The sequence below is a fragment of the Arenibacter lacus genome (assembly GCF_008711145.1).
GTDB lineage: Bacteria > Bacteroidota > Bacteroidia > Flavobacteriales > Flavobacteriaceae > Arenibacter > Arenibacter amylolyticus.
This window is the reverse complement of record NZ_VVIN01000013.1, coordinates 1-57,671: the sequence shown is the minus strand read 5'-3', so window position 1 is coordinate 57,671 and position 57,671 is coordinate 1. Positions and strand designations below refer to the sequence as shown.

Genomic DNA, 57,671 nt, shown 5'->3' with positions numbered 1-57,671 from the left:
AAAATAGGCAAAAACACCTATTTGGTGATTTCAAATAATGCCGAGGCCTATACCTTGGAAATGAAGTAATCTATAAATTTCACAACCCCAATAAAAAAACATGCTAGGCCTCAACACTCTTGATTCCTAGCATGCTTTTTTGGTTATCCGATTAGATGAGGCAGGCCCTCTGTCCTAGGCTACTCCCTGTATATTAGTAAACAGCGGTAAAAGTTTCCCCTGGAAAACTTAAGCTTTATTTGGCGAAATAAATATAGATTCCGATAACTATAACGCAAATAAGGATACCTACAGGGTATAAATAGCGATAGGGTTCTATGGATACCTGCTGGGTATATTCTAGTTTAAATGGCTCTTTTCTTGGGTAGAATTTACCAATGAGGAGCATAATTACGGCATTGGTTACAAATAAAATGGCCATGATATGCAAATAATGCGGATAGGCCTCTGCCTCTATTAATCTTAAGGCACTTGCATCTGTAATACCCGATTCTTTTGCTGCGGATATAGCTTTTTCCACAAAGTGATCTTTAAGAAAGAACTGGCTAATGATATATAAAATTGACCCTGAAAATATTCCGATTTTGGCCGCGATAGAAGGCACTCTTTTGGTTAAATACCCCACCACGATCACTGTTAAAATAGGAATACTGTATATACCGTTAATTTCCTGTAGGTAGTTAAACAGACTTCCTGCATTGGCAATCATAGGCGCAATAAACATAGCTGCCAAAGCCAAACACACGCCAAAGACCTTTCCGTATTTAACTACGGTCTTTTCCTCGGCATCGGGTCTAATATGTTGTTTGTAGATATCGATCCCAAATAAGGTAACCGAACTATTAAGCACACTGTTAAAAGAACTTAGGATGGCCCCAAAAAGAACGGCAGCAAAGAACCCTACCAGTGGTTTTGGAAGTACTGCCCTTACCAATTCGGGATAAGCAAGGTCACTGGTCTCCAAACCTCCTTCAAAATAGTGATAGGCTATCATTCCCGGCAATACTAGGATTAACGGCCCCAAAATCTTAAGAAACGAGGCCAACAACAAGCCTTTTTGTCCTTCTGCTAAATTTTTCGCTGCCAAGGCGCGTTGTATAATCTGCTGGTTGGTACCCCAGTAAAATAACTGCACCAACATCATCCCGGTGAAAATAGTGGAGAAAGGCACTTCCTGTCCAGGTTCTCCGGTAGAATCGAATCTATCCGCATTGGTAGTCATTAAATTATCCAGACCCGCTAATACATTTCCGTCCCCAATAGCCATCAACCCAAAAACAGGAATCAACAACCCACCAACAATCAGACCGATGGCATTGATACTATCCGAAACCGCAACGGCCTTTAATCCTCCAAATACGGCATAGATAGAGCCAATAATCCCAATGCCCCAAATACACATCACCAAGGCGGTTTTATCTGACACCCCCAACAATTCGGGCACGTTAAACATACCGCTAATAGCAACCGAGCCAGAGTAAAGGATCACTGGAAGTAGCACCACTACGTACCCGGTAAGAAATAAGCCAGATGTTATGGTCTTTGTAGTTACGTCGAAGCGTTTCGCTAAAAACTGTGGAATAGTAGTAAGCCCGCCCTTTAAATATCTTGGCAATAAAAAAATAGCGGTCACCACCATGGCAATCGCTGCTAAGGTTTCCCAAGCCATTACAGACAGCCCATCCTTGTAGGCACTCCCGTTTAGCCCCACTATTTGTTCTGTGGAAAGGTTGGTTAACAACAAAGAACCCGCAATCACGCCAGCTGTTAAACTTCTACCTCCTAAGAAATATCCGTCCGATGAAGTCTCATCGGTTTTTCGGGTTGCCAAATATGCTATTATGGCCACTAGAAGCGTAAAGCCAACAAAAGATATGATTCCGATCATCGTTAGTAAGTGTTTTGTGAATTGAATGGATAAATATATTGGATTATTTAGAAATAGCCTGTGACTTCTTGGTATTTATCCCATCTGTCACTTAAAATAAGCCGTTTTTATGAAAATCCTTTATACATATCTTCCCCCTCATCAAAGCTCTCCCTGATGGTTATCAATACTATTAGGTCCTGGAGCTCTAATTATGAATCTGACCAACCTAAATATATTCTAAGATCCACATCTATCGTGGTTTATAAAATTAATGTATTTTTGAAAGTCAAAATAACAACCCAACTATAAATGCCCCCTATTGAGGCACGGGCAAAATTAACCATCTATGACAAAGCGTTTTTTATTACTTATTATAGCTTGTTGGCTTCTATCCTGTAAGGATAATAACGAACCAATACTAGTTAGTGCCGAAGACTTGCACCAATCTATCCAAACGGTGACGGATATAATGGTTCATGACATATTCTCTCCTCCGGTAGCTAGCAGGATATTTGCCTACCCCAATATTGCCGCCTATGAGATTATGGCCCTAGACCATGTGGAATATAATTCTTTGGCAGGCCAGGTAACAGACCTTACCGCCATTCCCCAGCCAGAAGCAGATACCCCTATAAACTATGAAGTGTCCTCCTTAGTTGCCCATATGGAGCTGAGTAGAAGATTAATTTTTTCGGAAAAAGACCTTCTTGCCTATAGGGATAGCCTATACCAACAATGGGAAACAAAAAACCCTAGACTATTTAAGGCATCCAAAACCTACGGGCTTCAAGTTGCAGAGCATATTGCAGCGTGGATGAATAAGGATAATTACAACCAGACGCGCACCATGCAAAAGTACACGGTAGATACGGACGATCCCTCTAGGTGGCAACCCACCCCACCGGCCTATATGGACGGGATTGAGCCTCATTGGGGAAAGATAAGACCCTTTACACTAGACTCTGCCAACCAATTTACGCCCGTCGCAGCCCCGGAATTCTCTATGGAGAAGGACTCCGACTTTTACAAGGAAGTAATGGAAGTCTATGAAATAAGTAATGAAATCACCCAGAAAGGAGACGATTCCGAAGAAATAGCCATTGCCCAATTCTGGGACTGTAATCCCTATGTATCGGTAACCAGAGGCCATCTTATGTTTGCTACCAAAAAAATATCCCCTGGAGCGCACTGGATCGGTATCACTAAGATTGCCTGTAAAATGACAGAGGCAGATTTTGCCCAAACCATTTACGCCTATACCAAAACATCGATGGCCATCGCCGATGCCTTCATCAGTTGTTGGGATGAGAAGTACCGCAGTAACCTTATCCGTCCCGAGACCCTGATAAACCAATACATAGATGAAAACTGGATTCCGGTACTCCAGACCCCTCCTTTTCCGGAATATACCAGTGGTCACTCGGTAGTTTCAGGTGCTGCAGCAACCGCCCTGACCGCAATTTTTGGTGACAACTTCGCATTTGATGATGACACGGAGGTACCCTTTGGTCTCCCCATTAGAAGCTTTAAATCTTTTATCCATGCAGCGGAGGAAGCAGCTGCAAGCAGACTGTATGGAGGCATCCACTATAGAAGCGCTGTAGAGCTTGGATATGATCAGGGGACAGACTTGGGTGAATATGTGGTAAACAAGCTGTCTATGAAGAACAGCAGTGCTCTGACCGATAATTAATCCAAAACCAACCATTGGCCGGTGTTATAAATAATAATTAACAGCTTATAGCTACCAAGGTAGGGAAAGAGCCACTTCCCCTTGATGGGGGAAGCTGGCCGATATGGAATAAAAACTTCGGTTGCATTAGTTACTTCTGTACACCTTCACCGGCATAAACCACCACCCTTAAGAATGTCTTAGAATCCAAACCCGATTCCAAAAGAGAGTCGGGCGCCTTCCTCCGAGGTAAATAGGGCAAGTCTGGCCGAGAGCACATCGGCCCCATTCAGAAATATTCCGCCACCGTAGGAGTGGTGCCACTTATTAGAGTTTTCACCGGATAGCCATACACGACCATAGTCATAACCACCGTACATTCCCAAAGCTATGGGCATTAGTCCCGTTCTCATTTTCCTTAGTTGCAGTCTAAGGTCCGTATTCTGAAAATAGGCCGTTTTCCCAATAAATCGTTGGTTTCTATACCCCCTAGGGCCATCGTTGGCACCAATACTGGCACCTTGATAAAACTCAAAGCCATTCCCTATATTAAAATGTGCCTTCCATTGGGTAGCCAAAACCACCCTGCCATTAGGCACCAATTTATGTATCAGGGACAGGCTGGGAATAACATACCCGAAACTCCTATCCGTTTCCTGTAAATTGGATTTCGCCCCTATTTCCAAGGAGGAGGCCATCCCTAGTGTTGGGAAGGCTGTGTTGTCCGAATTGCTATAGTGGTATTTGGCACTGACCCCCATAAACTCATTGCTGTTTTCCTCGTTGTTCTCCACATAAAATTCATTTACAAATCGGCCGTTGGTCTCCTCTACAGTTATTTGCTCATAGGAAAGTCCGACTTTAAAACTTGCTCCCAATTTCCCTCGCCAGATTAGGGAGGGAGAGAAAAGTAGGTTCTGCAACCGCACCCTGTTGTAATCCATGCCCAACTCGTCGTCAAAATTTGACGTAGTATTCCCCAGTCCAAAAAAGTTGGTGCTAAAATTGGGGCTCGTAAGCCTGGCATCCACCCCGAAATTCCATTTTTCAAAAATCTGGGCAAATTCCCCTGAATAACTGACGTCTAGTCCACTGGTTGCAAAATAAACAGCGGCAGTGATTGTGTGCTGTGCGGTAAAAGGGTTTTGCCTAAATCCGTAATGAGTAAAGGTATTGCTCAATCCTATTTTTATGCCGTCATCGGGATTATAGCCTACGGTGGGCACTAGTAGGTTTTGGGTATTAACCAGCTTTAAAGGATCGTAGGTATTTAGCTCATAATCATCCGTCAATCTTATCTTTACCGCATTGTCTACCTCAAACTTGTCGGTTTTACTTTTATAGTCATAGACGGATACCTTTCGGATATCGCCAATTTTATAGGTATCCTCTCCGTTGCCCCCAACCAATCTTATTTGTATGGCATTGTCCTTATGGCCATCCACCTCAAAAATATCGGTATCTCCCAAGCCATAGATCCAAATTTCCTTGGTAATTCGCTTGTCAAAAACCTTGTCATAAAAAAGCTTCTTCTTTTCACCCTTAATATTTCTATAGGCTTTAATGTGCGTATTTCCATCTGCCAACACCTCTATCTGAAACCAATCGTCCTTATCCGTTCCGGCGATTACAACATATTTATTGAGCGCTCTATAATAATCGTCCGCAACTTTTGGCAATTGTTCCAATCTAGACAACAACACTTTTTTAATCCGTTGCAGGGTGTTGTCCCGTACTTCTTCAGGGAAGTGCATCAGGGAGCGGTCTATGACCTCCTCCGTAATATTTTGCCTTAAATAAGCAACCTGTTTCTCCCATTGTTCTCGCACAGAACTATTAAGTACTGTCATATCCAATGAAAAGGGGCTGGAATTAAATCCCTTTACACTTCTTATATTCTCATTAAAGCCTTCCATTAATTTTAATGGAGGCACTATCCTAGTGGCGATATTCATCAGAATACCATCGCCCATGATGGAATACACCTGATCCCTGTCTCTGGGAATCGGTTTAAAGAGTACTTCCCCAGATTCTTCGTCCCTAAATTCTCCCCAACGCCATTGATCTTGGTGACGGTCCCAATCTCCAATGACCATATCAAATAACCTTGCGCGAATATACATATCCGTATCTACCTTATACTTTTCATCCGATCGCAATTTATTCAGAAAGTCGTAGGTGCTTTCTATGTGGTCTGGTTTTCCAAAACTTTCCAAATCTTTGTGGCCCTTGGATACGTGCTCTTCCAAAAGGTAGAGTTCGTCCCCGAATTCTGAATTAAAATCCTTTAGGGCTGGCTGTTTGGGAATATAGAATAAGTGGGGATTGGTATGATAAATACCAGCAGCATCGGCAAGGGTCCCAATAGTCAAAGGCGCATAGGGATGGGCTCCGGTATAAAAATCTAGCAAGAGGCCCTCCGTATAGGTATCCTTAAACTCCCCAATGATATATTGATCTTTAAAGGCCATGGCCTGGAGGTACCTTTCTGCTTCTTTACGCACTGCCCGCATTACATATTGTTTCCCATGGGCATCTTCCAATCTAAGGGACTTGGACTGATGTCCTCCTCCTTTACGCACGGGCCGTAATCCACCAAACAAGGTATCTAGCGCTACCGTAGGCACAGAAACTTTTGTTCCGTAATATTTGCGATATCGATCACCCCAAATGGCGGTAAACAAGCCACTTTTCTTTATTTCCTCTTCTGTATATACGGAGGCTTCCACTTTCTCTGGAAACTGATCTGGATAGATGTTCTGGTTCATCGTGGTATCCCTGTGATACACGTTAGCGGCAAAAAGAAACTCTTCTTTAGCGTTGTCATCCACCCCAAAAAATCTAACGCTAGAAGAACCGTCCGTGTAGATTTCCAAGCGCGCATACCCTCTTCTACCAGAAGAGAACTCACTCCCGTTCAACAAATTAGTCGCCCCCGACTTTGCTCCGGAACCACTTACGATCTGTGGCGTATTCTTTTCTATGATATATTGCAGGGAATGTTCGTGACCAGAGGCAACAATCACCTTTTCTGCATATTGGGAAAGTGTGGTAACCCTTCTTATTAATTCTCTATACCTTTTATTCTGCATATCCTCGGAGGAGACCCCAGCAGTTTTCCTAAACAGATTAATTAAGGTACCCAACACGGGTAAGGGACCCGCCTTTTTCTTAGGATAAAACTGATGGTACAAGGTAAATTGACCTCCGTGCGGACCATAACTAAAAACGGGATGATGCATGGCTAAAATAATAGTTTTCCCCGCATTCTTTTTTATCAAGCTTTCCAGCTCCTCAAAAAAATGTTCCCTACTCTTAATTTCACAGTCTTCATTTATGGACGGACGTTTATCCCAGTTGGTTAAATACCAATAGGTATCCATGGCAACCACCATAACGTCGTCATTGATTTCGACTTTTTCAATGGGGCATCCGTCTTCAGGAATAAAGGAATCCTTTCTATCAAGGCTTTTTTCTATATACTTCTCCTGCCTTTTTAGTCCTACTAGGCCTTCGGTATACCAATCGTGGTTACCAGGAATAAAGATAACCCGTCCCTTGTAATTCCGCACCGCATTCAACTGCGCATCCAGATGGCTTTTTGCCCGTCTATAAGCGACTGTGGAATCTTTGGGATCTGGCAATCCTGCCGGATAAATATTGTCTCCCAAAAAAATGGCCGTGCTATTTTTGGGAGCATTGTCCATTTGTTTTTTAAATGCCTTAAGGACGGGATTCATTCCGTTGATAGGCGACAGCCCCGCATCGCCTATCAAATAAAAGGTATGGGAAATTTCTTTGGAATTGGGTACATCCTTGGTCGCCTCCATTGATCTGTACTTTGATTCATAGGTAGCACAGCTCCAAAAAAGCAATAGAATAGTGATTAGTGCAAAAACTTTGTTCAAACGGATAAAAACAGATAACATAATTTTGTAATTTGGGTGCTATATAGTCAAGATATGCCAGACCTAATTAAAGATACAGAAGATTTTGTTACAAATTTATTGACAACCCGCTTAAGTGAGGACTATCTGTACCATAATCTTCGCCATACCCAAAGAGTTGTTAAAAATACTAAAGAATTGCTAGAAGCTTTTGACTTGGATGAAAAAGAAAATGAAGCGATTACTTTGGCCGCGTGGTTGCACGACACTGGTTATACCCAAGGCCATGAGGATCACGAGGAAAAAAGTTCTGCCATTGCCACTAAATTTTTAGAGGAAAAAAAATATCCTGCATCGGGTATAAAGAAGGTAGTTTCTTTAATAAAAGCTACCAAACGCAATCATGAACCAAGCACCTTATCGGAAGAAATTATCCGCGACGCAGATTCTTCCCATTTGGGCAGTGGCAGTTATACCCAGACCTCCGAATTGCTACGCGAAGAACTTTCCAATCTGGGAATCGCCCACTTTTCCCCCGAGGATTGGGCCGAGGAAAACATCAAGTTGTTCACCACAGAACACCGCTATTATACCGGCTATGCGAAGAAAAATTGGCAGAAGGGCAAGGACGATAACCTTAAGTCCCTGATTAAGAAAAGGACTAAGCAAAAAAATAGGACCAAAAAAGAAAAGCTGAAGGTTAATTTAAAAAATAAAAGTCCGGAACGCGGTATACAGACCATGTATCGGGTAACCATGCGCAACCATTTAAAATTAAGTGATATTGCAGATACCAAAGCCAATATTCTACTCTCTGTAAACGCAATTATCATTTCCCTTTTGCTGACCAACCTAATGCCCAAACTGGACAATCCCAGCAATGACTACCTCATTTATCCGTCGGCAATTTTTGTGCTGTTCAGCATCATTTCCATGGTAATGTCCATTATGGCTACAAGACCCAATGTAACCAGTGGGGAGTTTACCAAAGAGGATGTGGAGCAAAAAAGGGTTAATCTGCTATTTTTTGGAAACTTCCATAAAATGAAACTCCCAGATTACGAATGGGCCATGAAAGAACTGATAAAAGACCAGGAGTATGTATACAACTCCCTTACCAAGGATCTATACTTTTTGGGGGTAGTTTTGGATCGAAAATACAAACTACTTAGGTGGACCTATACCATCTTTATGATTGGTATGATTCTTTCTGTGATTGCTTTTTTCGTGGCATTGAAATTTTTTGGACCCGAAAAAATTATCGAGCTTCCTACCTAGGTCTTTAATTCCTGTAGGAGCTCTTGGTAGGTATAGGTCTTATTGCTTTTCTTTTCCGGTTGGTATAGAATACCGACACGAATTGCCTTAAGACCTGGAACTCCTTGCATTCCTTCTAGCTCCACAATTTCCACTTCACTGTTAAAGTACCCCTTAGAGGTAAGGAAGTCTATATAGCGCAGGTACTCTATCTCTTCCTGTTTTTGCGAATATACAACGACCAATTTACCAGCTTGCGTCAATCGTTCCTCCGTACCCTTCACATTAGATTTATCAATTCTTTTCTTAACAATCTCATAGCGTGCATTATAGGTGCCATCCACATCAAAACGCTTTTCATCCATCCTAAACCGAATGGACATGGAACTGCTATGGACCAAAATAAGGGAGGCAACATCCAATTTTACGGCCAACTCCGGTTTTAACCTATAATGGGCATTTTCCAGTTCACACATCATTTGCAACTGCCATAGCCTTAGGTTATTCAAATAAAGTTGATTATAATTCCCTTCGGCGGAAATGGCTTCCCCTATATAGATATTATGCTCAATGCCATCGGTTTTATAGCGTTCAAAATAATGAGGATACATCAATTGAGCCTCTTTCTGCCCCTTATCTAACACAGCCGCCAGTTTCTCATTTATAAGGGTTACACTCTCATCATAATTGCGACGATGATCGTAATAGGATCCTATCCCCATATCGATCTGGGATTGATAACGCAGAATCTTTTCTTTTAACAAGCCCTCTTTTTTGGATAAAAATTCAAAAACCGGGTGAATTTCATGGGTGATAAAATCTAAGATGTCCTGTTCACTATTTGTGTGCAACGATTCTTTAATATCATCCAAGTGGTTGATTACCCTAAACAGCAATTCTTCAATGATAGGGAGTTTCTTTTCTTCTAAGGCCGAGGAAAGAACGCTTTTCACTTCCGATAGCTGAATCATTAAATCTCGCTGGATGGCATCGTTCCTTAGCTGGGAAGAGTTTTTGATGTCTATCTGCCCATATAAAGGGTGTACATCCTTAAAAACGATCTCCTTAAAAACAGGATTATTGCCCAGGAATTTCTCCCTTACAAATCGTTGTGCCTCCTCCCGAAACTTCCAGGAGACGGATGGATGCACCGAGGTACATTCGTTCTGGATTACTGCAGAGATCAAATTCTCCTCCTCTTCTATGGCACGCAGTGCAGCAGACACGATATAAGGCATAATATCCTCCAATTTCTGTCCATTTACACTGTTTAGGTCGTTTACCTTATCGGACACCAGTTCTAACACCCCCAAGAGTCGCCCTTTTTTTGCTATGGGTGCCAATAGGGCACTTTTAATATTTTGATCGTGTAAAGCTTTATACGGGGCAATTCCTCCACTGCGCTTATAGGCCCGCTCCACATTTGAAATCACAAACAGCTTACTCTCCCGAAGTAATTTTTTATAGGATTGCATACACAAGGAGGTACCACAGTTCTCGTGGTCTTTTTTCTGTAAAATAAAGCTTTTGATTCCATCAAAATAGGCATTCTCAAATTGCGCTAATTTTGGGTTGTACTTTACATACCCCAACTGCAAGCCAGGAAGACTAAAGAGAGATTTAAAGATAGGCTCTACCTCCTCCAAAAAATTATTCTTATAATCCTTGACTATTAAGTTTGATTTAATTTCCGATATGGCATATTCTGCAGTCACATCAAACATATTGGAAATTACAAAGCCCTTGCTTATAAAACTGTGGGGAGGAATCTTTTTCTTCCATTGTTCTAGATCCTCTATACTGACCAGCAATTGATCCACATCCTCTTGGGTAATTTTTATGGGGGTGCCATTGGGAATAATCTCTATAAATTCTGCATTATATAAGATGCGATAATGCCGCATTACCCCATTGGCATCTGGAATGTTATAAAAAAAGGGCCGTTTAAAATCGATATGGAATCCATAGTAAAAATTAAGGATAACCACACAGGACATGATGTAGCTTATCCCATCCTCCAAATTCTCCAAGTTAGGGTGGTACTCAGGGCCTGCAGCTTCTAGAATTCTTTTAAAGCGATTGCTGGCATTAAAAATCACCTCACTATAGGGAAGGGATGCCGCTTTTATCTCGTTATCGCCAAGAAGTGGAGAAAAGGTATCCTGCAATAACAAGCCTATTAACTCGCTATGTTTTTCTAGAAGGGAAATATCTGTAAATCCCTCCCTTAACTCCGGATAGGGAGCCTGTAAGTCTAGAATATACCTCGCCCTTTCAGCTAAATAGTGATCTTCACTTTTTGCCATTTCTTCATAACGCTGTAACAGCTTATTAAAGCTGATCAGATGCTGTAAAGGCAAACTTTTTTCCATGAATCCTTTATTAATATACTATTAGTCCTTTATGGCCACAAAAAATTACAAATTAAGGTCCCTTTCTCAAAACCCAGGTATTCATTTTATCCACCTAAAGAGCCCAACGCTACAAATGTACAACACTATTTTCCTGAGGACCAAATCTCACCTAAATACCTAGGAAATTAAATAGCCTTTATAATTCGTCAATTATCATCGGTACTCCCATCTACCTCCTCCTTCACATCCTTATAGGCCCCCTTAACTTCCTCGCCGGCTCTTTCTATACCCTCTGCTGCTTCATCTACCGCACGTTCCACGTCTCCCTTAACTTCTTTCTCTGTTGTTTTAGTCTCCCTACAGCTCCAGATGGCACAAAGAATAAATAGGGTTACCAGTAAAGAATAAATGCTCTTTCCCATAATGTATAATTTATTATTACGACATCAATTTAATGCCCATATAGTTAAAGATAACAAGGCCTTACAGGAACTACGACCCCTAAACAGTTAAAATTTTAATGCTATAACACTTTTCTTTATCACAGATGCTACGAATGCGCATGACTAATAAAAAAACAACCTATTTTACATGGTCTTTCTAAGGGAACGGTGGCCCATTAGAAATTTAGCAGGGTTTGTTATGAGTCGGCCAATTACGGCTCCTAATCTAATGTCCTCCTAAAAACTTAAGCCTTAGCCCCGTATAGATTTAACACTACAAACTATATCGATGAAAGCCTTACCTACCTTATTATGCATCCCGGACATAAGTGGTTTTACACAATTTATGAGTAAAACCGATTTTGAATTAAGCTCAAAAGTGATTCCCTCTCTTCTCAATAAGATTGTTTATTCTAACGAAATTGGATTAAAAATTTCCGAAATAGAGGGAGATGCCGTTTTATTTTATAAAACTGGGGACCTTCCTTCCTTAAAAGACCTACTTAACCAATGTAAGTTTTTTTATACGGAATTCTACAAGCAACTATACGCTTTAAAAAAACGACACCAGGGAACGGAGGCTGCAAAGATTATTCCCGAGGTGCTCGGATTAAAAATAATATTACATTACGGTGAAGAGGTTGGATTGGTAGCTGTTGGAAAACGGATAAAATTGATTGGTGAAGATGTGATTACCGCCCATCGCCTACTTAAAAACAACATCCCGGAGGAAGAATACATATTAATTTCCAATGATTTACTATCCCAATTTAGCGAGGAAGAAGTAAACATTCAATTGGATTGGGCTCATTTTGAAAAAGGGCTAATTAAGGAAGAGCATCTTGGAGAAATAGAATTTCGCTATATAGATCTTACAAGGATCCAAAAGTCCAGCTTTATACACCCCCAATAATAGCGTTAACATTCGCACCGAATGGATTAAGTGTTTTGGGCCTTGCTATGTACTTTTCGGGTACTAAAAATGTAAAATCATGGCTATAAAACAAGGAGAAGAAAACACCAAATTCATTAAAAAGGAAAAGGATCCAACCATGCAATACGTCTTTCAGAAAAACAAAAAGACCATACTGGCCACTGGTATTGTTACGGCAATCTTACTATTACTTCTAATAGGAATCATTGTTTCCGGATTTATTTTAGAGAGTTAAATACCATATTATGTCAGCACCCCCTCACTAATCATTTTAGGAAGTGTACCAATTCACCTAAGCAACTTAAAGATTGGCAACCCATAAATCCATCACCAATGTCTATGAAATGGCTTATTAAAACCTGTATTCTTACCATATGCATAAGTATAATTAACGCCTGCGCTACTTATGCTCCCCAGTTTAGTGAAACGCCATCCCTAGATAAGGTAAGCAACTCAGGGAAGAAGGTAGCCCATAGCATATATATTGCAGGCGGTTATGGCAATAAAAACCAGGGTATTACCTACCCTAGCTATTCTCTTTTGGCAAAGGAACTTAACAAAGCCTCGGAAGAAAGCACCCTCATTTTTACCGGAGATCAGATTTCACCAAAAGAGGGGGCCTGGGAGTTAGATAAAGATCTGTTGGATGCGCACTTAAAATTGATCCAAAATTTTAAGGGAAACACCATTTTCCTTCCGGGAAACAACGAGTGGAAGAGCTTTAAAAGCGGGAAGGTAGAAAGGGTGGAAGACTATATAAAGGATTTAGACAATGAAAGGATTCATTTTTACCCTGAGAATGCATGCCCAATAGAACAAGTGGTTATCAATGATCAATTAGATTTAATATTGGTAGACTCCAAGTGGTTTATTTCTAACTGGTCTAGGGTGGAGGACATCAATAAAAAATGCACCGACATTACTACTAGAAGGCGATTTTTGGAAGAATTGGAGGGTTATATTAATGATGGCCAGGACAAAAATATAGTTATTGCCATGCATCATCCCATTTTTAGCAATGGGAAATATGCCGGACGGGAAAGTTTAAAAAATCACCTTACCCCCCTCCCTCTTATAGGAACCCTCATGCACGGTATTTGGGAGCTTGGGGCCTTCTCTCCAGACCTTTTAAATAGCAGGCGGTATAATTATCTAAGGATTTTAGTAAGTGCCTTGGCCAAGGCATCGGATAGGATTACCATTGTCTCTGGCCATGAGGAAAGTCTTCAATACCTTACAGGCGGGGACATTCACCAGGTTATTGGAGGTTCCTTAACCAATAACACCCCCACTAATTTAGGGAAGGACTATATCACTACTATAGGGGGCTCCCTAAAATATGAGGGGAAATTTACCGCGGGCACCACAGGCTTCGCGAAGCTAGATTATTTTATGGATGGGTCTTCCAAGGCCACATTTATAAGCGAGGACGCTACCACCGGGATGGCGGTTCTCCCTCCCCTTAAAAAAACACCCCCTGTTGAGAACATTGCTAGAAACAAGAATACTATAGAACAAGTCGCCATTTTGGACGACGAAGAAAAATTGAACAAATCTAAATTCTACAAATTTCTATGGGGTGAACGCTACAGGGATTATTTTGGAAAATCCGTCACCGCACCGGTTGCATATTTAGATACCCTCTATGGAGGATTGGAGGTGGTAAAAAAAGGGGGAGGACATCAGTCTTACTCTATAAGACTGGCAGATAAGGATGGCAAGGAATATTCTATGCGATCTTTAAGAAAGAACGCCCTTAAATTTCTGCGATTCAAAATAAAAGGAATTGCTTTCAACGAAGAGGAGTACAAGGACACATGGACAGAGGAAGTGATATCCGATTTTTTCACTACCGCCCACCCGTATATGCAATTGGTTATTAATCCCATGGCAAGGGCAGTTGACGTAAACCACTCAAGTCCGTCCCTCTTCTACATCCCAAAGCAAGAACGCCTAGGCGCGCTCAACGACGAATTTGGGGATGAACTCTACTTTATTGAAGAACGCCCATCGGATGAACAGGTTAATTTTAAGGGATACAGAAGGGCGATAGATGAGGCAGGGAAAGTTAAGGAGATGGAGAGCACCACCGATATGTTGGAGAAAATTAACAGTGATGAGTCGTACACCACAGACCAAAAAGATTTTATTAGGGCACGTATTTTTGATATGCTTGTTGGGGATTGGGATCGACATCAAGATCAATGGCGCTGGGCAGAATATGAGAAAGACGATGGGAATACCGAATTTCTTCCTATTCCTAGAGATAGGGACAATGCCTTTCCCAAATTTGATGGAAATGCTATAAAGGCCATTAAGCTTTTTGTCCCAGCAGCAAGGCGATGGCAATCCTATGGCCCTGAAATACAAGATGTAAAATGGTTAAATATTGGGGGCAATAGGTTAGACCGTGCCCTTCTTAACCAACACAATGCCTCCGTATGGGAAGAACAGGCTAGATATATACAGGAAAAACTTTCCGAGGTGGAAATAGACCAAGCATTTATGCGACTCCCTAAAGAAGTAAGGGATACTACCAGTGCAAAAATTAAAAGTAGTTTAAAGAAGCGACTTCAGAACCTTCATAAATACGCCAAGGAATACGGGGAATTCCTAGACGAAAAGGTGTTGATACACGGCACCGAGAAGGATGACCTTATAGAAGTAACCAGACGTGCGGATGGAAAAACCAAGGTGGTTATGAAGCGGTTGTTAACAGACGAAGAAAATGAGCTGATGTACGAACGCACCTTTGATCCCAGAAGCACCAAGGAAATTTGGATCTATGCTTTAGGCGACGGGGATATTTTTGAGGTTTCCGGAGAGGGTAAAAGTAACATATTTATCCGATTGATAGGAGGCTATGGGAAGGATCAATACAAAATAACGAACGCTAATGCCTTAAAAGTATACGACTGGAAGCATGAGGAATCGGAATTTGAGGAAAAAACCCCCTCTAAAACGTTGAGCAATCTCTACGAAATCAACACTTATCATTGGCGGTATTTTGGCAGCAACAGTAATGTGTTGGTCCCTTCCATTGGGTTTAGAACGGATGACGGTTTCTATTTAGGTGCTTCTAACATCTATACGCACAGCGGTTTTAACGGGAGTAATTTCAGTCAGAAACATCGTTTGGCCGCCAATTATTATTTCAAATTTAAAGCGCTGGAATTATCTTATGCAGGCCTATTCGCTAACATTATACCCAAATGGAATTTGGAATTGGACGGGTACTATACCTCCAATAGGTTTTCCCACAATTTTTTTGGTCTTGGAAACGGATCCTTAAACTTGGAAGACGATTTGGGACGTGATTTTTATCGCGCCAGAATGCAACAACTACAATTAAAAGCAGGGATAGGGTATCATACCTTAAAAATAAAGGGACTCTTTGAATCTTTTAAATTAAAGGATCTGGAGGATAGGTATTTTAATCCTTCCAATGTAGATAGTGATGTTTTTGAATCCCAACAATATGTGGGGGCAGAGACTTCCGCTCATTATAAAATGGACGATGCGGCAGATTTCCCTACTAAGGCTTTGTATTTTGGATTAAACTTGGGCTATAAAATGAATACCCGTATCCACAACAATCAATTTGGCTATTTTGCCTTTAAGCTCGGTTTTAGCCACAAGCTGATCCCCTCTGGTAATCTAGTTTTAAGCAGCACGGCAGAATATAAGACCAATATAGGTGGCGGCGGCTATTTCTTTTATCATGCACCTGCCCTAGGGGGCAATAATGGCCTACGCGGATTTAGGGACGACCGATTTGCCGGCCGTTCCTATTTCTACAATACCACAGACCTAAGGGTTCGCATAAAAAGGATTGCAACAGCTGTGGCCCCTATTACAGTGGGACTTTATGGAGGGTTTGATTATGGGCGAGTTTGGGAAAAAGGAGAAAACAGCAATAAATGGCATACTTCCCAAGGGCTTGGGGCATGGGTAAGCGGCTACAACTTCCTCACCTTTAACGCAGGATATTTTAATTCTGTAGAGGGGAATATTGTTCAAATAGGATTTGGCTTTGAGTTTTAAAGCTCAAAAGAACATGGGTGCTTCTAAATTATTGCAACCTAAAGGTTATGGGGATGATATACGACACTTTAACGGCCCTCCCACGTTGCTTTCCAGGCTCCATATGTGGTAGTGCGGCAATAATTCTGTTGGCCTCTTTCTCCAATAACTTATCTGGCCCCCTGGTCTGTATCTGTACAATTTCTCCGGTATTATTTATTATAAATTGAACATATACCCTACCCTCAATGCCCAACTCTACGGCCACATCCGGATAAGTGAAATGTTTCTGTATATGTTCTTGTATTTTCTTTTGAAAACACGCTTTTAAGGCGTCATTGTTTTTCCCTGTACAGCCAGGGAATACCGGCACATTTTCAATAACCGCAAAGGGCACTTCCACATCTTCCTCCTCCTCTTCTACTACAACAACGTCCTCTACCTTTAGGGGAGCAGCTTCCACCACCGTTTCCTGATTAGTTTCGGTGCTTTGGATAACCGTTTCCTCTATCTTAGCAATGTCCTCTACAATTTCAATAATCTCTGGTGCCGCTGGGGGCGCAGGAGGCGGGGGTAATTTTGGGGCATCCGTTATAGGTACCATCTCATCCAAATTATCTACCACAGATAATATTTCTACTTCTGCCCCTTCTTTAGGATAGGTACGCAATTCCAAGGCCCTCCAAACCACAAAAAGAACCAAAACAAGGCCGATAACAAAAAAAAGACCACTTTTTTTGTTCAAATCTACCTTGGGGTTCTTTTTAGGTTTCATGACGGTACAAATTGTCACTCTAATTTCCCCAATAATTATCGGTTTACCTATGATAATTATCAGTTTGGACAGATTTTTTAAAAAATAAAAAGCTTGTTCTACGAAGGCTTTTCAGCAATATATTTATCCGAAAAGAACTTTAGAACTTGCCCCATTCCCATAGCATTCGTGCCATGGGGCAACGTACTTATGGCTTATTGTCTTGGAGTAGCGGTAATACTAACCTTAATAACTCCTGCAGATTCTGGCACATTGGGTTGGGATGTTGGGTCCACCAACCTTACCGTAGCATCAGGGTCATTACTTCCCGTATTGGAAGCAGACTGTCTAATTACTTGGGAGAGTCCGGCTCCGGGGTATTCATCGATTTCCGTACCTGCATCATAAAGAAAAACCTGTGAAGTTATGTCTCCACTAATCGGCTGTCTATTTTCAAATAGTGGAATCCCATTTTCGGAAAAGGCATAAAACCAGTCGTTGCTCTGTACGAACATCGTTGCAAAGGAAAGGTAATCTCCCTCTATCGCGGTAAAAGAAAACGCATAGCTCCCACCAGGCCCTATTGGCCCTGGGTCTGTAGCCCCTGTGGGAATATTGAATACCTGCGTAGATACTACTCCCGTTTTACCTTGGAGGGAGGCCAGTAGCATGCTAGGGTCACCATCTTCTGCCACAGCTTCCAGTCCCTCGCCAAAATCGTTATTCCCGCTACTATAAATTGGATGAACACCCATGCTATGAACAGCCCATACCCCAGGGGACAAGGGAATAATTAAGCCAGTACTTTCTTGGGTATCCACGGCTAAGGCTTCGGTAAAACCATCTTCGGCGATATTTTCTACCCCTTCGGCACTTTGTACAAGACCGGCATTGGCCAATGCACTTCCCTCTTCAAAAAATGGTGATTCTAAAGTATGGACTACATAAACTCCTGGAGATAAAGGTACTGCAGCAGTAGTACCCGCTCCTTGTCCCGGAGTAGGGATGGTACTGGCAGTGGAAACATTTTCGATCCGAACAGTAAACTGGGCAGGCCCTGTATTTTCAATGCTTACTTTGATCACCGCATTATTATCGGGAATGACGTTCCCAAATGCGTCCATATTGTTTTCTACTAGGGTCACCACCCCATTTTCATCTACTCCCTGATCTTCTGCATCCGGATCCTGTTGGGGTTTCTGATTTGGACCACCGGTTTCCTCATTCACCTCCGTACCGGCATCCCATAAGAGTACTTGGTCTGTAACATCTTCGGGGCCGTTGGCTCCAATGGGATTACCCATGGCATCATAAAGGGCGATGCCTTCTTCTGCCGGAGCAAAAAACAAGTCGTTAGATTGCACAAACATACTCACAAATGACAAGCGAGTACCACCATCATTAGGCACTACTACGGGACCTGCATTTATAGTAAATTCATAGGCATCCCCTGGAAAAATAGGTGCCGGATCCGTCGCACCCTCAGGTATATTGAATACAGCTGACTGAAAAATAGGTTTAGGAATTACTACGTTTTCTATGGTAACTGTAAAATCTGCCGAATTAAATACGGGAATAAATTCCCCGTTGTCATCGCTAAGGCATGCACCAAACAGAATAGCGGCCCCAAAAAGGGGCATTAAAGAAGTCTTTTTCATGATAGCATCTTTTTTTAGATTATTCGTACGCCCAGGCGCACGAAGAAAAACCGGGGAGGGTTTTAAAAGTTCCCATAATTGGGTTCTACAAAAATTTGCATCAGGTTTTCATTTGTTCGCTTCAATTCCAGTTCAATAAATACCCATCTCCATGTATGTCACAAGATGGTATAGCGTATTTTTAGAATTTCAGATCAAGGTTTTGGTTTCCTTGGTAGCACCTCTTCTGGGAAAGGAAATAGAATGGTCGAGTTTTTTTCGGCGGCAATATTGGAAAGAGTTTGATAGAGTCGCAGCTTAATAGCAGATGGGGACTGGTCTATGAGTTTACCCGCTTCCAGCAGTTTTCCGGCTGCCTGCTCCTCGGCCAAGGCGAGAATGATTCTGGCCCTTCTAGAACGCTCCGCCTCGGCCTGATTAGCCATCATTCGCTTCATGTTTTCGGGCAATTGAATATCCTTGATCTTAACATCTATTATTTCTATACCCCACTCCTTGGTCTCCAATTCTACAATGGCCTTAATATTTTTTCCCATCTCTTCGCGCTTGGATAAGATGGTGTCCAATTCCACTTTTCCACAAACATCCCTTAAGGCAGCCTGTGATAATTGCGTAATGGCGAAGCGATATTCCTCTACTTCCAACACCGCTTTTTCAGGGTCGTTAATCCTAAAGAAGACCACGCCATCTATGCTACAGGGTACATTGTCTTCCGTCATTACTTCCTGGGAAATAATATTAATGGTAATCACCCGAATGTCCACTACCTGAATAGTTTCTACAATAGGGATAATCCACCTAAAACCCGGTTGCAGGGTTTTAATATACCGACCGAACCTAAATTTTAGGGCCCGTTTATATTCGTAAACAATTCGTATTCCCGACAGGAGAAATAATACGAACAATACCAAAAAAACAAAAGGTGGTGCCATGGCGTATTCTTTATGTGGATGCTATTAATACTTTTTCCGTAGAAAAAATGTCTGAGCTTTCTTGCGGACCTTCTTCATCAACGGGGAGCAACAAAAGGAAAAGCAACTAACCTTCCATTTCTTAAGAGGGCTTCCTTTAAAGTTACGAAATAAACCAATGTGCACCAAAACAATGCCACCCCTAATTTCCAAGGGGCGTCCTTCTTTTATGCCTACTCAATTTTTAGTATCTTACAAGAACAAACACTACCCATGAAAATAACTTCCCACTCGCTGATATGGGTTTGCCTTTTATTTGGTTGTTTGGGGTATGCCCAAGATACAGAAGGAGGGCACGAGCAATGGGAGTATGCTTTGGAAGATACAGGCGACGTCCTACAAATGGCCTTACCGCTTAGTGCAGGAATCATGACCTTGCTCCATAAAGATTACCAAGGGACCAAAAAACTGGCTTTCTCCTATGCGACCACTATGGCACTTACCTATTCCTTAAAAAAACTGACCAAAAAGAAAAGGCCCGAGGGCAGGGAACTCTACGATTCGTTCCCTTCTGGACACACCTCATCTGCCTTTTCCGGGGCCTCCTTTATACAGCGAAGGTACGGTAATAAGTACGGTATTCCGGCCTATATTCTGGCAACCATTGTTGCAGTGAGCAGAACAGAAGCACCGGATGGATACCACGATTTTTGGGATGTTTCTGCCGGCGCCCTCATTGGAATTGGAAGCACTTACTTATTCACCAAACCGTATGTTAACAATACTATGAACCTTGGATTTTCTAGCGGCAGGGACTATTACACTCTAAGTTTTACCTACTCCTTTTAACTTAGTGGTTCCTTATTTTTTTTACCATTGATCAAAAAAAATTAAGCAAAAGGTGCTATTTACATCTAGGTTAATAAATAGTATATTTAAAGATTAAAAACCAACGAACCCTCAAAACCAACCCTATGCCTTTACTGATCGTAGTCCTTGGGATAGTACTCCTCTTTATCCTAATTGCCAGATTTAAGCTCAACGCCTTTATTGCCTTTATCATTGTTTCACTAGGGGTTGGCATTGCCGAGGGCATGGAGTTGGAACTCTTGGTCCAATCCATTCAGAATGGAATTGGGAGCACGCTTGGTTTTTTGGTCATGATTTTGGGATTAGGGGCTATGCTGGGAAAACTAGTAGCAGACAGTGGAGCAGCACAACAGATCACTAGCCGTTTGGTAGCCAAATTTGGCACTAAAAACATACAATGGGCCTTGGTGCTCACTGGTTTTATTGTGGGAATCCCCATGTTTTACTCCGTAGGTTTTGTTATTCTTATTCCTTTAATTTTTACTATTGCTGCCGCTACCCGGCTTCCTCTCTTATACGTTGGGCTTCCAATGATTGCTGCCCTATCCGTTACACACGGTTACTTACCCCCGCACCCTGCCCCAACGGCCATAGCCACCACTTTTAATGCAGATATTGGAAAAACCCTCTTGTACGGAATCATCATCGCCATCCCTGCCATTATTGTTGCAGGCCCCTTATTTTCCCGTACTATAAAGAATATTACTGCCACCCCTTTAAAAGAATTTGTAAACCCACGTATCCTAAAGGAGTCGGAGATGCCCGGAATGGCAACCAGTATCTTTACTGCATTGCTGCCCATTCTCCTGATTGTGATGGCTACCTTGGCAGATCTCTTCATCCCAGCAGAAAATCCTATTCTTCCCTTCCTTCATTTTATTGGGAATCCGGTAGTGGCCATGCTCTTATCTGTATTAGTGGCTATTTACACCCTAGGATTGGCCAGGGGCAAAAAAATGCCGGAAATTATGGGTTCGGTTAGCAGTGGGATATCTGGGATTACCATGATTCTACTTATCATCGCAGGGGCCGGAGCCTTAAAACAAGTACTTATAGACAGTGGAGTGAGTTTATATATTGCAGAAATTTTAAAAGACTCTGCCCTATCCCCCCTTGTTCTTGCCTGGATGGCAGCCACGGTTATTAGGGTCTGTGTAGGCTCTGCCACCGTTGCGGGTCTCACTACCGCCGGAATCGTTTTACCCTTGGTATCGGCCACTGGTACCAGTCCGGAATTAATGGTCCTTGCCATAGGATCTGGTAGTTTAATGCTTTCGCATGTGAACGATAGCGGTTTTTGGCTTTTCAAGGAATATTTTAACCTAACCGTAAACGAAACCCTGCGCACTTGGACCGTTATGGAAACAACCGTAGGCGTGATGGGCTTAGTAGGGGTATTGGTTCTAAATCTATTCCTCTAAATACAAGCACATTTAATAATTGCTCCAAAAGAATTATGAAGTTGCGCTTGGCATTCCCTTCCAAACACAGTAGCTTTAATGTTGAAAGCCTTTGGAACATCAAAAATTCAACCAACGCAGGCAATTCCTCACATGATTTCAAGGCAATTAAAATGACGACAGATGACAACAAAAGATTGGTATACCCTTACCGAAACCAACAACATCATTACGCCTTCCCTAGTGGTTTATCCTGAGCGGATAGCGGAAAATATTAAGACCATGATCCAGATAGCAGGAGGGGCGCAGTATTTAAGGCCACATATAAAAACCCATAAAATGGCCGAGATTGTTCAGCTACAACTACAAGCTGGAATTAATAAGTTTAAATGTGCCACTATTGCCGAAGCTGAATTGCTGGGGCAATGCGGAGCCAAGGACATCCTTTTGGCCATGCAGCCAGTAGGGGCAAACATAGCGCGATTTTTCTCCCTAATAGCTACCTTCCCAGAGGCCCATTACTCTACAATTACGGATAATCTGGAGATTGCTATGGAGATTGCCAACAGGGCTGCTGAAAAGAACCTGAAAATCTCCCTTTGGGTAGATATTAACAATGGGATGAACAGAAGTGGAATAGTACCGGGTACTGCTGCAGAGGAGCTCATTAAAGCAATCCATAAACATCCTCACCTTATAGCCAGTGGCTTGCACGTATACGATGGCCATATCCGGGATAAGGACCCTATAGCACGTAAAAAGACATGCGACCGGGATTTTGCTCCTGTATTAGCACTTAAAAAGTCGTTGGAAGACGCACATATCCCCGTACCTACAATTATCGCTGGCGGCTCCCCTACCTTTCCGTTTCATGCCGAAAGACAAGGGGTAGAAACCAGTCCGGGAACCACGCTATTATGGGATGCCGGCTATGGCAACTCCTTTAAAGATTTAGCATTCCTTCCGGCCGCAGTGCTCCTTACCAGGATAGTTAGCAAGCCCAATACGGATATGCTATGTTTTGATTTGGGCCATAAATGGGTGGCCTGTGAAAAGGAACTACCTAGGATACATTTTTTAAATGTCTCCAATACAGAACAAACCGGGCAAAGCGAGGAGCATTTGGTGGTCCATTGCCCCCAGGATTCGCAACCTAAGATTGGGGCCTTGGCCTATGCCATCCCCCTTCACATCTGCCCTACAGTGGCAAAGTACAATCGGGTTTTAACAGCTGTAGACGGGACCATAACAGGAAGCTGGAAAGTGGCAGCACGCAACAATAAAATTACCCTATAAACAAACCTGCTTCAATAAAAAAAGGATGCGAAGAAGAACATAACCTATCAACCTCCCAACCTCCCCAGAATAAGGCTTAATTTAACAAGCATTTAATCTATTGTTGGCAAGGTATTTGATATTTTTGTAGGTCAACCGTACCTAGAATAGGCCTTATGAGAATTATTTATTTGTGTTTTATCGTATTTCTAGTTTCCAATTTGGGGAGGGCGCAGACAGACCTTCCTACAACACAGCCATTAATAATTAAAGGGGATAGGAGTACCATGGATAAGCCAGAGGAAAGCACTATCCTAAAGATACCTTCGGTACTAGACAAAAAGCCTACGAGCAATCTAAGGGATTCCCTGACGGCCAGACAAATTAATATGCTCCCCACCCGAAACTTAATTCAAGCGGGCCATAACCTAAAGCTAGACCCTAAGGTGCGGGAAAAAGAGAGCAAGAGCTCCTCTACCTATTTTGGGGATATGTATCTGGGTGATGTTAAGACCAACGGTAAATTTGTGGGTGTCATGTACCGCGATCATGAATATGTTGATGGGGACCGAATTAAGGTTTCCCTAAACGATGAAGTGGTAGAACCCAACGTATTTCTTACAGGCGCATTCAAGGGTATTAATCTAGACCTTAAAAAAGGGTTTAATAGAATAGACTTTGAAGCGTTAAATCAAGGTACATCCGGCCCCAATACAGCCCAGGTAAACGTATACGACGACCAGGGTAAATTGATTCACTCCAATATGTGGAATTTATCCACCGGATCTAAAGCGACCATTATTGTGGTTAAGGAATAATTCCCCCCTATAAACCTCCAATAAAAAGGCATTTACCGCTTTCTCTCTCCGGGGCGGTAAGTCTCCTCTGCTCTTTTAAGCACATCCTCCTTATAATAAGGAACCTCCTTAAATTCTGCATTGGCAAAGCGCTTGGCCTGATCGTCAAAATGAGGGGAAGATGGATCCCCACTTTGTCCGCCTGCCAAAATACTTTTTGCCTTCACCTTCTCCCCAAATTCTACTACCGCTACAAAACTATTGCCGCGAGTACCGTATATTTTCTTGGTATTGTTGTTATACCTAGCCCCATAAGCTGCCAAGGCACCCCAACGCCCAGAAGCATATCCAATTGGTATACTGGGTAGGGAGTCGTTAAATGGTTGACGGATATCCCCATTGATACGTTGGTATCTATTTACTTCCCCCCACGGTAGGTTCCACGTTCCGAAATCGGCCTCCAAGCGTTCTACCACCTCTGTGAAAGCTGCCAATCGCTCCGATAATGGCGACTGGGTACCAAGATAGTTTATGGCTTCCATATCACTCATATTATTGGGCAAGTCTGCCTTATTGCGGTAATGCGTACCATAGTAATGGGCTAGGGTCATCCCAACGGCCTCCGTGGAGGTCTTCAAATCCCATTGGCGCAATACCTCTATAGGTCCCTTTAGGGCATCATTTTTAGGGTTTAGCCTATCAAAAGCCTCCACCAAGCCAGGAATAAGCTTCTCAAAAGCGGGCAGGTAGGGATCGTGCGCCAAGCTTATTAAATTGTCTATGGTAAAACCATCCCTGTCTTTCAATAAATTGATAGCATGCACCCCTCTAAAATTCTCCCTATCTATTGACATATAGTTGGGATAATCCCCTCTTTTAGGGCTAAACTCCAACGCAGCGGTATAGGGAGTTGAATTACAGTTTTGCAACCATCCATTTTGGGGATTCAACAATAGGATATTTTCATCTACGCTGTGCAGCCCTTGCCAATCGGTTCTTGGATCGCTTCCATCTACAGGCTTAGAGTAATCAAAAATAGTATCTCGCTTTGGTATAAAATTTCCGTGAAAATAAGCGATATTCCCCTCAGCATCCGCATATACGGTGTTATTGGAAGAATTGGTACGCATGTCCATCATTTCCCTAAACCCTTTATAACCCGTCTGTTTTGTTCTAATAAAGGACTGCTCCAATGCTGTTTTTGGTTCCCACATCATGGCTGTGGCCACCCATCGGTCTTCTGCCATATGCGTTATAGGACCATGATGGGTATGGTAGGCCGGAAATGTCTTTTCCTTTAAGACGCCCTCTTCCTTATATTTTAAAGTGATTTCAGAACTTTCTACTGGCCTCAACGCCTCCCCATATACATAATACAACTCCTCATCTTGCTGTACAATAGTTTCCATAAACTCGTCCATCACATCGGTGTAGGTAGAGGTATGCATCCATCCTGTTTTCTCATTGAATCCCTGGTATACGAAGAATTGCCCCCAAGTAACCGCCCCATATGCATTTAGCCCCTCTTCACTAACCATATGTACCTCTCCTCTAAAATAAAATGAGGTATGCGGATTGATTAGTAGCAAAGGATTTCCAGACTCGGTAAGCTTCCCCGAAATAGCGAACCCATTAGAACCTTGTGGCTCCTCTTGTTTCTTTTGTTCTTCTTGTTTATAAACCTCCATTTCTGGAAGGGCCCTCCCGCTTTCGTAAAAAGCTTTTATTTTTTGGGTAGCTACGCGCTCTATATCGCCGCCAATAGATCCCTCACTAAAATACATGGGCATCCATGGTTCAAAACGGGTCAGAAGTTTAGGTTTTACCTCTGGGTGGGTGTGCAGGTAGTAATTTATTCCATCGGCAAAGGCATCACAAAGCTCCCTTAACCAAGCGGGACTCGCTTCATAGTTAGCAATTGCCTCTTCCTCGGTCATAAACAAGCGGGCTCTTAGGTCACTGTAAATAGCCTCCTCACCTTCTACCTCTGCCAACCTCCCGGTGGCCCATATATAATTTTGTTCTACCCTATTAAAATCGTCTTCACATTGGGCATACAGTAGCCCAAAAACTGCATCGGCATCTGTCTTCCCATAAATATGGGGAACGCCAAAATCGTCCCTGATAATAGTCACCCTTTCCGCTTGGGCCTTCCAAGCCTCCATTTCCGATACATCTTGGTTTGTTTTGCAGGATAGGAGGGTAAGAACAAGAAAAAAATAAAAAAGTCTCATAATTTATTACGGTTGTTGGTAGTAGACTAAGGTACGCTTAATTATTAAAACCTCCATGAAGCCCTTTTTAATTTTATCCCTTCTTACCTCCATAAAAGGGGGTACTTCCACCTAGAAAACTAGGTAGGCATAAAACGGGGTTACTTTTGTTACTTTTGTTATCTTATCCTTCATAAAAAAAGTTACATGTCCCAAAAAAAAGTAAGTATGCTCACCGCCTTTAAAACCATTATTTGGCCAAGGCGAAATTTGGTTTTCATAGGGTTACTATTGATTGTAATTAGTAGGGCGGCTAGTTTTGTAGCCCCTATGTCTCTCAAATACTTAATGGACGATATTATCCCCAACAAGGATATTGAGTTCCTAAAAATCCTTGTGATCGTAGTAGGTTTGGCCATTTTGGTGCAGGCCGTTACGTCCTTTTTGCTCACCCGAATATTAAGTGTACAGGCGCAGTATCTAATTTCGGAACTACGTGCCCAGGTACAAAAGAAGGTCCTTACCCTCCCTATTAGATTCTTTGACAACACCAAATCCGGGGCCTTGGTATCGCGGATTATGACAGATGTGGAAGGCGTACGAAACCTTATAGGAACAGGACTGGTACAGTTGGTTGGAGGTACCATCACTGCCATAGTCTCCCTAGTCCTTCTATTGAACATAAGCCCGTCCATGACGGTTTTCACCTTGGTTCCCCTTGGGATTTTTGCCCTGATCGCTTTAAAAGCTTTTAAGATTATACGTCCCATATTTAGAAATAGGGGAAAGATAAATGCAGAAGTAACGGGAAGACTTACGGAAACTTTGGGTGGCATACGGGTTATTAAAGGATTTAATGCCGAGGCGCAGGAAAACGAGGTTTTTGAGGAAGGCGTAGCGCGATTATACCAAAATGTAAAGAAGAGCCTTACCGCTACGGCCTTTATGACCAGCTCTTCTACCTTTTTATTGGGAATCGCTACCACCGGTATCATGGGAATTGGAGGGTATAAGATTATGATGGACGAGCTTACCATTGGGGAGTTTTTAACCTTCACCTTTTTATTGGGATTGATGGTGGCCCCCATTGTACAGATGAGCAATATAGGGAGTCAGATTACGGAAGCATTAGCGGGATTGGATAGAACAGAGGAGTTAATGAATAAGACTGCAGAAGCCCAGGAGAAGGAAAGAACGGAAGTCTTGGACAATATAAAGGGAGATATCACTTTTAACGATGTATCCTTTGCCTATGAGGAAGACAAGGAGGTACTCCATAACATCAGTTTCACGGTAAGCTCTGGCAAGGTGGTAGCCCTAGTGGGCAGTTCTGGATCCGGAAAATCTACCATTGCGGGTCTGGCAGCAAGTTTCCTTAATCCCTTATCGGGGACCATTACCGTAGATGGCACAGACCTTTCCAAGGTAGACCTCAACAGCTACCGAAAAAATCTTGGCGTGGTATTACAGGACGAGTTTTTATTTGAAGGGACCATACGGGAAAATATTTTATTCCCTAGGCCCGATGCCAGCGAAGAGGAGTTACAGAAAGCGGTGAAAGCTGCTTATGTGGATGAATTTACCGATAGGTTTGATAAAGGCTTGGATACCTTGATTGGTGAACGAGGTGTAAAACTATCGGGCGGACAAAGGCAACGTATCGCCATCGCTAGGGCTGTATTGTCCAATCCCAAAGTCTTGATTTTGGACGAAGCCACTTCCAATCTGGATACCGAAAGCGAGGCCTTGATTCAAAAGAGTTTGGCAACCCTTACCGAAGGCAGAACAACTTTTGTGATTGCCCACCGCTTAAGCACCATCAGGAAAGCCCATCAAATTCTGGTCATTGAAAATGGTAGAATAGCAGAACGTGGCACCCATGACGAACTGATTGCCAAGGAAGGCAGGTACTACAACCTATTCACTTATCAGGCGAGGATATAAAAAAGACCAAAATATGATGCTACGGCTGGTTGCACTATGTAAATTAATATTTCTGGCAGCCATTATAGGCCATGCCCAGGAACCTCTGGCGCAAAACTTTACCTATGTACAGGGCGCAGTAGTCCGGGGCGATAGTACCCAGAAAAACATTTCCCTTGTCTTTACCGGAGATCAATTTGCAGATGGTGGGCATTACCTCCAAAAACTTCTGAAAAAGGAAAAAATTCCTGCCTCCTTCTTTTTCACCGGGAATTTTTATCGGAATCCTGAATTTCATCGACTTATAAAAAAATTGGTACGCGACGGACATTATTTAGGGGCGCATTCTAACGAACATCTATTATATTGCGACTGGACCAAAAGGGATAGTCTGTTGGTGACCCAAGAGAAATTCGGTAGCGACCTCCTTGGAAATTACCAGGAGATGAAGAAATTTGGGATAGAGCGAAAAGACGCACCCTATTTTCTCCCGCCCTATGAATGGTATAATGATACCATTGCCCAATGGACACAAGAATTAGGGTTCACCCTCATCAATATGACCCACGGCACCCTAACCCATGCCGATTACACCACCCCCGATTCCCAAAACTATCGATCCAGCAACACCATCTATGAAAGTATTACCGAGTATGAAGAAAAAAACGCGCACGGCCTCAATGGTTTTTTATTGTTGGCCCACATTGGAACCGACCCTAAAAGGACCGATAAGTTCTACCATTATCTCCCTTCCCTCATCTATTATTTACAAAATAAGGGCTACCAATTTACGACCGTTGCACAGCTCCTAAACACAGACTAAGAACATCTATCCGGGCATCTGCATTTTTCTATCGGCAGGACACCCCTAATATCTTTGGCGCCTTTAAAAAACCTATTCCTTACTTCCTTTATCCAAAACCAAGGTCAAATTAAAGGGAAACGTTTTACTATGAGCCACATATACTTTATATTTAGGTCTTATAGCTTTAAAATACCAACCATGAAAACCACCATTATTTGCTTCCTAAGCCTTGTTTTAGGGCATTTCTCCATGGCACAAGACCGCCCAAGTGGACCGTTTATTCGCATCAATCAAGTTGGATATATAGAGGACGAGCATAAAACCGCTATTGTGTTTTCCCACAACAAGGTAAACGAAACCTTCCAATTGATCAATGCCGATTCAAACAAAGCCATAGCTACCCTTAAACCTAAAAAATCCGACAGGAAGGGCTGGGGCACTTTTGAGCATTTTTATGAGCTCAATTTTTCCGACCATAAAACCGCAGGCAGGTATTATATACAAGGGAAAAAATCCAAAAGCAAGTCGACCCCCTTTACCATTGGGAACGATGCCTATCACCAAAAACCAGATATATTGTTGGAGTTTATGAGGCAGCAACGCTGTGGTTATAATCCTTATTTGGATATGGTATGCCACCAACGCGATGGCCGTTCTGCCTATGGCCCTATGCCCGAGGGCACCTATGTGGATGCCTCCGGAGGATGGCACGATGCTGGTGACCAACTAAAATACCTTATCACCGGTAGTTATGCCACCGCCCATATGCTAATGGCCTATGAGCTGTATCCAGCAACCTTTGATGACCTTACAAACCATTTAGGGCAACCCATACCCAATGGCATCCCCGATATTTTGGATGAGGCCAAATGGGGCTTGGATTGGATTTTGAAACTACACCCAGGTCCAGACCAATTGATCCATCAGGTTGCAGATGATCGTGACCATATAGGATGGAAAATGCCCGATGAAGACCCTTCCGATTACGGGTGGGGACCCAACAGCTATCGGGTGGCCTATTTTGCCACTGGCAAGCCACAAGGCCTTAAAAAGTATCAAAGTGAAGCTACGGGAGTTTCTAATTTGGCAGGAAGGTCTGCTGCAGCAATGGCATTGGCAGCTAGAATATGGAAAGAAGAATTAAAAGACTCGGTTTTTGCAGCCAAATGCCTCCGTGCTGCCAAGAGTTTGTACAGATTAGGCCGGGAAAAAGAAGGCTTTCAACAGGGGAATTCCTTTGGTGCCCCCTATCGCTATTCCGAAAAAACCTGGGCAGACGATATGGAATGGGGCGCTGCAGAACTCTATAAGAGTACAGGAAAAAAGGAATACTTAAAAGAAGCCAAGGAATATGCGGTTAAGGCCAATACGGTTTCTTGGACTGCTATGGATTCCGTAGCCCATTATGAATACTACCCCTTTATCAACCTCGGCCATTATGCGCTCTACGATGTAGTAGACGACGGTTTTAAGGAGACCTTGGCAGGATATTATAAAACAGGATTGGAAGACAATATAAAGCGCGCTACCAAAAACCCCTACAATATTGGCGTCCCCTTTATCTGGTGTTCCAATAACTTATTAACAAGCCTAATTACACAGGGGATTCTTTACGAAAAAATGACGGGCGACAAGTCCTATAATCAATTTTTAGTGGAACAACGGGACTGGCTTTTTGGGAGGAATCCATGGGGCACTTCTATGTTTACCAAACTTCCCGATCATGGGGAATATCCCTTGGATGTACACACCAGTATATGGGCCCTTACCCAGCAAGAGGTTCCTGGCGGACTGGTAGATGGCCCCGTATACACCTCCATCTTTAACTCTTTAAAAGGGCTTCATTTATCCAACCCCGATGTATTTGAAGCTTTTCAAAACGAATTTGTAACCTATCACGATGACATAGGGGATTATTCTACCAACGAACCCACCATGGATGGAACCGCAGGATCTATCATTATGATGGCCCATTGGGCCAGTAGGAAGAATCCCTAAAAGTTTTATGCGAATAGACCAGCCAATAAGCTGGACTTAGAGACCATATTTTATCACGGAGCGGCTACCCAACCCTCCGTGATAAATAAGTTTGGAGAATAGAGTCCTTTTTAGCTTTCTGGCGCCAGGGTTACCTCTAAGCCTTCCATCTCTTCGGTCATCTGGATTTGGCAGCCTAGGCGACTATTGTCTTGCACGTGAAACGCCTCAGCAAGCATGGCGTCCTCGTCATCGGACATTTCGGGAAGCGTATGATCCGATTCTACATAACACTGACAGGAAGCACACATAGCCATTCCTCCACAAACCCCGATGGTACCTTCTGGAGCCAGTTCGTAAGAACGCACTACCTCCATAAGGTTCATGTTCATATCGGTTGGTGCATCTACCTCGTGCACTACTCCCTCCCGGTCTTTAATCTTAATTTTAATATCACTCATTATGTTCGGTAAAATTTATTCTTGATATACCTACCCAGGTCCCAGTGATCCCATCCTTAGGCTTTGGGCTTATGATTTTGGCCCTAAATCGGGCGAATATTCCTTTAAAATATCTGTTTATAGTTGCGTTTCCCCGGGCTACAGACCACCCTCTTTTCTGGGCAAAAATAGGTGAATTCCATTTTACTAGGAAGATAAAGGGGTAGTGTGCACCGCTGTAACTAAAAATTGCTAAATATTTTGTTTTATTCTATGGCCTTCACCACTGCTTTAGGTGCTTCCCGTTTGGTTCCATCGAAACCGGAAACTCCACCAACGGTAGTATATTTCATGACGTATTTTTTATCTGGAAATATACGCTGGTAGGCACTTTGACACATTAGGGTAGCCTCGTGAAATCCGCATAGAATCAATTTTAATTTACCAGGGTAGGTATTTACATCCCCAATAGCGTAGATTCCGGGAATATTAGTCTGATAGTCAAAGGTATCTACTTTTATAGCGTTTTTTTCTATCTCCAATCCCCAGTTTGCAATGGGTCCCAGTTTTGGGGATAGCCCAAACAAGGGGATAAACTCGTCCACTTCCTGAACAATTTCTTCCTCGGCATCTCCAGATTTCTGAATTACTACGGCCTCTAATTTTCCATCGCCTTTTAGGTCTACAACTTCTGCTGGAGTAATAAGGTTAATCCTTCCTAGGTTTTTAAGGGACTGCACTTTCTCTACGGAATCTAACGCACCCCTAAATTGATTCCTCCTATGGACCAAGGTAACCTCCGAGGCAACATCAGCTAGGAAAATACTCCAATCCAGTGCAGAATCGCCCCCTCCTGCAATAAGCACCTTTTTATCGCGATAGATTTCCGGGTCTTTTATAAAGTAGGATACGCCTTTATCTTCGTAGTTACCAATATTGTTAATTAAAGGCTTTCTAGGTTCAAAGCTACCTAAGCCACCCGCAATAGCTACAATGGGAGCATGGTGTTTGGTCCCTTTATTGGTGGTAACTACAAACGTTCCATCGTCTAATTTCTCAATCGTATTGGCACGCTCCCCTAGGGTAAAAGTAGGTTGAAACGGCCTAATTTGTTCCATCAGGTTATCTACCAAATCCCCCGCCAATATTTCGGGAAAGCCCGGAATATCATAGATGGGTTTTTTAGGATAAATTTCTGAACACTGTCCGCCTGGCTGCGGTAGGGCATCTATAAGGTGGCACTTTAGCTGCAAAAGTCCTGCTTCAAAAACAGCAAATAGACCTGTAGGACCAGCACCAATTATTAGAATATCTGTTTTAATCATGAAAAATAAACTTAAAGTGGTCGCCATACCGTATAAGGATAAGGAGACGACCTCTGTTTATGATACTAGTACGGTAATCACTCCACATTGATTACCTCTAATATCTGCGGCGCATGCTTTTTAATGGTCATTTCCACACCGGTTTTCAGGGTCATCTGGTTAATAGTACAACCCGCACATGCTCCTTCCAATCTAACTTTAACTGAAGTATTGTTCTCAATGGAGACTAGGGAAATATCCCCTCCATCGCTTTGCAAAAAAGGACGAATTTCATCCAAGGCCTTCTCTACATTATTTTTGATTTCGATAGACGTCATAGTTATTTCTTTTTAACGGCCGAACAACCTGCCATGGTAGTTATTTTTATAGCTTCGGTAGGTGGTAGATCCTTATTCCTATCTACTACTTCCCTTACTACATTTTTGGTGAGTTCCTCAAAAACGCTTTCCACAACAGTAGCTGTTTGCAATGCCGCCGGTCTGCCAATATCTCCTGCTTCCCTTACGCTCTGCACCAACGGAATTTCTCCCAAAAAGGGAACTTTCAGGTCTTCTGCCAAAAACTTGGCCCCTTCTTTTCCAAAAATATAATACTTATTATCTGGCAGTTCCGCAGGAGTAAAATAGGCCATATTTTCTATAATTCCCAATACGGGAACGTTAATGGACGCTTGCTGGAACATGGCCACCCCTTTCCTGGCATCTGCCAAGGCCACCTCCTGTGGGGTACTTACTACAACGGCACCTGTAATAGGCAGGGCTTGCATAATACTCAAATGAATATCTCCAGTCCCCGGTGGAAGGTCTAACAACAAAAAGTCCAATTCTCCCCAATGGGCATCAAATATCATTTGATTGAGTGCTTTGGCTGCCATAGGCCCTCTCCAAATTACTGCCTGACTAGGTTCTGTGAAAAATCCGATGGATAAAATTTTGACCCCATAACTCTCTATGGGCTTCATTTTAGATTTCCCATCTACATTTACGGCCAAGGGCTTTTCCATAACCACATCGAACATGGTAGGCATGGAAGGCCCGTATATATCCGCATCCAACAAACCTACCTTAAAGCCCATTTTGGCCAAGGATACCGCCAAATTTGCCGTAATGGTAGACTTACCTACTCCCCCTTTTCCAGAGGCTACAGCAATGATATTCTTGATCCCGGGAATGGCCTTCCCTTTTATTTCATTCACCTTTGGTTTGGCCGGAGCGTCTACTTTTACATTAACGGTTATCTTGGCCTTTTCGTAAACTTCTGAATGGATGATTTTTAAAATCTCCACCTCCGTTTTCTTTCTGGCTTGTAAGCTGGGATTGGCAATAGTGATATCTACAACCACCTCATCCCCAAAAACCATTATGTTTTTTAATGCTCCGCTTTCCACCATATTTTGGCCTTCTCCCGGAACAGTGATTTTCTCCAGTGCCTTTCTTATGTCCTTCTTATCCAATTTCATCCTGATACAATCTTTTCAGCTTTTATTAAAACTGATTCTAAATTACAAAGATAAGGCTTAGGACCGAGAATAAGAAGCTAGGAACTGAAAAGTAACACCTAGGCTAAGCCACGGTTTTAACCTATAATTCTCCGGTAGATTTGCTACAACGCCCCTATTTTAATTCCTTCGCAGGATCCCAAAAGAATTTTTCGAAATCTACAATCTGATCTTCCATAATTTCCAAGCCTTCATTTTCCAATAACTGCTGCATAAGATTGGTCCCCTCAAAATGATGTTTCCCCGTTAACAGTCCCTTGCGGTTTACCACCCGGTGCGCAGGAATATCTTCCATGGAATGCGCATTGTTCATGGCCCAGCCCACCATTCTTGCGCTCCTTGCGGCACCCAAATACTTAGCAATGGCTCCATAGGAAGTAACCCGCCCATAGGGAATCTCCCGAGCTACGGCATATACTTTTTGAAAAAAATTGTCTTTATCGGACATCATCAGGTATATAAAATACGGATCAGGGTAATCACCAGTAAAAGTGCCATTAAGACGCTAAGAATGTAGTTGGAGTTTTTGGAGAAGCGGTTAGACTTGGTCTCTAATTTATTAAAATATACGGTGTACAAGTACAGGACGGTAAAGGTTCCAAACCCCGCTGCCAAAATAAAAGTAGCAATATCCTTAAATTGAAACTTAATCCACCCAGAGGCATTCCACATAGCGTTAAGGCCACTGTAATAAGGAATGGTCAGCAGGTTTACCGCTGCTAACAACACCCCTTTAAAAAAGCTATTCTTCTTACTTACCTTAACCCGCTCTAGAGGATCTTGTTCTTCATTTTTCTTGGCCTTAACAAAGAAGTAAATGGCAAAAAATGCAAATACCATCAGGGCAATTTTTAAGAGCCAATCGATTATTTCCGGATTATTGAATAAGAATTTGGAAATCAGCACGGAAATATAGGCCTGGACCATGATCATACAGGAAACACCCAGACTAAAAATCACCCCATTGGCCTTCCCTTTTTCCACGCTAATTTTTGCGGCGTTCATATTTAAAAGGCCCGGAGGAACCGTAGCCATAAAGGCGGCAGAAAAGGTAGCAAAGAAAAGGACTATAATATGGGTCATGGATTAATGCACTCTAAAACGGATAAAAGTAATAGGTTTTCCCTTTTCAAGATACTGTTTTTCATAAAACGTCTGAATTTCTAGCACTTCTTTAGGACTCCCAGCATTTTTGTACACGTCATGATTGGCATACATAACCTCCAAACCACTCCCGTGCAGGAGACCTAAGGTATATCCATGCATAAATTCACTATCGGTCTTCAGATTAACCGTACCGTCCTCTTTTAGGATTTTTCTATATTTTTCAAGAAAATGGGAGTTGGTTAACCTATGCTTAGTCCGCTTGTACTTTATTTGGGGATCTGGGAAGGTAATCCAAATTTCGGATACCTCACCTTGAGCAAAAAGCAGATCAATCAGCTCTATTTGCGTACGCAGAAAGGCGGCATTATCAATTCCCTCTTCAATGGCAGTCTTGGCTCCTCGCCAGAAGCGGGCTCCCTTTATATCTATCCCTATAAAATTCTTCTCCGCATTTTGTTGTGCCATTGCAACGGTATACTCCCCCTTGCCACAACCTAGCTCTAATACAATAGGATTGTCGTTCCCAAAAAACTGATTCCACTTTCCCTTATTTGGGAATAAGCCGCCTACAATTTCCTCCCTAGTAGGCTGTAGTACGTTTTTAAAGGTTTCGTTCTCCTTAAATCTCTTTAGTTTATTCTTGCTTCCCACAGACTGTAACTGATAATTAATTTGGCAAAGCTACGGAAATCCAACTTCTTCGCCATCAATCTGTTATTTAGATCTACAAAATGCTCCTAATTAAAGTTTCCTTTAGGCCATTATGCAGCAGTCTCGGGAGATTTCTTTATGGATTTCTCCAGGGTAAAGGAAAACTCCGATCCTACGTCGCGAACACTTTCCACATAAATCTTTTCATCATGCGCCTCAATAATATGCTTCACTATTGCTAGGCCCAGCCCAGAACCGCCTACAGCACGGCTACCACTTTTATCCACCCTATAAAACCGTTCGAATATTCGCCCAAAGTGCTGTTTGGAAATTCCCTCCCCATTGTCCGTCACTCTAACAATGACCTTATTTTTAATCAAATTTTCCACACTTACCTCCGTGGTACCGTTTGCTTGGCCGTATTTTATGGAGTTCACCAACAAATTGGAAATTACCTGCTGTATTTTATCCCGGTCTGCCCGCACATAGATTGGCTCCTTATACTCCATATCGAAGGTTAGGATAATGTCTTTTTTGGCCGCTTTCATTTCCAAAAGGTCAAAAACATTTCGCACCAGCTCCAAGATATCGAAATCCTCATAATTCATCTTTAATCCTTCCATCTCCAATTTGGTGATGAGGTCTAGATCTTGCACAATATAATTGAGGCGTTCTACGCCCTTACTGGCGCGTTGCAAGTACTTTTTACGGAGTTGCTTATCTTCCATGGCCCCGTCCAAAAGGGTTAAGATATAGCCCTGCACCGTAAAGAGCGGCGTCTTTAATTCGTGGGAAACATTCCCCAAAAACTCCTTTCTGTATTCTTCCCTAATTTTTAGGGTATCTATTTCTACCTTCTTGTCTTTGGCAAATTTCTCGATCTCCTCGGTTAGGGTCTGCATGTCTGTAGTAACGGTCCTTGCTGCCAAGGAGGTAGATTGCAAAAGGGTAACATCTTTATAAATCCGCTCTATCCTCCTATATATAAATCGCTGTACCCGCACCTGAAGGATACTTACGGCAATTATACTTGCCGCTACGGCAAACCCAACAATCTGCCACCAAATCACATTTCCGGAAAGCCATTGCATTAACCAAAACAACAAACTGAGAATGGCCGCAATTAACAATCCCGAACGCAGCGCAAATCGGTACGATTTTTTTATCCGCGTACCCATTACAATACAAATTTATAGCCCACTCCCTTAACCGTCTTAAAGTGATCTTCCCCTAGCTTCTCTCGTAGTTTACGTATATGGACATCAATGGTTCTACCTCCTACGACCACTTCGTTCCCCCATACCCGATCTAAAATTTCTTCCCTCTTAAAAACCTTATTGGGCTTAGAGGTTAGCAAGGACAGCAATTCAAACTCCTTTCTGGGAAGAATAAGCTCCTCTCCAAGGTTTTCAATTTTATACTCTTCCCTATTTATGGTAATATCACCTACCTTAACTATATCGACTTCCTCACCTTCCATCTCCTTTAGTCTTCTAAGCAATGCCTTTACCTTGCTCACCAAAACCTTAGGACGTATGGGCTTCGTAATATAGTCGTCCGCACCAGCATCAAATCCGGCCATTTGGGAATAGTCTTCTCCCCTTGCGGTAAGAAAGGTAATGATGGTATTTTCTAGGCCCGCAGTATTGCGGATAATTTCACAGGCCTCGATTCCATCCATTTCGGGCATCATCACATCCAAAATAATTAAATGCGGCTTTTTTTTCTTGGCAGTGGCTACAGCCTCTACCCCATTTTTTGCGGTATAGACATCATACCCCACCCCAGTAAGATTATAACTTATGATCTCCAAAATATCGGGCTCATCATCTACCAAAAGTATTCTAATATCCTTCTTTTTCATTTGTTTAATTTACTTTTCCCTTCGGCCTCACCGTGCTGATTTTGTTTGTTTTTCTAGGTATAAACTCAGCGGCTACGCCTCAAAAAACTATGGAAAAACCCTTCTTTTTTTTCTGTTTCTCGCAATTAAAAGTAAAGATAATACTATTCCTCCAACCCATTAACGATGAATTAAGATAGTAACAATATGGTAACCTTAAGCCAACAAACAGGTAATATCAGGATAATCCACCTTTTACAAACGGGTAATTTATTTGCGGTGTTCTAAAAATCGAATAAAACCTAAAAACAAATGAAAATTAGAAATTTAATTCAACGCAAATCCCTGGCTTTTTACACCTTAGCCTTAGCCAGTATTCTAATCCTTTCTTGCACCACCGACGACCAACCACCTATTGCCGATGCAATTGCCACTTGTAATGATGGCATACGCAACCAAGGAGAGCAGGGAGTAGACTGCGGTGGCCCCAATTGCCAACCTTGTCCTGATGAGATTGCCACCTGTAACGATGGCATTCAGAACGGAGATGAGACCGGTGTGGATATTGGGGGGTCTTGCGCCGAAATAATCACCATATCTGGTGAAATCACTACAGACACCACATGGACGGCCAACAACATTTACCTTTTGGCCGGTAAGGTAGTGGTAGGTGATGGGATAACCCTAACCATTGAGCCAGGGACCATCATAAAAGGAAAGCCAGGTAGCGGCTCCTTAGCCTCTGCCTTAATTGTACAAAGAGGCGCCAAGCTTATGGCCAAGGGGACCGCAGACAAACCAATTATATTCACTGCCGAGGCCGATAATATTGGTGTTGGACAAAAAAGCGGGACCAACTTGGATGAAACCCAAAGAGGTCTTTGGGGCGGAGTCATTGTACTTGGAAGGGCATCTGGCTCTTTTAAAGGCGATGTATCCGAGGTACAGATAGAGGGCATCCCTGCCGATGACACCTATGGACTCTATGGCCCAGGCGATTCGTTAAATGACGATGACAACTCCGGGGTATTACAATATATCTCCATCCGCCACGGGGGAGCCTTAATTGGTGAAGGGAATGAAATAAATGGTCTCACCCTAGGCTCCGTAGGAAGGGGCACCCTTATAGACCATATAGAAGTGGTGGCCAATGTAGATGACGGGATCGAGTTTTTTGGGGGTACGGTAGACGCTACCAATCTTTTGGTATGGGCGCAGGGCGATGACGCTATAGATATTGATCAAGCTTACTCCGGAACTGTAGACAATGTAGTGGTTATTCAGGGAGAGAATTCCGATCACGCTTTTGAAATTGACGGCCCTGAAGGATCCTTGGAAGGTTCGTTTACCTTAAAAAATGCCACTATTGTTGGAAGCCCCTCCGCTTCGGATGGGGAGTATGCGGATTACCGAAGTAATGCCATGGGAACCACTTCCAATATTTATGCTTACGGATTTCCTGAAGGTAAGGATGTGGAGCTAGACGCCAACGATGTGGCCAAAAACTTTTTGGACGGCAAGCTAGTTTTTGAAGCTTGGCAAGTTGTTGGCTTTGACCACAGCATATTTTCCGAAAAAGTTAAAAAGGACGAATCTGGAAACGATCTAGAAACCACCATCATAAAGGACCCCTCCTTTACGGATAGAGCAGCTACTTGGACTAGCAAGGTAGAGAAAGGATCACAAACGGTAGGGGCGGACACCTCTGTTTTTGGGTGGACCTTCTACGCTATTAGCCTAGGCGCCGCCGCTTTCTAAGACCCCATTCTATAACAATTTTACCAATAACCCGCCATTTTCAACAGGCAGGTTATTGGACTTTTAAAATAAAACTCACAGTTCACATGAAACATCCATTTAAACTCACTCTTTTTACATTTTTCCTACTACAACTCCTATATCCCCAAAGTGGGGAGGTAATGGGTACCTTGATAGATGGTGATTTCCAAGACCCCGTTCCCTTTGCCAACATCATTGTAAAGGGTACTACGGTAGGTACCACCTCCGATTATGACGGGAATTATAAGCTAGCACTAGAGGAAGGCACCTACTCCATAGTATTTTCCTATCTAGGCTATGAAACAGTGGAAGTCTCAGACGTGGTGGTAAACAGTAAGGAACCTACCCAGCTAAACATTACCATGGAATCTTCGGCAGAAGGCCTGGAGGAAGTGATAATATCGGTTAGCATTAAACAAAATACAGAAAGGTCTGTCTTGGGCATCCAAAAAAGGGCAGTGAACCTACTGGACGGAATTTCTTCCGAAACCTTTAAGAAAATGGGAGCTGGCGACGTTGCCAGCGCCATTAAGACGGTTCCCGGAGTATCCGTACAAGGCGGGAAATATGTCTATGTCCGAGGTTTGGGGGACCGATATACTAAATCCATCCTGAACGGAATGGATATTCCAGGCTTGGATCCTGACAGAAATACCATTCAGCTAGATATTTTCCCTACCAATATTATAGACAACCTCTTGGTTCATAAATCGGCCTCCGCCGACTTACCAGCAGATTTTACAGGCGGAATTGTAGATATAGTAACCAAGGACTTCCCCAACAGCAAAGAACATAGCTTTTCCATTGGCGGGAGCTATAACCCGGACATGCATTTTAATAATGACTACCTCAATTACAAGGGTAGCCCTACGGATTTTCTGGGATTTGACAATGGCAGCAGAAGCCTTCCCATCAATGCCCAGCAATACATCCCCAACACCTATGAATACAGCCCCTTGTTAACTGCCATCACCAAAAAATTTAATCCGACACTTTCTGCCATGCGAGAAAAAAGCGGGATGGATTACAGTATGGGCTTTACCACGGGCAACCAATACCATCTTGGAGAGAGTGATAACAGAATAGGCTTTTTTGGCTCAGTTTCTTATAAAAGTAAAACCACCTACTACGAGGGGGCCGAAAATAACTTTTACAGAAGAAATCCGGATCCTTCTATCTTTCAATTAGAAACAGATCGCACCCAAAAAGGGGATTTAGGAAAACACAATGTACTACTTAGCGGTCTTTTGGGCACTTCCTTTAAAACGGAACGCTCCAAGTACAAGCTAAATATGCTCCACATACAAAACGGGGAGTCCTCAGCAGGATACTTCCAACAAAGCTTAAATTTTAGTGACTTCGTAAACTTCTCCAAGGATAACTTGGAATACACCCAGCGGGCCATATCCAACCTACAACTCTCGGGTACACACAATAGCGAGGACGCCACTTGGACTACGGAATGGGCACTGAGCCCTACCCTTTCTAAAATTCAGGACAAGGATATAAGAACCACCTCTTTTAGGGTAGAAGATGGCGTGTATAGCATCCCACAAAACAACCAGCCCAAGCGAATCTGGAGGGACTTGGAAGAGGTGAATACCGTAGCTAAATTGGATTTCACCAAAAAATATATGTTTTTAAATAAGGACGCCAAGTTAAAATTTGGAGCCTATGGCGCTTACAAGAACCGGGATTTCGGTATTCTAAACTTCGAATTGGAGAACAATGGGCAAACCACCCACTTCAATGGTATTGCCGATAATATTTTGCTGGAGGAAAACCTATGGACCGTAGACAATAATAAAGGTACTTACATAGACCCGGACATCTCCATTTCCGAACCCGCAAATACCTACCGCGCCAAGCAGCAGAATATGGCCGCTTATGTCTCTAACGAGTTTAAGATTGGCAACCAATTACGCACCATCCTGGGGATTAGGGTAGAAAATTTCACCACCAGGTACACCGGGGAAGACAACAGGGATCCCAACGACCCTAGAAAGGTAATCTACAACAATGAGAAGATTATAGACAAATTGGACGTTTTCCCAACCGCCAACCTCATCTATGCCCTTAACGAAGCCATCAATTTACGGGGATCTTATGCCCTTTCTACGGCAAGACCCTCTTTTAAAGAGGCTTCCATCGCCAAGATCTACGACCCCTTATCCAACAACACCTTTATAGGCAACATTGACCTGAATCCCACCTATATAGATAATTACGATTTTAGAATTGAATGGTTTGGGGAAAGTGCTGAGATGATGGCATTGAGTAGCTTTTACAAGAAGTTTACAGACCCCATAGAACTAACCTATTTTGAATCGTCTTCCGATAACTTTACTCCCAAAAACCTAGGGGATGCAGAGGTGATAGGCTTAGAATTTGAAGTGCGTAAAAATTTAGGATTTATAACCCCCACCCTTTCAAATTTCAGTTTTAACCTAAACACCTCCATTATCAAGTCGGCCCAAACTTTTGGAGAAAGCGAACGCAATTTACGGGAACTAGGCCTAAGGGAAGGGGAGCGTCTTGGCAAAACCCGTGAGCTGCAAGGACAATCGCCCTTTTTAATTAACGCTGGCTTACATTATAAAGGAGTGGAAAACGGAATAGAAACGGGGCTGAACTACAATGTTCAAGGCAAGACGCTTCAGGTGGTAGGCAACGGTTTTGTTCCAGATGTATACACCATGCCGTTTCATCTCTTAAATTTTAATTTCTCCAAAAAATTTGGGAACAATGGAGAACAGCGCATAAGCTTAAAGGTAGAAAATCTCTTGGATGAGGAATTAATCAGCGAATATGAGTCCTATAAGGCCCAAAACAAAACCTTTTCCAAAAGGAATCCGGGTAGGACGTTCTCCTTGGGGTATAGCATTACATTCTAAATCTAGTAGAACCCAAACCATTGGGGGTATATTGCCGCTAATGTCTCTGCAAAAGTCCTAGGAATAGTTAGAGACCAAGGTAAACCCCTCTTCCATTGACCATACCTTAAATTTAGCCCCAAGCATTACGGTTTATTACCAATGCTTGGGGCTTTTATTATCCAAGACTTCAGAATACCAAAAAAATCAAAACCGCATTAGACGCCTTGTATTGCAAGGAGCAGTCACCTTTATACGCCTCCCAAAACCACAGTAAACAAGAGGGTTATGAGTCATAAAAAGGCTTTAAGGACTAACGTCTTTAGATCTATAACCCTTTGCATTTCATCGATTTTAACGATATCAACAAGCTAGGTGACAACGTTCTGTCTTGAAATTTATTACATTTGTGGTATACACTTTGCTAACAAGTATATATGAAGCAACTTTACTTAATTGTAACATTCTTATTCCTATCCTTTTCCTATGGGCAAGATCCCAAAGGAAACAATGTGGATATAGAAGGCTTCAAAATATACCCCAACCCTGTAACGCAAGGCAGGGTAACCATCAGCACCACCTTAAACGCCCCTAAAAAAATAATGATTTTTGATATTTTTGGTTCTCTGGTCCTAGAAACCACGCTTTTGGGAAAAGAACTAAAATTAGATAATCTGGATTCGGGTGTTTATATGTTAAGGGTAAACGAAAAAAATAAAATTGCCACCCGAAAATTAATTATAAAATAGGTTTAAAGGCTCCCACCTCCCCATAACACCCTCTTTTTTAATCGATAACCCACCAAAATCGATCTGAAAATCACGCTTCATATACAAAATACGTCCGTTTACAACAATCTATCCCTGTGCGCTTGTGATTACCCCTATATTTAAGCTATTGATTCCAAAATCAATGGAAAGCATGAAATTAATCTACACCTTACTACTCAGCATATGCACCATTAGCCTGTCTGCTCAAGAATTAACAGGCCCCGCAAACCTTAGGGAGGAGGCTACCCCAAGCTTTAAGCTATACCCCAACCCCACTTATGATGGGACGGTATATATCTCCACCAAAAACAACCACAGCACCAAGGACATTGTTATCTACGATGTATTTGGCGCCTTGGTACTTCAAGACAAAATTACCTCTAACCGATTAAATGTTTCCAAACTATCCCCAGGAGTCTATGCGCTACAAGTATCGGAAAACAAAAAGGTACGCTCCAGAAAATTAGTAATCAAATAACCTACATCAGCTCTTAATGGCCAATACTTGGCACGGGATTATAAAAACAAGGAACAATCTCTAAAAGCAGGGAAATAAATTGCCCAACTTCTTTACTCCATGTTGTTGTTCTATGCTTATAATAAACATAATTTTGGTTCCCGGCCACTGCTTATATTACTATTTTTGTAACCGTGAATAGCAATAACACCCATACAGATATTTTTAGCATCGGCAATGAGGAGGAGTTTAACGCCTTGGCGTTGCAAACCTTTAGCTCCCAATACCACCACAACAAGGTATACCGAGAATTTTGCCAACATTTAGGAAGGGATGAAGCTAAGGTTACCCGTGTAGAGGACATTCCCTTTCTCCCCATATCTTTCTTTAAATCCCACCAAGTGACTTGTGGCGCCTTTGATCCCGAAATTATTTTCACCAGCAGTGGTACTACGGGAAGCGAAGTAAGCAAGCACCATGTACGCGACCTAGCAGTTTATGAGCAAAGCTATCTATCTGCCTTTGAAGCCTTTTATGGTCCCATTAGCGATTATTGCATCTTGGCCCTGCTCCCCTCTTATTTGGAACGGGAAGGATCATCTTTAATTTACATGGCGGATGATCTGATAAGGAGAAGCACCCATCCAGATAGCGGTTTTTATTTGGACGATTTAGGGAAGCTACGTAAAACACTACTCAAGCTAGAAGACACTAACACCAAAACACTACTCATTGGGGTTTCTTTTGCCCTTTTGGATATGGCTGAAGCCTACCGCCTACAACTCAATAATACGATTGTAATGGAGACTGGCGGAATGAAAGGCCGTAAAAAGGAAATCATCCGCGAAGAGCTCCATCAGCTACTAAAGGCCGGATTTGGGGTTCCCCAGATACATTCCGAATATGGCATGACAGAACTATTATCCCAAGCCTATTCGTTTGGAAATGGCCTCTTTAAATCCCCAAAATGGATGAAAGTGTACACCCGGGAAACGGAAGATCCCCTTTCCTTACAAGCAACTGGTAAGACTGGCGGCATTAACATCATAGACCTGGCCAATGTACATTCCTGTGCTTTTATAGCTACCCAAGATTTGGGGAAAGTATATAAGGACGGTAGTTTTGAAATTTTAGGACGCTTTGACCATTCGGACGTCCGGGGCTGTAACCTAATGGTTTTATAATCCCAAAATCTTGGCATCCACAAAAAATATGGAAGCAATTTCTATCTCGTGATCCGATTTCAGCAACTCGTCCGTAACCGTATTCACTCTTAAGGAGTAGCTATCTTTTTTAATATACTCCTTTAGGTCGTCATCTGAAACCTCTAGCTCTAGCACCCCACCTACTGTTGCCGATACTTCATCGTTCCAAGCGATTTTTATTTCGGGAAGATCTTCGGCAGACATATATACGGTAATGGACTCTAAAAAGCTAAAATCCTCTCCTTCTGGGGAGACTATGCTCAAGGTTAGTTTGCGCAATACAATTTCTTCAATAAGGTCTTTCCTAGTATCATTTACGGCAAATTCGGAAGAGGAGTTGGTTTCAGTTTTGGGCGTAAAGACATCAAAAGGCAAATCCATCCCTGCAGAGGCGGGTATTACCACTCGTTGTTTATAATCCATCTCAAACTTGGTGAGTTCATCTAACTTATCGCACCCTCCTAAACCCAGCATCACTGCCAAAATCAATATATACTTCTTCATAAAATATCTAAACTTTCTATTTAATTAAACGAACGCAAAGATTCATAGAGTATTCTCTAACCTCCAATCCCGCGAATAAAAAAACAACCCTTACAAATAAAAAGCCCCGAGATTAAAGCTTCGGGGCGTACCTAAGATGCTGTTTATTTTACTACTAAGACAAAATAATTTTTCTTGCCTCGTTGCAACAAAACAAACTTATTATTGATAAGGTCTTCTGCAGTAATACTATAATCTTCCTTCACTTTTTCCTTGTTTACGGAAATGGAATTTTGTTTTAATTCCCTTCTAGCTTCTCCATTGGAAGCCAAAAAGTTGGTCTTGGCAGCTAGTGCACCAATCATATCCAAACCATTTTCTACCTCCTCCATAGGCACCTCAGCTTGGGGAACCCCATCGAAAACCTCTAAAAACGTCTTTTCATCCAGTTCTTTCAGATCTTCGGAGGTAGATTTTCCAAATAGGATATTACTGGCCTGCTTTGCCTTGTCTAGATCTTCCTGAGAGTGTACCATCACGGTAATCTCATCGGCCAATCGCTTTTGCAGTACTCTTAAGTGTGGTGCTTCCTTGTGCGAATTCACCAACTCATCTACTTCTTCCTTATTTAAGAAGGTAAATATCTTAATGTATTTCTCTGCATCCTCGTCGGAGGTGTTTAACCAATATTGGTAGAATTTATAGGGAGATGTTCTTTCGGCATCCAACCAAATATTACCGCCTTCAGATTTTCCAAATTTGGTTCCATCTGCCTTAGTAATTAAAGGACAGGTAAGGGCATATCCCTTACTACCATCAATTCTTCTAATAAGCTCGGTTCCCGTGGTAATATTTCCCCATTGGTCGCTACCTCCCATTTGCAACGTACAATTATGGGTTCTGTACAGATGTAGAAAATCGTATCCTTGCACCAACTGATAGGTAAACTCTGTAAAGGACAATCCTTCACTGGCTTCTGCCGATAATCGTTTTTTAACCGAATCTTTGGCCATCATATAATTTACGGTGATATGCTTACCCACATCACGGATAAATTCCAAAAAGGAAAATTCCTTCATCCAATCGTAATTATTAACCAAGATGGCGCTATTATCCTTTCCGCTATTAAAATCCAAAAAACGGGATAATTGCTCCTTTATCCCTGCTTGGTTACGTGCCAAGGTAGCTTCATCCAATAAATTACGTTCGTTAGATTTACCGGAAGGATCACCGATCATTCCTGTGGCACCACCGATCAAAGCATAGGGCTTATGGCCGGCTAATTGAAAATGCTTCAGCATCATTACGCCTACCAAATGTCCAATATGAAGCGAGTCTGCCGTAGGATCTATCCCTACATAGGCAGATTGCATCCCACTTAACAAATGCTCCTCGGTCCCGGGCATTACATCGTGCAACATCCCCCTCCAAGTTAATTCTTCTATAAAATTTGAAGTCATGCTTTTAGTTTACAATTTTTACAATTCCCGCAAAGATAAAGCAAATAGCTAGCTTTTTTCCTGCAAAATAGGGTTTTAAGTATTTATTAATATCAAGTTCTCAAAAAACTGAAAACTGTATGAACAACGAAAAATGGAAGCCTTAAGGAAATTTTAGATTTATCAATGCAAATGAGTAATTTTGAGCCATGATCTTAGTTACAGGAGGTACAGGTTTGGTAGGAGCACATTTACTCCTACGTTTATTGCAAACGGGCAATCAGGTAAGGGCCATACATAGGGAAACCAGCAATCTAAAACAGGTGAAAAAAGTCTTTGGCTACTATAGCAATGAGGCCGATTACTTGTTCAATAAAATTGATTGGGTACCGGCAGACCTTATGGATCTCCCAGCACTGGACCATGCCTTTAAGGATATTACACATGTGTACCATTGCGCCGCCCTGATTTCTTTTGATCCTGAGGATTACGAGCTTTTAAGAACGGTAAACATTGAGGGTACCAAAAACATCGTAAACTTGTGCATTGCGCACGGGATAAAAAAGTTATGCTATGCAAGTTCCATAGCGACCATTGGAAGAACCTTAGACGGGAAGCCCGCCACGGAGGAAACCGACTGGACCAACCACCGCGCCAATGTATATGCCCTCACTAAGATGGATGCCGAACTGGAGGTATGGAGAGGAACACAGGAGGGGGTACCATCCGTAATCGTAAATCCAGGGGTAATCATTGGCCCAGGGTTTTGGAAATCTGGCAGCGGACTCCTTTTTCAAAATGCCTATAAAGCAAGGAAATTTTACCCACCAGGGGGCACAGCCTTTGTTGCCGTAGAAGATGTGGTTACTTTAATGGTTCAAATGATGGATTCCTCCATCGAAAACGAACGATTTATTGCGATTGCCGAAAACTTAAGTTATAAGGAGATATTAGAGCGACTCACCAAAGCGTTAAACAAACCAAGTCCCACCATTCAACTTAAATTTTGGCAGTTGGAAATTTTGTGGCGATTAGACAAGGTGGCTTCACTACTAACCAGAAGCAGGAGAAGACTCTCCAAAAACTCGGTTCGTTCGTTAAGGAAGGTGCAACAATTCAGCAACAGCAAATCCAAGGAGCAACTAGGACATACCTACCTAGCTTTGGAAGATAGCATCCACTTTTCCTGCAAAAAATTTATGGAAGATCATCCTTAGCGACTTCGGGCTTCGCTTTTTTTAAATCTTTGGATTTTTGGGCAGCTTCCTCGGCAGCAGCCTGCTTTTGGGCATTCATAACTTCCTCTTGATTTTCTAGCTTTTCCTTTACCGCGGTATAAATTGCCTCATAGGTCGCGGGAATTGAAGCGTAGTACGTATCGCTGTCTACCAATTGAAGGCTATCTATGGCATATTTATTATAAATATACTTCATTGGCTCTATCTCGTATTCGTTTAAGACATTCTGATTGATAGCACGCCCCGCGTTCAACAAAGAAATATCGTATAAAACAGCTACCATCTTATCCTGGGGAATAAGATTATCCGGTTTTTTTACAACTTCCTCGTTACAGGAAACCAACATTATGAGAAGAATAAGAGGTAGAATATATTTTACCATAACTATCTATTAAAGGTTAGCCTCATGGCATTTCTTTCGTCCGAGAATCGGCCATTTTCGTATGCCAAATGCCCATTTACAAAGGTATGGCTTATTTTGGACTGGAAAGCATCTCCCTGAAAGGGCGACCAACCGCACTTATAGGCAATATTCTCTTGGGTTACCTTCCACGGACTGTTAAGATCCACTACCACCAAATCTGCAAAATACCCTTCCCTAATAAACCCACGTTTCTCTATCTGAAACAGTTTTGCAGGGTTATGGCACATTTTTTCCACTATTTTTTCCAAGCTTATTTTCCCCGAATGGTAACTCTCCAACATGGCAGGCAGTGCGTGCTGTACCAAAGGCCCTCCAGACGGAGCCGAGGTATACAAATTGTTTTTCTCCTCTAGGGTATGTGGCGCGTGATCAGTAGCAACCACATCTATCCGATCGTCTAGCAGGGCCTCCCATAATTGGTCCCTATCGGCAGCGGTTTTCACTGCAGGATTCCACTTAATATGAGTCCCTTTGGTTTCATAATCCTCTTCGGAAAACCAAAGGTGATGGATACAGACCTCAGCGGTAATTTTCTTTTGCTCCAAGGGAATATCATTCCTAAAAAGGCTTGTTTCCTTTCCTGTAGACACATGAAAAACATGGAGACGCGCTCCTGTTTTTTCTGCTAGGGCAATTGCCTTGGAGGAAGACAGGTAACAGGCTTCCTCACTCCGTATAAGAGGATGGTATTTCATGGGAATGTCATCCCCATAGCGTTCGGTGTAGAGCGCCATATTTCTCCGTATGGTAGCCTCGTCCTCACAATGGGCCGAGATCACCAGCTCGGTATTCCTAAATATTTTTTCAATGATTTCCTCGTTGTCTACCAACATATTTCCCGTAGAGGACCCCAAGAATAGTTTTACCCCAGAACAGGCGTTCTTATCTAATCGCTTTAGCTCCTCCAAATTGTCATTAGTCCCTCCAAACAAAAAAGAATAATTAGCAAATGCCGATTGTTGGGCAATATCAAATTTCTCCTCTAATTTGGCAATGGTAGTGGTCTGCGGATTGGTATTGGGCTGCTCCATAAAGGTAGTAATACCTCCAGCTACCGCGGCCCTACTCTCCGTAGCAATATTCCCTTTATGGGTAAGTCCGGGCTCTCTAAAGTGAACCTGATCGTCTATGATTCCTGGCAAAACATACTTCCCTTCCAAATTAATTTCCTTGGCTCCCGCTTCGGTGATGTGATCATCAATTCTTTGAATGGTCTTTCCGTCTAGTAGAATATCCTTGGTTACGATTTGCCCCTCATTAACCAGGGTAGCATTCTTTAGTATTGTTTTGCCCATATTAAAATTTATTTTTTTGAAACAAGCTTCTTATTTTCATCTGAAGAACCCCAAACACCGCTTCCCCGACTATGGAAGTACTCATCTTAGATTTTCCACGGATACGATCTGTAAAAACTATAGGTACTTCTACAAGCTTATAGTTTAGCAGGTGGGCCCTGAATTTCATCTCTATTTGAAATGCGTATCCTATAAATTTAACGGAATCCAACCTAATGGATTCGAGCACCTCTCTTTTATAACATACGAAGCCCGCTGTGGGGTCGTGTACCCTCATCCCAGTTATCAATTTTACATAAAAAGAGGCTCCATAAGATAAAAGAATTCGGTGCAAAGGCCAATTTACCACATTAATTCCCTTTTTATATCGGGAACCAATGGCCACATCGGCCCCATTTAAACAAGCTTGGTACAAATTTATCAAATCACTGGGAGCATGCGAAAAATCGGCATCCATTTCAAAAATATAGTCATATCCCCTTTCAATGGCCCATTTAAAGCCATGGATATATGCAGTTCCCAGTCCAAATTTCTCTTGCCTAACCTCCAAAAAAAGTCTATCCTCATACTTTCTCTGTAAAGTCCGAACCACCGCTGCGGTCCCATCCGGGGAGTTGTCATCTACCACTAGAATACTAAACTCCTTCTCTAATGCAAAGACCGCCTCAATAATAAGCTCAATGTTCTCAATTTCATTGAAGGTCGGTATAATGACCAAACTATCCGTCATCTGGGTATTTCCTTTTTTAGCAAAAATAGTATTTTATAATCCGTAGGGAAGCATTGCACCTTATTTATGATATTTTTAAATTCAAGGGTCTTTGTATAATTTGTAGTTTTGTTAAGGAAATTGTATCGAATGCTGCAAAAAACACCCAAAATTCTACTGTTTTTCATAGCGTTTACCTTTGTATTGAATTTGATACAGAGCAGTTTAACGGAGCTATTGTTAGATGAGGCCTATTACTGGTATTATGCTCAAAATTTAGCTTGGGGTTATTTTGACCACCCTCCCATGGTGGCCTGGATGATTGCCCTTGGAAGTTCCCTTTGTGAAGGGGAATTGGGGGTTAGACTCCTAAGCTGCGTCTTATATGCCCTGAACCTATTATTTATATGGTGGCTGATAGATCATCCAAAAAAAGATAGGTTTACCCTACATTATTGCGTGCTTGTTTTTGCAGTTACCCTAATGCATGCTTATGGCTTTCTAACCCTCCCAGATACGCCCTTACTATTTTTCACCACCTTATTTCTACTGGCCTATAAGCGATTTATTACCAACAATACCCTTTTAAATACCGTATTTCTAGGTCTTGTAATGGCCGCCATGATGTATAGTAAATACCATGGCTTCTTGGTAATTATATTTGTACTGCTGTCTAACATAAAATTGGTCTTCAACAGAAATTCTTGGTTATCCGTAGTGATCTCCCTTATTTGCTACCTTCCTCATTTTCTGTGGTTGGTGCAAAACGATTTTATTAGCCTTGGCTATCATCTCTCGGACAGACCGAACAGTCCTTACAAATTTGCGGACTTCACCTTGGGCTATATCGTAAACCTAATGGCACTTTTTGGGCTGCTTTTCCCTTGGGTATATTATGCACTCGCAACCACCAAAATTGGGGACCGATTTAACCGCGCCTTGGTGTTTTTAACTTACGGATTTATAGGTTTCTTTTTTATCAGCAGCTTTAGTAGAAAGGTACAAGCGCAATGGATGATTGCTATAAGCATCCCTTTAATCATCATTACTTTCAATTATTTAGCGGAGCACGCCAAGGCAAGGTTTTGGATACTGCGCTTAGGCTTGGCTAATGTGGTCATCTTACTGTTCTTAAGAGTGTGGCTGATTACTGGTTCCGTGCTCCCCATTTCCTTTGAAACCCATTACAACAAGGCTTGGACAAGTTATATCCATGATGCGGTAGGCGATATGCCCGTAGTGTTCGAGAATTCTTATGGAAATGCTGCTGTCTACGCCTTTTATACGGGAGCCACCTCCTATTCCCTTAACAATACCCAATACCGACTAAATCAATACTCCTTGGACAATTCTGAGGAAGCAGTACAAGATAAACGGGTACTGTATGTCTCTAGGTACTTAAATAAAGGTGATCTAGAATTTATCGGTGCCAAGGGGGAAGCATATCGGGGCAAGTACCTAGATAGTTTTGAATCTTTCCGCAAGCTACAGTGCATCATCCCACAAGAAGAACAACCTATAAAGCCTGAGCAGGAAATAAGCCTGAAGGTTTACAATCCATATAGTGAGGATATCGATTTTAATAAACTTAAATTTGGGGTCACCTTTTTAAACAAATACAAACGGGTTATAGAAACCCAATTCGTTAAAGTTATGCCCACAGACCCCCAGGCGTTATATGTACAAAAAAAAGACACCACCACTTTTAGACTAAGCATTCCCAAGCCTAAGACGGATAAAGCTGCTTACCTTAGAATGGGAATATCTGAAAACGGTTTATATTTGGGGTATAACGGCAAAAACATATCGCTAAAATAATGGAAGCCATACTAAGAAACCCACCTCCTGCCGACTGGATAAGTCTTATCCTCTTTTTTAGCATTCTACTGCTGGTTCTTGCAAAGAGTTTATTCTATAGTAGGTTCCTAAACTTCATTATACTACCCTTTAACAATAAGTACATCTTAATGTACAATAAAAAGAATAGGATATTTAATTGGTTCAACATACTCCTCTCCGCTTTTCAGATACTTAATTTATCCCTTTTTCTATTTTTTATCAGAGAAATATTCTTTAATCCCACGGAAGAATCGGCCTTGCAAACCTTTGGTAGCATCCTGCTCACCCTTACCCTTCTTTGGGTAGTGAAACTATACTTTCAACTTGGCAATGGTTTTCTCTTTAATTCCGAAAAGTCGATTTCAGAAATAGTTTACAAAAAGCTTACCTATTTTAATTATAGCGGCATGGTAATGCTTTTAACCAATATTATGCTAAACTTCGTATACCCAGGATCTAGACCGGTGATTGCAACGAGCGCCCTGTTGATTTTACTTATAAATATTGTAGGATGGTACACCACTTTAAAAAATCATCAAAAATTCATTGCCAATAACTTTGTTTATTTTATTTTGTATATTTGCGCTCTAGAAGTAGCTCCGTTAATTTTAATTGGTACTTACTTGTTAGACCGCAGCTTATGAAAGTAAAAACAATATTGGTTTCGCAGCCAGAACCCAAGAAGGAAAACTCCCCTTACTCTAGGCTTATAGATAAGGAAAAAGTAAAGGTAGACTTTAGACCGTTTATACATGTAGAAGGAGTAAATGCTAAAATGGTAAGGCAGCAAAAGATTGATTTAAATAATTTTACTGCGATTATTCTTACCAGCAGAAATGCTGTTGACCATTTTTTTAGGATTGCCGATGAGATGAGGTTTAAGGTGCCGGACTCTATGAAGTATTTCTGTCAGTCCGAGGCTGTTGCCTACTATCTTCAAAAATATGTCGTATACAGGAAGCGTAAAATTTATGTTGGAAAAATGAATTTCCTAGATCTCAGTCCTTTACTTAAGAAGTATAAGGACGAGAAATTTCTTTTACCCTCCTCTGACGTATTAAAACCAATTGTACCGGAAACTTTGGATAGTTTAGGAATAGATTGGACTAGAGGTATTTTTTACAAAACGGTAATCAGCGATCTTTCAGATCTTAGAAATGTATACTATGATGTATTGGTTTTCTTTAGCCCATCTGGTATAGAATCTCTTTTAAAGAACTTCCCGGATTTTGAACAGAACAATACTAGAATTGCCGTGTTTGGCAACTCTACTGTGAAAGCTGCCACCGAAGCAGGTTTAAGGATAGATATTAAAGCACCTACTCCCGAAACCCCGTCCATGACCATGGCGCTTCAAAAGTATATTTCTACAGCAAACAAAAAGCAATCCTAATTTCCCATCACTGGGAATTTTAGAAACAACTACTTAATAAAAATAAAAACCCGAGGGAAACCTCGGGTTTTTTGTATTAGAAAGAGTACCGTTGTGGCCCTCCCCGTCTTATTTCCTCATTGGCATAGGCCTCAAACTTTTTAAAGTTTTCCCTAAAGGCATTGGTCAATTTAAAAGCTGTTTTATAATAGGCCTCATCATTGTTCCAGGTTGCCCGAGGACTAAGGACACTGCTAGGCACTCCTGGACATTCCCTAGGCTGCGCCACTCCAAATACGGAATGGATATGGTACTTGTCATAACTGTACAACCCCAAATCCCCATTTAGTACCGCACGGATCATTGCCCTGGTATATTTTAGCTTCATACGGGTTCCAACTCCATAAGGCCCTCCGGTCCATCCTGTATTTACCAGCCATACATTAACTCCCGCTTCTTTCATTTTAGCGCTAAGCATCTCGGCATATTTTGTAGGATGCAAGGGCATAAAGGGCGCTCCAAAACAAGCTGAAAAATTGGGCACAGGCTCTACCACTCCCGCTTCGGTACCCGCTACTTTGGCAGTATATCCAGAAATGAAATGATAGGCAGCCTGACTCGGGGTCAGTTTAGAAATTGGAGGCAGCACCCCAAAAGCATCGGCCGTTAAGAAAAAAATATTCTTGGGGTTTTTACCAATGGAAGGCACCTGTATATTATCAATATTATAAATAGGATAGCTTACCCTAGTGTTTTGCGTTATGGAAACATCCTCATAATCTACCACCCCATTGGCATCCAGGATAACATTTTCTAAAAGCGCTCCTTTTTTAATGGCCCCAAAGATCTCCGGTTCGTTTTCCTGGCAGAGATTAATGGCCTTTGCATAACATCCACCTTCAAAATTAAACACGGTATTCTCTTTGGTCCAACCATGTTCATCATCCCCAATCAATTTCCTTTCCGGATCAGCAGATAAAGTAGTCTTTCCCGTCCCGGAAAGGCCAAAGAAAATAGCCGTATCCCCATCGTCTCCCACGTTTGCGGAGCAGTGCATAGGAAGGCAGTCTTTGTAGACAGGTAAAATGAAGTTTAGAGCAGAGAAAATCCCCTTCTTTATTTCCCCTGTATAGCCAGTTCCGCCGATAAGGGCAATTTTTCTGGTAAAATTTAAGATCGCAAAATTGTGTTGCCTAGTCCCATCCACCTCACTATTTGCCATAAACCCAGGAGCGTTGATTACCGTCCATTCGGCTTCAAAACCCACCAATTCATCCTTGGTCGGTCTTATAAACATATTATAGGCGAACATATTAGACCAAGGATACTCATTAATCACCCTAATATTCATTCTATAATCATCGTCTGCACAGGCAAAACAATCCCTTACAAAGATTTCTTTGGTGTCTAGGTATGTTATCACCTTGTTGTAAAGCGCATCAAATTTATCGCTTTCAAATGGGATATTCACATTTCCCCACCACACCTTATCTTCGGTAATAGAATCCCTTACGATAAACCTATCCTGGGGAGATCTACCGGTAAACTCGCCCGTATTTACCGCTAGGGCGCCAGTAGAAGAGGTTACCCCCATTCCCTTTTCCACGGTTATCCGATGTAATTCTGATGGAGGCAATTGATAATGGATACTACAGTTTTTTAAACCATACTCTTTTAACGAAATCGATTTCGTAGTTGAAGCCATAATAACTGGGTTTTAATTAGCTATAATAAAGTATAAATTATGTATTAATTATTAGGTATAGATTGCTGTGTTTTTTTCAGAATTCCCACTCCCAAGAGTACCCAACCTACCAAGATCAGTAGGCCCCCAAAAGGGGTAACCAATGCTATCCGCGTAAAATCGAAACCGCTTAGCTCATTGAGTGCCAACAGGTATATGGAGAAAGAAAAGCATATAATCCCTAAAATAATAAAATATGAGATTGTTTTTTTCTGTTTTTCTGAAATAGGTTTTAATCCACTTAAAATCATTAGAAAAAAGGCATGATACATTTGGTATTGAACCCCGGTCTCGAAAGACTCTACCGCCTTGGGCCCCACGATGTTACCCAATCCATGGGCCCCAAAGGCACCAAGCAATACGGCCGTGGCACCGAAAATTACGCCAGCTCCCAAAATTGTTTTGTTCATAACTTGTGCTCTCTTATTTTTTACAAATATAACATTTTGATACCTTAGTATCTGTCTAATCAGAACATAAAACTACACATGTTGCGAAAAATAGTGATCCTTGGCGCTGGAAAATCTACCTCCTACCTACTAGATTATTTAATAGCTAAATCGGAAGAGGAAAAGCTTCACCTTACCATTTGCGATTTAAATCCGGAAGGGTTACCGGACAATGTAAAAAATCATAAGGCCGTCAACACTTTAAAGTTAGACATCTTTGATGCTACGGAAAGGAGCAACACTATTAAAAACTGCGACCTCGTTATCTCCATGTTGCCCGCACGTCTACATATTATTGTGGCTAAAGATTGTTTAACGCATAGAAAACACCTAGTCACCGCCTCGTATGTTAGCGATGAGGTGCAAGCCTTGGACGCACAGGTTAAAGAGCGGGGACTGGTATTTATGAATGAAATAGGGGTAGACCCCGGAATAGATCACATGAGCGCCATGCAGGCTATAGACAAAATAAGGTGCAGGGGCGGCAAAATATTATTATTCGAATCATTTACTGGTGGACTTGTAGCACCTGAGAGCGACAACAACCTGTGGAATTATAAATTTACCTGGAACCCCAGAAACGTTGTTTTAGCTGGGCAAGGGGGTGCCGCAAAATTTTTGCAGGAGGGCACCTATAAATACATTCCCTATCACAAATTATTTAGGCGAACGGAATTTATGGATATAGAGGGATACGGGAAGTTTGAGGCCTACGCCAATAGGGACTCCCTAAAATACAGGGGAACGTACGGCTTAGACGATGTTCTTACCCTATACAGAGGAACCATGAGAAGGGTGGGATTTTCCAAGGCCTGGAACATGTTTGTACAAATGGGCATGACCGATGATAGTTATACCATAAAAAACTCGGAAGGGATGTCTTATAGGGAATTTGTTAACCTATTCCTCTCCTACTCCCCAACCGATAGCGTAGAACTAAAGATGCGACACTATTTAAAAATAGATCAGGACGACATTATGTGGGAGAAGCTCCTAGAGCTCAACTTATTTGATGATGAAAAAAAGATTACCCTAAAAAATGCCACTCCTGCCCAAATCCTTCAACAAATTTTAGAGGAAAGCTGGACCCTAGGAGAGCAAGACAAGGACATGATTGTGATGTACCATAAGTTTGGCTACCTGCTTAACGGAAAGAAAGAGCAAATAGACACCAACATGGTGGTTTTAGGGGAAGACAGAGTACATACCGCCATGGCCAAGACCGTGGGATTACCTGTAGCCATTGCCGCCCTGTTTATCCTGAACAAAAAAATTACCATTCCAGGGGTACAGATACCTATAGCTAAGGAGGTGTACGAGCCAATTTTAAAAGAACTGGAGCATTATGGGATTCAGTTTAAGGAGCAGAAGGTTCCTTATCTTGGCTATAATCCTCATCTATAAAACAGCTTGCACTAGCAAAGTCATTTACAAAATTCAATAGGTTCCTGTTTTAGCTGAACGATACTTTAGCACTGCATGGATGGGTACATCCGTTCTGAAATAAATGCACCCAGATATACACCATCCGGGGTGTTACAAACTGAAAGGATTTTTAATACCTTTATCCTGAATCATGAAGGCTACCAATGAAATCACCTAACGAAAGTGTTAAAATAGACGGAATAGACAAAGAGATTCTAAGATTCCTAATGGAGGATGCTAGGAAGCCCATATTGGAAATAGCCAGGAAGATTGGTATTTCTGG

General features: G+C 42.1%; 48 protein-coding genes (1 of these 48 running past the window's edge). 24 read left to right on the top strand and 24 right to left on the bottom strand.

The annotated features are described in order from the left end of the window. Window positions 1-69 carry the end of a VCBS repeat-containing protein gene (locus F1E73_RS06335; RefSeq protein WP_150451446.1) on the top strand. It extends 3,189 nt beyond the left edge of the window, so only the last 69 of its 3,258 coding nucleotides appear in the window; its start codon lies beyond the left edge, outside the window; its stop codon occupies window positions 67-69. A 166-nt stretch (window positions 70-235) separates the two neighbouring features. On the opposite strand, the gene F1E73_RS06330 is transcribed toward F1E73_RS06335, so the two are convergent. Then, window positions 236-1,888 carry a solute:sodium symporter family transporter gene (locus tag F1E73_RS06330; RefSeq protein ID WP_086475897.1) on the bottom strand — a complete coding sequence of 551 codons (1,653 nt, stop codon included), beginning with the start codon at window positions 1,886-1,888 and terminating at the stop codon, window positions 236-238. A gap of 328 nt (window positions 1,889-2,216) precedes the next feature. On the opposite strand from F1E73_RS06330, the gene F1E73_RS06325 reads away from it, so the two are divergent. Beyond that, on the top strand, window positions 2,217-3,563 hold the full coding sequence (locus tag F1E73_RS06325) for a vanadium-dependent haloperoxidase (RefSeq protein WP_150451445.1): 1,347 nt from the start codon (window positions 2,217-2,219) through the stop codon (window positions 3,561-3,563). Window positions 3,564-3,742: 179 nt separating this feature from the next. Here F1E73_RS06325 and F1E73_RS06320 read toward each other — a convergent pair whose 3' ends face one another. Next, on the bottom strand, window positions 3,743-7,372 hold the full coding sequence (locus F1E73_RS06320; protein ID WP_223883377.1) for a metallophosphoesterase: 3,630 nt from the start codon (window positions 7,370-7,372) through the stop codon (window positions 3,743-3,745). Window positions 7,373-7,504: 132 nt separating this feature from the next. On the opposite strand from F1E73_RS06320, the gene F1E73_RS06315 reads away from it, so the two are divergent. Continuing rightward, window positions 7,505-8,707: a Pycsar system effector family protein gene (locus F1E73_RS06315; RefSeq protein ID WP_086475894.1), complete on the top strand. Its 1,203-nt coding sequence runs from the start codon at window positions 7,505-7,507 to the stop codon at window positions 8,705-8,707. On the opposite strand, the gene F1E73_RS06310 is transcribed toward F1E73_RS06315, so the two are convergent. Together F1E73_RS06310 and F1E73_RS06305 are read right to left on the bottom strand one after the other, a co-directional pair. After that, window positions 8,704-11,058 carry a GAF domain-containing protein gene (locus tag F1E73_RS06310; protein ID WP_150451443.1) on the bottom strand — a complete coding sequence of 785 codons (2,355 nt, stop codon included), beginning with the start codon at window positions 11,056-11,058 and terminating at the stop codon, window positions 8,704-8,706. The two genes, F1E73_RS06315 and F1E73_RS06310, sit on opposite strands and share 4 nt — an antisense overlap. A gap of 188 nt (window positions 11,059-11,246) precedes the next feature. After that, complete coding sequence (locus F1E73_RS06305; protein WP_086475892.1) at window positions 11,247-11,462, bottom strand: hypothetical protein; 216 nt, start codon at window positions 11,460-11,462, stop codon at window positions 11,247-11,249. Between the two features lie 310 nt (window positions 11,463-11,772). On the opposite strand from F1E73_RS06305, the gene F1E73_RS06300 reads away from it, so the two are divergent. From F1E73_RS06300 to F1E73_RS06295, 3 genes are all read left to right on the top strand, one after another. Further along, complete coding sequence (locus F1E73_RS06300; RefSeq protein WP_150451442.1) at window positions 11,773-12,396, top strand: DUF2652 domain-containing protein; 624 nt, start codon at window positions 11,773-11,775, stop codon at window positions 12,394-12,396. A gap of 79 nt (window positions 12,397-12,475) precedes the next feature. Then, window positions 12,476-12,652: a hypothetical protein gene (locus tag F1E73_RS17580; RefSeq protein ID WP_191088990.1), complete on the top strand. Its 177-nt coding sequence runs from the start codon at window positions 12,476-12,478 to the stop codon at window positions 12,650-12,652. Between the two features lie 104 nt (window positions 12,653-12,756). Beyond that, a complete protein-coding gene (locus F1E73_RS06295) occupies window positions 12,757-16,461 on the top strand; it encodes a BamA/TamA family outer membrane protein (protein WP_150451441.1) in 3,705 nt (1,234 codons plus the stop codon). Window positions 16,462-16,489: 28 nt separating this feature from the next. Here F1E73_RS06295 and F1E73_RS06290 read toward each other — a convergent pair whose 3' ends face one another. The 3 genes from F1E73_RS06290 to F1E73_RS06280 form a co-directional block, all read right to left on the bottom strand. Beyond that, window positions 16,490-17,215, bottom strand: a complete 726-nt coding sequence (locus F1E73_RS06290; protein WP_086475889.1) for an energy transducer TonB — start codon at window positions 17,213-17,215, stop codon at window positions 16,490-16,492. A gap of 194 nt (window positions 17,216-17,409) precedes the next feature. Continuing rightward, window positions 17,410-18,852, bottom strand: a complete 1,443-nt coding sequence (locus tag F1E73_RS06285; protein ID WP_223883376.1) for a spondin domain-containing protein — start codon at window positions 18,850-18,852, stop codon at window positions 17,410-17,412. Between the two features lie 194 nt (window positions 18,853-19,046). Then, a complete protein-coding gene (locus F1E73_RS06280) occupies window positions 19,047-19,784 on the bottom strand; it encodes a slipin family protein (protein WP_086475887.1) in 738 nt (245 codons plus the stop codon). Between the two features lie 252 nt (window positions 19,785-20,036). Between F1E73_RS06280 and F1E73_RS06275 the strand changes: the two genes are divergently transcribed. From F1E73_RS06275 to F1E73_RS06260, 4 genes are all read left to right on the top strand, one after another. Further along, the gene (locus F1E73_RS06275) at window positions 20,037-20,612 is read left to right on the top strand and encodes a phosphatase PAP2 family protein (protein WP_140157703.1); all 576 of its coding nucleotides are present in this window, start codon (window positions 20,037-20,039) and stop codon (window positions 20,610-20,612) included. Window positions 20,613-20,737: 125 nt separating this feature from the next. Further along, on the top strand, window positions 20,738-22,054 hold the full coding sequence (locus F1E73_RS06270; protein ID WP_150451440.1) for a gluconate:H+ symporter: 1,317 nt from the start codon (window positions 20,738-20,740) through the stop codon (window positions 22,052-22,054). A gap of 162 nt (window positions 22,055-22,216) precedes the next feature. After that, complete coding sequence (locus tag F1E73_RS06265; RefSeq protein WP_150451439.1) at window positions 22,217-23,329, top strand: D-TA family PLP-dependent enzyme; 1,113 nt, start codon at window positions 22,217-22,219, stop codon at window positions 23,327-23,329. Between the two features lie 155 nt (window positions 23,330-23,484). Further along, on the top strand, window positions 23,485-24,126 hold the full coding sequence (locus F1E73_RS06260; RefSeq protein ID WP_086475883.1) for a hypothetical protein: 642 nt from the start codon (window positions 23,485-23,487) through the stop codon (window positions 24,124-24,126). Between the two features lie 32 nt (window positions 24,127-24,158). On the opposite strand, the gene F1E73_RS06255 is transcribed toward F1E73_RS06260, so the two are convergent. Next, window positions 24,159-26,339: an acylase gene (locus F1E73_RS06255; protein WP_150451438.1), complete on the bottom strand. Its 2,181-nt coding sequence runs from the start codon at window positions 26,337-26,339 to the stop codon at window positions 24,159-24,161. 186 nt (window positions 26,340-26,525) lie between these two features. Between F1E73_RS06255 and F1E73_RS06250 the strand changes: the two genes are divergently transcribed. From F1E73_RS06250 to F1E73_RS06240, 3 genes are all read left to right on the top strand, one after another. After that, a complete protein-coding gene (locus F1E73_RS06250; RefSeq protein ID WP_150451437.1) occupies window positions 26,526-28,262 on the top strand; it encodes an ABC transporter ATP-binding protein in 1,737 nt (578 codons plus the stop codon). 13 nt (window positions 28,263-28,275) lie between these two features. Next, window positions 28,276-29,064, top strand: coding sequence for a polysaccharide deacetylase family protein (locus F1E73_RS06245; protein ID WP_150451436.1), 789 nt, complete (start codon window positions 28,276-28,278; stop codon window positions 29,062-29,064). Window positions 29,065-29,244: 180 nt separating this feature from the next. Beyond that, entirely contained in the window at window positions 29,245-31,044 is a 1,800-nt protein-coding gene (locus F1E73_RS06240) for a glycoside hydrolase family 9 protein (RefSeq protein ID WP_150451435.1), read from the top strand. Window positions 31,045-31,154: 110 nt separating this feature from the next. On the opposite strand, the gene F1E73_RS06235 is transcribed toward F1E73_RS06240, so the two are convergent. The 9 genes from F1E73_RS06235 to F1E73_RS06195 all read right to left on the bottom strand — a co-directional run bounded on the left by F1E73_RS06235 (window position 31,155) and on the right by F1E73_RS06195 (window position 37,908). Continuing rightward, window positions 31,155-31,484, bottom strand: coding sequence for a 2Fe-2S iron-sulfur cluster-binding family protein (locus F1E73_RS06235; protein ID WP_086475878.1), 330 nt, complete (start codon window positions 31,482-31,484; stop codon window positions 31,155-31,157). Between the two features lie 245 nt (window positions 31,485-31,729). Next, window positions 31,730-32,788: an NAD(P)/FAD-dependent oxidoreductase gene (locus F1E73_RS06230; protein ID WP_086475877.1), complete on the bottom strand. Its 1,059-nt coding sequence runs from the start codon at window positions 32,786-32,788 to the stop codon at window positions 31,730-31,732. Window positions 32,789-32,865: 77 nt separating this feature from the next. Continuing rightward, window positions 32,866-33,105: a NifU family protein gene (locus tag F1E73_RS06225; RefSeq protein WP_086475876.1), complete on the bottom strand. Its 240-nt coding sequence runs from the start codon at window positions 33,103-33,105 to the stop codon at window positions 32,866-32,868. Window positions 33,106-33,107: 2 nt separating this feature from the next. Then, window positions 33,108-34,247 (bottom strand): Mrp/NBP35 family ATP-binding protein, encoded by a 1,140-nt coding sequence (locus F1E73_RS06220; RefSeq protein ID WP_150451434.1) that lies wholly within the window; start codon window positions 34,245-34,247, stop codon window positions 33,108-33,110. A 154-nt stretch (window positions 34,248-34,401) separates the two neighbouring features. Further along, the gene (locus F1E73_RS06215; RefSeq protein WP_150451433.1) at window positions 34,402-34,737 is read right to left on the bottom strand and encodes an MGMT family protein; all 336 of its coding nucleotides are present in this window, start codon (window positions 34,735-34,737) and stop codon (window positions 34,402-34,404) included. Then, complete coding sequence (locus tag F1E73_RS06210) at window positions 34,737-35,369, bottom strand: LysE family transporter (protein WP_086475873.1); 633 nt, start codon at window positions 35,367-35,369, stop codon at window positions 34,737-34,739. The genes F1E73_RS06215 and F1E73_RS06210 overlap by 1 nt, the downstream gene beginning before the upstream one ends. Window positions 35,370-35,372: 3 nt before the next feature. Further along, entirely contained in the window at window positions 35,373-36,044 is a 672-nt protein-coding gene (gene trmB / locus F1E73_RS06205) for a tRNA (guanosine(46)-N7)-methyltransferase TrmB (RefSeq protein WP_086475872.1), read from the bottom strand. A 110-nt stretch (window positions 36,045-36,154) separates the two neighbouring features. After that, entirely contained in the window at window positions 36,155-37,222 is a 1,068-nt protein-coding gene (locus tag F1E73_RS06200; protein ID WP_086475871.1) for a sensor histidine kinase, read from the bottom strand. Continuing rightward, window positions 37,222-37,908 carry a response regulator transcription factor gene (locus F1E73_RS06195; RefSeq protein ID WP_086475870.1) on the bottom strand — a complete coding sequence of 229 codons (687 nt, stop codon included), beginning with the start codon at window positions 37,906-37,908 and terminating at the stop codon, window positions 37,222-37,224. The genes F1E73_RS06200 and F1E73_RS06195 overlap by 1 nt, the downstream gene beginning before the upstream one ends. A 291-nt stretch (window positions 37,909-38,199) precedes the next feature. On the opposite strand from F1E73_RS06195, the gene F1E73_RS06190 reads away from it, so the two are divergent. From F1E73_RS06190 to F1E73_RS06170, 5 genes are all read left to right on the top strand, one after another. Beyond that, window positions 38,200-39,645, top strand: a complete 1,446-nt coding sequence (locus tag F1E73_RS06190; protein ID WP_086475869.1) for a hypothetical protein — start codon at window positions 38,200-38,202, stop codon at window positions 39,643-39,645. Window positions 39,646-39,731: 86 nt separating this feature from the next. Next, window positions 39,732-42,560, top strand: coding sequence for a TonB-dependent receptor (locus F1E73_RS06185; protein ID WP_150451432.1), 2,829 nt, complete (start codon window positions 39,732-39,734; stop codon window positions 42,558-42,560). 416 nt (window positions 42,561-42,976) lie between these two features. Then, window positions 42,977-43,288 carry a T9SS type A sorting domain-containing protein gene (locus F1E73_RS06180; protein WP_086475867.1) on the top strand — a complete coding sequence of 104 codons (312 nt, stop codon included), beginning with the start codon at window positions 42,977-42,979 and terminating at the stop codon, window positions 43,286-43,288. Window positions 43,289-43,460: 172 nt separating this feature from the next. After that, on the top strand, window positions 43,461-43,787 hold the full coding sequence (locus F1E73_RS06175) for a T9SS type A sorting domain-containing protein (protein WP_086476020.1): 327 nt from the start codon (window positions 43,461-43,463) through the stop codon (window positions 43,785-43,787). Between the two features lie 173 nt (window positions 43,788-43,960). Beyond that, entirely contained in the window at window positions 43,961-44,950 is a 990-nt protein-coding gene (locus tag F1E73_RS06170; RefSeq protein ID WP_086475866.1) for a LuxE/PaaK family acyltransferase, read from the top strand. Here F1E73_RS06170 and F1E73_RS06165 read toward each other — a convergent pair. Then, entirely contained in the window at window positions 44,945-45,475 is a 531-nt protein-coding gene (locus F1E73_RS06165; protein ID WP_150451431.1) for a hypothetical protein, read from the bottom strand. The two genes, F1E73_RS06170 and F1E73_RS06165, sit on opposite strands and share 6 nt — an antisense overlap. 143 nt (window positions 45,476-45,618) lie before the next feature. Further along, on the bottom strand, window positions 45,619-46,914 hold the full coding sequence (tyrS, locus tag F1E73_RS06160) for a tyrosine--tRNA ligase (protein WP_150451430.1): 1,296 nt from the start codon (window positions 46,912-46,914) through the stop codon (window positions 45,619-45,621). A gap of 188 nt (window positions 46,915-47,102) precedes the next feature. On the opposite strand from tyrS, the gene F1E73_RS06155 reads away from it, so the two are divergent. After that, window positions 47,103-48,110: an NAD-dependent epimerase/dehydratase family protein gene (locus tag F1E73_RS06155; RefSeq protein ID WP_150451429.1), complete on the top strand. Its 1,008-nt coding sequence runs from the start codon at window positions 47,103-47,105 to the stop codon at window positions 48,108-48,110. On the opposite strand, the gene F1E73_RS06150 is transcribed toward F1E73_RS06155, so the two are convergent. From F1E73_RS06150 to F1E73_RS06140, 3 genes are read right to left on the bottom strand one after another with little or no spacing between them, the layout of a single operon-like run. After that, the gene (locus F1E73_RS06150) at window positions 48,091-48,513 is read right to left on the bottom strand and encodes a DUF4296 domain-containing protein (protein WP_086475862.1); all 423 of its coding nucleotides are present in this window, start codon (window positions 48,511-48,513) and stop codon (window positions 48,091-48,093) included. The genes F1E73_RS06155 and F1E73_RS06150 overlap by 20 nt on opposite strands. A gap of 2 nt (window positions 48,514-48,515) precedes the next feature. Then, a complete protein-coding gene (locus tag F1E73_RS06145; protein WP_150451428.1) occupies window positions 48,516-49,850 on the bottom strand; it encodes a dihydroorotase in 1,335 nt (444 codons plus the stop codon). A gap of 1 nt (window position 49,851) precedes the next feature. Next, window positions 49,852-50,580: a polyprenol monophosphomannose synthase gene (locus tag F1E73_RS06140; RefSeq protein ID WP_150451427.1), complete on the bottom strand. Its 729-nt coding sequence runs from the start codon at window positions 50,578-50,580 to the stop codon at window positions 49,852-49,854. Between the two features lie 129 nt (window positions 50,581-50,709). Here F1E73_RS06140 and F1E73_RS06135 point away from each other — a divergent pair, with 129 nt between their 5' ends. From F1E73_RS06135 to F1E73_RS06125, 3 genes are read left to right on the top strand one after another with little or no spacing between them, the layout of a single operon-like run. Further along, entirely contained in the window at window positions 50,710-52,377 is a 1,668-nt protein-coding gene (locus F1E73_RS06135; RefSeq protein WP_150451426.1) for an ArnT family glycosyltransferase, read from the top strand. Further along, window positions 52,377-53,042 (top strand): DUF4271 domain-containing protein, encoded by a 666-nt coding sequence (locus F1E73_RS06130; RefSeq protein WP_150451425.1) that lies wholly within the window; start codon window positions 52,377-52,379, stop codon window positions 53,040-53,042. Before F1E73_RS06135 ends, F1E73_RS06130 begins: the two co-directional genes overlap by 1 nt. Further along, window positions 53,039-53,791 (top strand): uroporphyrinogen-III synthase, encoded by a 753-nt coding sequence (locus F1E73_RS06125; RefSeq protein WP_150451424.1) that lies wholly within the window; start codon window positions 53,039-53,041, stop codon window positions 53,789-53,791. Before F1E73_RS06130 ends, F1E73_RS06125 begins: the two co-directional genes overlap by 4 nt. Before the next feature lie 76 nt (window positions 53,792-53,867). On the opposite strand, the gene pckA is transcribed toward F1E73_RS06125, so the two are convergent. Further along, complete coding sequence (gene pckA / locus F1E73_RS06120) at window positions 53,868-55,475, bottom strand: phosphoenolpyruvate carboxykinase (ATP) (protein WP_150451423.1); 1,608 nt, start codon at window positions 55,473-55,475, stop codon at window positions 53,868-53,870. Between the two features lie 44 nt (window positions 55,476-55,519). Continuing rightward, window positions 55,520-55,924: a DUF423 domain-containing protein gene (locus F1E73_RS06115; RefSeq protein WP_150451422.1), complete on the bottom strand. Its 405-nt coding sequence runs from the start codon at window positions 55,922-55,924 to the stop codon at window positions 55,520-55,522. A gap of 78 nt (window positions 55,925-56,002) precedes the next feature. Between F1E73_RS06115 and F1E73_RS06110 the strand changes: the two genes are divergently transcribed. Both F1E73_RS06110 and F1E73_RS06105 read left to right on the top strand, forming a co-directional pair. Next, window positions 56,003-57,367 (top strand): saccharopine dehydrogenase family protein, encoded by a 1,365-nt coding sequence (locus F1E73_RS06110; protein ID WP_150451421.1) that lies wholly within the window; start codon window positions 56,003-56,005, stop codon window positions 57,365-57,367. Window positions 57,368-57,552: 185 nt separating this feature from the next. After that, on the top strand, window positions 57,553-57,671 hold a 119-nt coding region (locus tag F1E73_RS06105; RefSeq protein WP_150451420.1), incomplete at its 3' end, for an AsnC family protein.

What these genes read in the sequence shown, in the direction of transcription:
- F1E73_RS06330 (WP_086475897.1), bottom strand. Translation starts at nt 1,888, where the DNA reads ATGATCGGAATCATATCTTTTGTTGGCTTTACGCTTCTAGTGGCCATA.
- F1E73_RS06325 (WP_150451445.1), top strand. Translation starts at nt 2,217, where the DNA reads ATGACAAAGCGTTTTTTATTACTTATTATAGCTTGTTGGCTTCTATCC.
- F1E73_RS06320 (WP_223883377.1), bottom strand. Translation starts at nt 7,372, where the DNA reads ATGGAGGCGACCAAGGATGTACCCAATTCCAAAGAAATTTCCCATACC.
- F1E73_RS06315 (WP_086475894.1), top strand. Translation starts at nt 7,505, where the DNA reads ATGCCAGACCTAATTAAAGATACAGAAGATTTTGTTACAAATTTATTG.
- F1E73_RS06310 (WP_150451443.1), bottom strand. Translation starts at nt 11,058, where the DNA reads ATGGAAAAAAGTTTGCCTTTACAGCATCTGATCAGCTTTAATAAGCTG.
- F1E73_RS06305 (WP_086475892.1), bottom strand. Translation starts at nt 11,462, where the DNA reads ATGGGAAAGAGCATTTATTCTTTACTGGTAACCCTATTTATTCTTTGT.
- F1E73_RS06300 (WP_150451442.1), top strand. Translation starts at nt 11,773, where the DNA reads ATGAAAGCCTTACCTACCTTATTATGCATCCCGGACATAAGTGGTTTT.
- F1E73_RS17580 (WP_191088990.1), top strand. Translation starts at nt 12,476, where the DNA reads ATGGCTATAAAACAAGGAGAAGAAAACACCAAATTCATTAAAAAGGAA.
- F1E73_RS06295 (WP_150451441.1), top strand. Translation starts at nt 12,757, where the DNA reads ATGAAATGGCTTATTAAAACCTGTATTCTTACCATATGCATAAGTATA.
- F1E73_RS06290 (WP_086475889.1), bottom strand. Translation starts at nt 17,215, where the DNA reads ATGAAACCTAAAAAGAACCCCAAGGTAGATTTGAACAAAAAAAGTGGT.
- F1E73_RS06285 (WP_223883376.1), bottom strand. Translation starts at nt 18,852, where the DNA reads ATGAAAAAGACTTCTTTAATGCCCCTTTTTGGGGCCGCTATTCTGTTT.
- F1E73_RS06280 (WP_086475887.1), bottom strand. Translation starts at nt 19,784, where the DNA reads ATGGCACCACCTTTTGTTTTTTTGGTATTGTTCGTATTATTTCTCCTG.
- F1E73_RS06275 (WP_140157703.1), top strand. Translation starts at nt 20,037, where the DNA reads ATGAAAATAACTTCCCACTCGCTGATATGGGTTTGCCTTTTATTTGGT.
- F1E73_RS06270 (WP_150451440.1), top strand. Translation starts at nt 20,738, where the DNA reads ATGCCTTTACTGATCGTAGTCCTTGGGATAGTACTCCTCTTTATCCTA.
- F1E73_RS06265 (WP_150451439.1), top strand. Translation starts at nt 22,217, where the DNA reads ATGACAACAAAAGATTGGTATACCCTTACCGAAACCAACAACATCATT.
- F1E73_RS06260 (WP_086475883.1), top strand. Translation starts at nt 23,485, where the DNA reads ATGAGAATTATTTATTTGTGTTTTATCGTATTTCTAGTTTCCAATTTG.
- F1E73_RS06255 (WP_150451438.1), bottom strand. Translation starts at nt 26,339, where the DNA reads ATGAGACTTTTTTATTTTTTTCTTGTTCTTACCCTCCTATCCTGCAAA.
- F1E73_RS06250 (WP_150451437.1), top strand. Translation starts at nt 26,526, where the DNA reads ATGTCCCAAAAAAAAGTAAGTATGCTCACCGCCTTTAAAACCATTATT.
- F1E73_RS06245 (WP_150451436.1), top strand. Translation starts at nt 28,276, where the DNA reads ATGATGCTACGGCTGGTTGCACTATGTAAATTAATATTTCTGGCAGCC.
- F1E73_RS06240 (WP_150451435.1), top strand. Translation starts at nt 29,245, where the DNA reads ATGAAAACCACCATTATTTGCTTCCTAAGCCTTGTTTTAGGGCATTTC.
- F1E73_RS06235 (WP_086475878.1), bottom strand. Translation starts at nt 31,484, where the DNA reads ATGAGTGATATTAAAATTAAGATTAAAGACCGGGAGGGAGTAGTGCAC.
- F1E73_RS06230 (WP_086475877.1), bottom strand. Translation starts at nt 32,788, where the DNA reads ATGATTAAAACAGATATTCTAATAATTGGTGCTGGTCCTACAGGTCTA.
- F1E73_RS06225 (WP_086475876.1), bottom strand. Translation starts at nt 33,105, where the DNA reads ATGACGTCTATCGAAATCAAAAATAATGTAGAGAAGGCCTTGGATGAA.
- F1E73_RS06220 (WP_150451434.1), bottom strand. Translation starts at nt 34,247, where the DNA reads ATGAAATTGGATAAGAAGGACATAAGAAAGGCACTGGAGAAAATCACT.
- F1E73_RS06215 (WP_150451433.1), bottom strand. Translation starts at nt 34,737, where the DNA reads ATGATGTCCGATAAAGACAATTTTTTTCAAAAAGTATATGCCGTAGCT.
- F1E73_RS06210 (WP_086475873.1), bottom strand. Translation starts at nt 35,369, where the DNA reads ATGACCCATATTATAGTCCTTTTCTTTGCTACCTTTTCTGCCGCCTTT.
- F1E73_RS06200 (WP_086475871.1), bottom strand. Translation starts at nt 37,222, where the DNA reads ATGGGTACGCGGATAAAAAAATCGTACCGATTTGCGCTGCGTTCGGGA.
- F1E73_RS06195 (WP_086475870.1), bottom strand. Translation starts at nt 37,908, where the DNA reads ATGAAAAAGAAGGATATTAGAATACTTTTGGTAGATGATGAGCCCGAT.
- F1E73_RS06190 (WP_086475869.1), top strand. Translation starts at nt 38,200, where the DNA reads ATGAAAATTAGAAATTTAATTCAACGCAAATCCCTGGCTTTTTACACC.
- F1E73_RS06185 (WP_150451432.1), top strand. Translation starts at nt 39,732, where the DNA reads ATGAAACATCCATTTAAACTCACTCTTTTTACATTTTTCCTACTACAA.
- F1E73_RS06180 (WP_086475867.1), top strand. Translation starts at nt 42,977, where the DNA reads ATGAAGCAACTTTACTTAATTGTAACATTCTTATTCCTATCCTTTTCC.
- F1E73_RS06175 (WP_086476020.1), top strand. Translation starts at nt 43,461, where the DNA reads ATGAAATTAATCTACACCTTACTACTCAGCATATGCACCATTAGCCTG.
- F1E73_RS06165 (WP_150451431.1), bottom strand. Translation starts at nt 45,475, where the DNA reads ATGAAGAAGTATATATTGATTTTGGCAGTGATGCTGGGTTTAGGAGGG.
- tyrS (WP_150451430.1), bottom strand. Translation starts at nt 46,914, where the DNA reads ATGACTTCAAATTTTATAGAAGAATTAACTTGGAGGGGGATGTTGCAC.
- F1E73_RS06155 (WP_150451429.1), top strand. Translation starts at nt 47,103, where the DNA reads ATGATCTTAGTTACAGGAGGTACAGGTTTGGTAGGAGCACATTTACTC.
- F1E73_RS06150 (WP_086475862.1), bottom strand. Translation starts at nt 48,513, where the DNA reads ATGGTAAAATATATTCTACCTCTTATTCTTCTCATAATGTTGGTTTCC.
- F1E73_RS06145 (WP_150451428.1), bottom strand. Translation starts at nt 49,850, where the DNA reads ATGGGCAAAACAATACTAAAGAATGCTACCCTGGTTAATGAGGGGCAA.
- F1E73_RS06140 (WP_150451427.1), bottom strand. Translation starts at nt 50,580, where the DNA reads ATGACGGATAGTTTGGTCATTATACCGACCTTCAATGAAATTGAGAAC.
- F1E73_RS06135 (WP_150451426.1), top strand. Translation starts at nt 50,710, where the DNA reads ATGCTGCAAAAAACACCCAAAATTCTACTGTTTTTCATAGCGTTTACC.
- F1E73_RS06130 (WP_150451425.1), top strand. Translation starts at nt 52,377, where the DNA reads ATGGAAGCCATACTAAGAAACCCACCTCCTGCCGACTGGATAAGTCTT.
- F1E73_RS06125 (WP_150451424.1), top strand. Translation starts at nt 53,039, where the DNA reads ATGAAAGTAAAAACAATATTGGTTTCGCAGCCAGAACCCAAGAAGGAA.
- pckA (WP_150451423.1), bottom strand. Translation starts at nt 55,475, where the DNA reads ATGGCTTCAACTACGAAATCGATTTCGTTAAAAGAGTATGGTTTAAAA.
- F1E73_RS06115 (WP_150451422.1), bottom strand. Translation starts at nt 55,924, where the DNA reads ATGAACAAAACAATTTTGGGAGCTGGCGTAATTTTCGGTGCCACGGCC.
- F1E73_RS06110 (WP_150451421.1), top strand. Translation starts at nt 56,003, where the DNA reads ATGTTGCGAAAAATAGTGATCCTTGGCGCTGGAAAATCTACCTCCTAC.